Source organism: Antrihabitans auranticaus (assembly GCF_016481275.1).
Classification (GTDB): Bacteria; Actinomycetota; Actinomycetes; order Mycobacteriales; family Mycobacteriaceae; genus Antrihabitans.
In genome coordinates this window covers 921,253-976,899 of sequence record NZ_JAEMNW010000002.1, presented here as the reverse complement: position 1 = coordinate 976,899, position 55,647 = coordinate 921,253, and the positions used below count along the sequence as shown (strand labels likewise).

At 63.7% G+C, this 55,647-nt stretch carries 62 protein-coding genes (2 of these 62 cut by a window edge); 30 read left to right on the top strand and 32 right to left on the bottom strand.

The window, feature by feature from the left end; translation table 11 throughout:
- The 3 genes in view from JGU72_RS12645 to JGU72_RS12635 are tightly spaced (at most 44 nt apart) and all read right to left on the bottom strand, a layout consistent with a single transcriptional unit that may run on beyond the window.
- A protein-coding gene (locus JGU72_RS12645) for a UbiD family decarboxylase (protein WP_199684236.1) crosses the window boundary here: on the bottom strand, positions 1-106 show its beginning. 1,526 nt of this gene lie to the left of the window's left edge; 106 of the gene's 1,632 nt are visible here — the first part of the coding sequence; it begins with the start codon at positions 104-106; the stop codon falls past the left edge of the window.
- Positions 107-117: 11 nt separating this feature from the next.
- Positions 118-537 (bottom strand): SRPBCC family protein, encoded by a 420-nt coding sequence (locus tag JGU72_RS12640; protein ID WP_199684235.1) that lies wholly within the window; start codon positions 535-537, stop codon positions 118-120.
- A 44-nt stretch (positions 538-581) separates the two neighbouring features.
- Entirely contained in the window at positions 582-2,033 is a 1,452-nt protein-coding gene (locus JGU72_RS12635) for a UbiD family decarboxylase (protein WP_199684234.1), read from the bottom strand.
- Positions 2,034-2,166: 133 nt separating this feature from the next.
- Here JGU72_RS12635 and JGU72_RS12630 point away from each other — a divergent pair, with 133 nt between their 5' ends.
- Both JGU72_RS12630 and JGU72_RS12625 read left to right on the top strand, forming a co-directional pair.
- Positions 2,167-2,727: a TIGR02444 family protein gene (locus tag JGU72_RS12630; RefSeq protein WP_199684233.1), complete on the top strand. Its 561-nt coding sequence runs from the start codon at positions 2,167-2,169 to the stop codon at positions 2,725-2,727.
- On the top strand, positions 2,724-3,362 hold the full coding sequence (locus tag JGU72_RS12625; RefSeq protein ID WP_199684232.1) for a UbiX family flavin prenyltransferase: 639 nt from the start codon (positions 2,724-2,726) through the stop codon (positions 3,360-3,362). The genes JGU72_RS12630 and JGU72_RS12625 overlap by 4 nt, the downstream gene beginning before the upstream one ends.
- Here the strand turns inward: JGU72_RS12625 and JGU72_RS12620 are convergent.
- The 3 genes from JGU72_RS12620 to JGU72_RS12610 form a co-directional block, all read right to left on the bottom strand.
- Positions 3,348-4,316, bottom strand: coding sequence for an antibiotic biosynthesis monooxygenase (locus JGU72_RS12620; RefSeq protein WP_199684231.1), 969 nt, complete (start codon positions 4,314-4,316; stop codon positions 3,348-3,350). The genes JGU72_RS12625 and JGU72_RS12620 overlap by 15 nt on opposite strands.
- A gap of 676 nt (positions 4,317-4,992) precedes the next feature.
- On the bottom strand, positions 4,993-5,538 hold the full coding sequence (locus JGU72_RS12615; RefSeq protein ID WP_199684230.1) for a hypothetical protein: 546 nt from the start codon (positions 5,536-5,538) through the stop codon (positions 4,993-4,995).
- 562 nt (positions 5,539-6,100) lie between these two features.
- A complete protein-coding gene (locus tag JGU72_RS12610; protein WP_233532316.1) occupies positions 6,101-6,907 on the bottom strand; it encodes an alpha/beta fold hydrolase in 807 nt (268 codons plus the stop codon).
- 371 nt (positions 6,908-7,278) lie between these two features.
- Here JGU72_RS12610 and JGU72_RS12605 point away from each other — a divergent pair, with 371 nt between their 5' ends.
- From JGU72_RS12605 to JGU72_RS12580, 6 genes are all read left to right on the top strand, one after another.
- Positions 7,279-8,061 (top strand): winged helix-turn-helix transcriptional regulator, encoded by a 783-nt coding sequence (locus JGU72_RS12605; RefSeq protein ID WP_199684228.1) that lies wholly within the window; start codon positions 7,279-7,281, stop codon positions 8,059-8,061.
- Positions 8,062-8,324: 263 nt separating this feature from the next.
- On the top strand, positions 8,325-9,389 hold the full coding sequence (locus tag JGU72_RS12600; RefSeq protein WP_199684227.1) for a YncE family protein: 1,065 nt from the start codon (positions 8,325-8,327) through the stop codon (positions 9,387-9,389).
- Between the two features lie 184 nt (positions 9,390-9,573).
- Entirely contained in the window at positions 9,574-10,380 is an 807-nt protein-coding gene (locus JGU72_RS12595) for a GGDEF domain-containing protein (protein WP_199684226.1), read from the top strand.
- 183 nt (positions 10,381-10,563) lie between these two features.
- Complete coding sequence (locus JGU72_RS12590; RefSeq protein ID WP_199684225.1) at positions 10,564-11,436, top strand: DUF4436 family protein; 873 nt, start codon at positions 10,564-10,566, stop codon at positions 11,434-11,436.
- A gap of 95 nt (positions 11,437-11,531) precedes the next feature.
- Positions 11,532-11,990 carry an SRPBCC family protein gene (locus tag JGU72_RS12585; RefSeq protein ID WP_199684224.1) on the top strand — a complete coding sequence of 153 codons (459 nt, stop codon included), beginning with the start codon at positions 11,532-11,534 and terminating at the stop codon, positions 11,988-11,990.
- A gap of 64 nt (positions 11,991-12,054) precedes the next feature.
- Positions 12,055-13,518, top strand: coding sequence for a DHA2 family efflux MFS transporter permease subunit (locus JGU72_RS12580; RefSeq protein ID WP_199684223.1), 1,464 nt, complete (start codon positions 12,055-12,057; stop codon positions 13,516-13,518).
- 573 nt (positions 13,519-14,091) lie between these two features.
- Here the strand turns inward: JGU72_RS12580 and JGU72_RS12570 are convergent.
- Positions 14,092-14,781, bottom strand: coding sequence for a TetR/AcrR family transcriptional regulator (locus JGU72_RS12570; RefSeq protein WP_199684607.1), 690 nt, complete (start codon positions 14,779-14,781; stop codon positions 14,092-14,094).
- 230 nt (positions 14,782-15,011) lie between these two features.
- Between JGU72_RS12570 and JGU72_RS12565 the strand changes: the two genes are divergently transcribed.
- Complete coding sequence (locus JGU72_RS12565; protein WP_307828414.1) at positions 15,012-15,944, top strand: hypothetical protein; 933 nt, start codon at positions 15,012-15,014, stop codon at positions 15,942-15,944.
- 21 nt (positions 15,945-15,965) lie between these two features.
- On the opposite strand, the gene JGU72_RS12560 is transcribed toward JGU72_RS12565, so the two are convergent.
- Positions 15,966-16,541 carry a dihydrofolate reductase family protein gene (locus JGU72_RS12560; RefSeq protein ID WP_199684221.1) on the bottom strand — a complete coding sequence of 192 codons (576 nt, stop codon included), beginning with the start codon at positions 16,539-16,541 and terminating at the stop codon, positions 15,966-15,968.
- 120 nt (positions 16,542-16,661) lie between these two features.
- Between JGU72_RS12560 and JGU72_RS12555 the strand changes: the two genes are divergently transcribed.
- Both JGU72_RS12555 and JGU72_RS12550 read left to right on the top strand, forming a co-directional pair.
- Positions 16,662-16,871 (top strand): hypothetical protein, encoded by a 210-nt coding sequence (locus tag JGU72_RS12555; RefSeq protein ID WP_199684220.1) that lies wholly within the window; start codon positions 16,662-16,664, stop codon positions 16,869-16,871.
- A 156-nt stretch (positions 16,872-17,027) separates the two neighbouring features.
- Complete coding sequence (locus JGU72_RS12550; protein WP_199684219.1) at positions 17,028-17,585, top strand: hypothetical protein; 558 nt, start codon at positions 17,028-17,030, stop codon at positions 17,583-17,585.
- A gap of 74 nt (positions 17,586-17,659) precedes the next feature.
- On the opposite strand, the gene JGU72_RS12545 is transcribed toward JGU72_RS12550, so the two are convergent.
- Positions 17,660-18,142: a DinB family protein gene (locus JGU72_RS12545; protein ID WP_199684218.1), complete on the bottom strand. Its 483-nt coding sequence runs from the start codon at positions 18,140-18,142 to the stop codon at positions 17,660-17,662.
- Between the two features lie 285 nt (positions 18,143-18,427).
- Between JGU72_RS12545 and rox the strand changes: the two genes are divergently transcribed.
- Positions 18,428-19,861 (top strand): rifampin monooxygenase, encoded by a 1,434-nt coding sequence (gene rox, locus JGU72_RS12540; RefSeq protein WP_199684217.1) that lies wholly within the window; start codon positions 18,428-18,430, stop codon positions 19,859-19,861.
- 46 nt (positions 19,862-19,907) lie between these two features.
- A complete protein-coding gene (locus tag JGU72_RS12535; RefSeq protein ID WP_199684216.1) occupies positions 19,908-20,456 on the top strand; it encodes a hypothetical protein in 549 nt (182 codons plus the stop codon).
- On the opposite strand, the gene JGU72_RS12530 is transcribed toward JGU72_RS12535, so the two are convergent.
- The gene (locus JGU72_RS12530) at positions 20,447-21,103 is read right to left on the bottom strand and encodes an HAD-IA family hydrolase (protein ID WP_199684215.1); all 657 of its coding nucleotides are present in this window, start codon (positions 21,101-21,103) and stop codon (positions 20,447-20,449) included. The genes JGU72_RS12535 and JGU72_RS12530 overlap by 10 nt on opposite strands.
- Before the next feature lie 97 nt (positions 21,104-21,200).
- Between JGU72_RS12530 and JGU72_RS12525 the strand changes: the two genes are divergently transcribed.
- From JGU72_RS12525 to JGU72_RS12515, 3 genes are all read left to right on the top strand, one after another.
- The gene (locus tag JGU72_RS12525) at positions 21,201-21,578 is read left to right on the top strand and encodes a nuclear transport factor 2 family protein (protein WP_199684214.1); all 378 of its coding nucleotides are present in this window, start codon (positions 21,201-21,203) and stop codon (positions 21,576-21,578) included.
- Between the two features lie 183 nt (positions 21,579-21,761).
- Entirely contained in the window at positions 21,762-23,942 is a 2,181-nt protein-coding gene (helR, locus tag JGU72_RS12520; RefSeq protein ID WP_374101113.1) for an RNA polymerase recycling motor ATPase HelR, read from the top strand.
- Positions 23,943-23,973: 31 nt separating this feature from the next.
- The gene (locus JGU72_RS12515; protein ID WP_199684212.1) at positions 23,974-24,393 is read left to right on the top strand and encodes a pyridoxamine 5'-phosphate oxidase family protein; all 420 of its coding nucleotides are present in this window, start codon (positions 23,974-23,976) and stop codon (positions 24,391-24,393) included.
- Position 24,394: 1 nt separating this feature from the next.
- Here the strand turns inward: JGU72_RS12515 and JGU72_RS12510 are convergent, their stop codons facing one another.
- Positions 24,395-25,285, bottom strand: a complete 891-nt coding sequence (locus tag JGU72_RS12510; protein ID WP_199684211.1) for an RNA polymerase sigma-70 factor — start codon at positions 25,283-25,285, stop codon at positions 24,395-24,397.
- Positions 25,286-25,456: 171 nt separating this feature from the next.
- Here JGU72_RS12510 and JGU72_RS12505 point away from each other — a divergent pair, with 171 nt between their 5' ends.
- Positions 25,457-25,942 carry a carboxymuconolactone decarboxylase family protein gene (locus JGU72_RS12505; protein WP_199684210.1) on the top strand — a complete coding sequence of 162 codons (486 nt, stop codon included), beginning with the start codon at positions 25,457-25,459 and terminating at the stop codon, positions 25,940-25,942.
- On the opposite strand, the gene JGU72_RS12500 is transcribed toward JGU72_RS12505, so the two are convergent.
- The 4 genes from JGU72_RS12500 to JGU72_RS12485 form a co-directional block, all read right to left on the bottom strand.
- Positions 25,935-27,062 carry an FAD-dependent oxidoreductase gene (locus tag JGU72_RS12500; protein WP_199684209.1) on the bottom strand — a complete coding sequence of 376 codons (1,128 nt, stop codon included), beginning with the start codon at positions 27,060-27,062 and terminating at the stop codon, positions 25,935-25,937. The genes JGU72_RS12505 and JGU72_RS12500 overlap by 8 nt on opposite strands.
- The gene (locus JGU72_RS12495) at positions 27,059-27,949 is read right to left on the bottom strand and encodes a DUF1295 domain-containing protein (protein WP_199684208.1); all 891 of its coding nucleotides are present in this window, start codon (positions 27,947-27,949) and stop codon (positions 27,059-27,061) included. Before JGU72_RS12495 ends, JGU72_RS12500 begins: the two co-directional genes overlap by 4 nt.
- 105 nt (positions 27,950-28,054) lie before the next feature.
- On the bottom strand, positions 28,055-28,678 hold the full coding sequence (locus JGU72_RS12490; RefSeq protein WP_199684207.1) for a maleylpyruvate isomerase family mycothiol-dependent enzyme: 624 nt from the start codon (positions 28,676-28,678) through the stop codon (positions 28,055-28,057).
- Between the two features lie 82 nt (positions 28,679-28,760).
- Positions 28,761-29,984 carry an oxygenase MpaB family protein gene (locus JGU72_RS12485; protein ID WP_199684206.1) on the bottom strand — a complete coding sequence of 408 codons (1,224 nt, stop codon included), beginning with the start codon at positions 29,982-29,984 and terminating at the stop codon, positions 28,761-28,763.
- A gap of 114 nt (positions 29,985-30,098) precedes the next feature.
- Here JGU72_RS12485 and JGU72_RS12480 point away from each other — a divergent pair, with 114 nt between their 5' ends.
- Positions 30,099-30,779: a TetR/AcrR family transcriptional regulator gene (locus tag JGU72_RS12480; protein ID WP_307828412.1), complete on the top strand. Its 681-nt coding sequence runs from the start codon at positions 30,099-30,101 to the stop codon at positions 30,777-30,779.
- Positions 30,780-30,817: 38 nt separating this feature from the next.
- Here JGU72_RS12480 and JGU72_RS12475 read toward each other — a convergent pair whose 3' ends face one another.
- The 3 genes from JGU72_RS12475 to ppnP all read right to left on the bottom strand — a co-directional run bounded on the left by JGU72_RS12475 (position 30,818) and on the right by ppnP (position 32,279).
- Positions 30,818-31,273, bottom strand: coding sequence for a VOC family protein (locus tag JGU72_RS12475; protein WP_199684205.1), 456 nt, complete (start codon positions 31,271-31,273; stop codon positions 30,818-30,820).
- 39 nt (positions 31,274-31,312) lie between these two features.
- On the bottom strand, positions 31,313-31,900 hold the full coding sequence (locus JGU72_RS12470; RefSeq protein ID WP_199684604.1) for a class I SAM-dependent methyltransferase: 588 nt from the start codon (positions 31,898-31,900) through the stop codon (positions 31,313-31,315).
- A 67-nt stretch (positions 31,901-31,967) separates the two neighbouring features.
- The gene (ppnP, locus tag JGU72_RS12465; RefSeq protein ID WP_199684204.1) at positions 31,968-32,279 is read right to left on the bottom strand and encodes a pyrimidine/purine nucleoside phosphorylase; all 312 of its coding nucleotides are present in this window, start codon (positions 32,277-32,279) and stop codon (positions 31,968-31,970) included.
- A 78-nt stretch (positions 32,280-32,357) separates the two neighbouring features.
- On the opposite strand from ppnP, the gene JGU72_RS12460 reads away from it, so the two are divergent.
- Both JGU72_RS12460 and JGU72_RS12455 read left to right on the top strand, forming a co-directional pair.
- A complete protein-coding gene (locus tag JGU72_RS12460) occupies positions 32,358-34,943 on the top strand; it encodes an ATP-binding protein (RefSeq protein ID WP_199684203.1) in 2,586 nt (861 codons plus the stop codon).
- A gap of 130 nt (positions 34,944-35,073) precedes the next feature.
- A complete protein-coding gene (locus JGU72_RS12455) occupies positions 35,074-35,931 on the top strand; it encodes a class I SAM-dependent methyltransferase (RefSeq protein WP_199684202.1) in 858 nt (285 codons plus the stop codon).
- Between the two features lie 6 nt (positions 35,932-35,937).
- On the opposite strand, the gene JGU72_RS12450 is transcribed toward JGU72_RS12455, so the two are convergent.
- The 4 genes from JGU72_RS12450 to JGU72_RS12435 form a co-directional block, all read right to left on the bottom strand.
- Positions 35,938-36,294, bottom strand: coding sequence for an HNH endonuclease (locus JGU72_RS12450; protein WP_307828411.1), 357 nt, complete (start codon positions 36,292-36,294; stop codon positions 35,938-35,940).
- Between the two features lie 35 nt (positions 36,295-36,329).
- Positions 36,330-36,869 (bottom strand): hypothetical protein, encoded by a 540-nt coding sequence (locus JGU72_RS12445; protein ID WP_199684201.1) that lies wholly within the window; start codon positions 36,867-36,869, stop codon positions 36,330-36,332.
- A gap of 115 nt (positions 36,870-36,984) precedes the next feature.
- Entirely contained in the window at positions 36,985-37,431 is a 447-nt protein-coding gene (locus tag JGU72_RS12440; protein WP_199684200.1) for an Rv0361 family membrane protein, read from the bottom strand.
- Between the two features lie 172 nt (positions 37,432-37,603).
- Positions 37,604-38,347, bottom strand: a complete 744-nt coding sequence (locus tag JGU72_RS12435) for a DUF899 domain-containing protein (protein WP_199684199.1) — start codon at positions 38,345-38,347, stop codon at positions 37,604-37,606.
- A gap of 79 nt (positions 38,348-38,426) precedes the next feature.
- On the opposite strand from JGU72_RS12435, the gene JGU72_RS12430 reads away from it, so the two are divergent.
- Positions 38,427-39,290, top strand: a complete 864-nt coding sequence (locus tag JGU72_RS12430; protein WP_307828410.1) for a class I SAM-dependent methyltransferase — start codon at positions 38,427-38,429, stop codon at positions 39,288-39,290.
- 13 nt (positions 39,291-39,303) lie between these two features.
- On the opposite strand, the gene JGU72_RS12425 is transcribed toward JGU72_RS12430, so the two are convergent.
- From JGU72_RS12425 to JGU72_RS12405, 5 genes are all read right to left on the bottom strand, one after another.
- Positions 39,304-39,744 (bottom strand): SRPBCC family protein, encoded by a 441-nt coding sequence (locus JGU72_RS12425; RefSeq protein ID WP_199684198.1) that lies wholly within the window; start codon positions 39,742-39,744, stop codon positions 39,304-39,306.
- 134 nt (positions 39,745-39,878) lie between these two features.
- The gene (locus tag JGU72_RS12420; protein WP_199684197.1) at positions 39,879-40,226 is read right to left on the bottom strand and encodes an ArsR/SmtB family transcription factor; all 348 of its coding nucleotides are present in this window, start codon (positions 40,224-40,226) and stop codon (positions 39,879-39,881) included.
- A complete protein-coding gene (locus JGU72_RS12415; RefSeq protein WP_199684196.1) occupies positions 40,223-40,687 on the bottom strand; it encodes an SRPBCC domain-containing protein in 465 nt (154 codons plus the stop codon). The genes JGU72_RS12420 and JGU72_RS12415 overlap by 4 nt, the downstream gene beginning before the upstream one ends.
- 96 nt (positions 40,688-40,783) lie before the next feature.
- Complete coding sequence (locus JGU72_RS12410) at positions 40,784-41,143, bottom strand: hypothetical protein (protein WP_199684195.1); 360 nt, start codon at positions 41,141-41,143, stop codon at positions 40,784-40,786.
- Positions 41,144-41,255: 112 nt separating this feature from the next.
- Complete coding sequence (locus JGU72_RS12405; protein ID WP_199684194.1) at positions 41,256-42,191, bottom strand: lysophospholipid acyltransferase family protein; 936 nt, start codon at positions 42,189-42,191, stop codon at positions 41,256-41,258.
- 111 nt (positions 42,192-42,302) lie between these two features.
- On the opposite strand from JGU72_RS12405, the gene JGU72_RS12400 reads away from it, so the two are divergent.
- Positions 42,303-42,581, top strand: coding sequence for an RGCVC family protein (locus JGU72_RS12400; RefSeq protein WP_233531903.1), 279 nt, complete (start codon positions 42,303-42,305; stop codon positions 42,579-42,581).
- A 3-nt stretch (positions 42,582-42,584) separates the two neighbouring features.
- Here JGU72_RS12400 and JGU72_RS12395 read toward each other — a convergent pair whose 3' ends face one another.
- Positions 42,585-43,145, bottom strand: a complete 561-nt coding sequence (locus JGU72_RS12395; protein ID WP_199684192.1) for a dihydrofolate reductase family protein — start codon at positions 43,143-43,145, stop codon at positions 42,585-42,587.
- 274 nt (positions 43,146-43,419) lie between these two features.
- On the opposite strand from JGU72_RS12395, the gene JGU72_RS12390 reads away from it, so the two are divergent.
- Entirely contained in the window at positions 43,420-44,055 is a 636-nt protein-coding gene (locus JGU72_RS12390) for a TetR/AcrR family transcriptional regulator (protein WP_307828409.1), read from the top strand.
- Positions 44,052-45,485: a WS/DGAT/MGAT family O-acyltransferase gene (locus JGU72_RS12385; RefSeq protein ID WP_199684191.1), complete on the top strand. Its 1,434-nt coding sequence runs from the start codon at positions 44,052-44,054 to the stop codon at positions 45,483-45,485. The genes JGU72_RS12390 and JGU72_RS12385 overlap by 4 nt, the downstream gene beginning before the upstream one ends.
- Here JGU72_RS12385 and JGU72_RS12380 read toward each other — a convergent pair.
- A complete protein-coding gene (locus tag JGU72_RS12380) occupies positions 45,482-46,234 on the bottom strand; it encodes an SDR family oxidoreductase (protein WP_233531902.1) in 753 nt (250 codons plus the stop codon). The two genes, JGU72_RS12385 and JGU72_RS12380, sit on opposite strands and share 4 nt — an antisense overlap.
- Positions 46,235-46,309: 75 nt before the next feature.
- The gene (locus JGU72_RS12375) at positions 46,310-47,548 is read right to left on the bottom strand and encodes a M23 family metallopeptidase (protein ID WP_199684190.1); all 1,239 of its coding nucleotides are present in this window, start codon (positions 47,546-47,548) and stop codon (positions 46,310-46,312) included.
- A 154-nt stretch (positions 47,549-47,702) separates the two neighbouring features.
- Here JGU72_RS12375 and JGU72_RS12370 point away from each other — a divergent pair, with 154 nt between their 5' ends.
- Together JGU72_RS12370 and JGU72_RS12365 are read left to right on the top strand one after the other, a co-directional pair.
- Entirely contained in the window at positions 47,703-48,800 is a 1,098-nt protein-coding gene (locus JGU72_RS12370) for an NAD(P)H-dependent amine dehydrogenase family protein (protein ID WP_199684189.1), read from the top strand.
- Positions 48,797-49,276 carry a carboxymuconolactone decarboxylase family protein gene (locus tag JGU72_RS12365; RefSeq protein ID WP_199684188.1) on the top strand — a complete coding sequence of 160 codons (480 nt, stop codon included), beginning with the start codon at positions 48,797-48,799 and terminating at the stop codon, positions 49,274-49,276. The genes JGU72_RS12370 and JGU72_RS12365 overlap by 4 nt, the downstream gene beginning before the upstream one ends.
- A 1-nt stretch (position 49,277) precedes the next feature.
- On the opposite strand, the gene JGU72_RS12360 is transcribed toward JGU72_RS12365, so the two are convergent.
- Positions 49,278-50,996 carry a nitroreductase family deazaflavin-dependent oxidoreductase gene (locus tag JGU72_RS12360; protein ID WP_199684187.1) on the bottom strand — a complete coding sequence of 573 codons (1,719 nt, stop codon included), beginning with the start codon at positions 50,994-50,996 and terminating at the stop codon, positions 49,278-49,280.
- Between the two features lie 97 nt (positions 50,997-51,093).
- Here JGU72_RS12360 and JGU72_RS12355 point away from each other — a divergent pair, with 97 nt between their 5' ends.
- A complete protein-coding gene (locus tag JGU72_RS12355; RefSeq protein WP_199684186.1) occupies positions 51,094-51,654 on the top strand; it encodes a TetR/AcrR family transcriptional regulator in 561 nt (186 codons plus the stop codon).
- Between the two features lie 15 nt (positions 51,655-51,669).
- Here the strand turns inward: JGU72_RS12355 and JGU72_RS12350 are convergent, their stop codons facing one another.
- A complete protein-coding gene (locus JGU72_RS12350) occupies positions 51,670-52,662 on the bottom strand; it encodes a sigma-70 family RNA polymerase sigma factor (RefSeq protein ID WP_307828408.1) in 993 nt (330 codons plus the stop codon).
- Between the two features lie 73 nt (positions 52,663-52,735).
- Between JGU72_RS12350 and JGU72_RS12345 the strand changes: the two genes are divergently transcribed.
- The 3 genes in view from JGU72_RS12345 to JGU72_RS12335 are tightly spaced (at most 52 nt apart) and all read left to right on the top strand, a layout consistent with a single transcriptional unit that may run on beyond the window.
- Entirely contained in the window at positions 52,736-53,563 is an 828-nt protein-coding gene (locus tag JGU72_RS12345; RefSeq protein ID WP_199684185.1) for an alpha/beta fold hydrolase, read from the top strand.
- Between the two features lie 18 nt (positions 53,564-53,581).
- Positions 53,582-54,808 (top strand): lipase family protein, encoded by a 1,227-nt coding sequence (locus JGU72_RS12340; protein ID WP_199684184.1) that lies wholly within the window; start codon positions 53,582-53,584, stop codon positions 54,806-54,808.
- Between the two features lie 52 nt (positions 54,809-54,860).
- Positions 54,861-55,647, top strand: partial view of a VOC family protein gene (locus JGU72_RS12335; RefSeq protein ID WP_199684183.1) — the 5' portion only. 80 nt of this gene lie beyond the right edge of the window; the window shows 787 of its 867 coding nt (coding positions 1-787); it begins with the start codon at positions 54,861-54,863; its stop codon lies beyond the right edge, outside the window.

Here is a 55,647-nt window from a genome sequence, read left to right as displayed (position 1 = left end):
CCATGACAGCGGGCAATTCGTCTACGCGCTTCTCTTCCTTGACGCGGACCAAGAGGCCGGCCGCCTCCATCGCATCGACGAACTCGCTCAAGCTTTGCTGCGGCATCGGCTGGGTCCTCAGTTGAAGGCGGGTGCGGGTTTTCCGGATTGGACTGCCTGTGCGAGGTGGTGCAAGAGCACGCCCCAGATCGTGTTGCATTTGCGGTAGTTGCCGTGTGTCCCCGGCCAACCGCTGTGTGTGAGAACAAGGTGCGTTCGACCGTCGTCGATCGGCGAAATGTCGAAGGTCGCTGTGGTTCCGACCGAGTCACCCGGACCGGCCGTGCAGCGCCACTCGATGCGGTCCGCTTCGGAAGCGACGATCTCCCAGTCGAACTCTGGGCGTCCGCTGAACTTGAATTGCCACTTGCTACCGACTTCGCCCGTGCCGGACGTGTGCGGTGTCTGCCAGGATTTGATGCCGTCGATGGTGGTGAGTGCGGCGTAGACCTGCTCGGGTGGAGCGCCGATCTTGATTTCGTGACTGATGTCGTGCATTCGGATCCTCTCCTCTGCTGACGTGCCCTGGAAGACGGTGGAACTCAGGGTGCGCGGTTGCGCAGCTCCGGGAAGTCGTAGTCACGCCAGCCGGGAACATCGGCGACCATGACGTACTCGTGCCCGTGCTCGGCGACGGACGCTCCGCACGCGTCGTCGGATCCGACTGTCTCTCCCGCGATCCGGACATCTGTGCCGTAGGGGTAGGTCGCGTCGATCCCCAATGCGGAGCCCATTCGCTGATCGAGCGGAATGTCGTCGGAAACGGACGGATCGAGCGGGCCTGCAGGCAGTTGGTCGACGACGATCACGTCGCGGGCCGGCTGCGTGCGGAAGGCCGTCGCCCATTCGACCTGGTCCGAGTCGTTGACGTCGATATCCGGATCGACGATGATCACTGTTTTCGGTCGAAGGTTCGTTCCCATCGCTGCGAGGATCGCCGCGCGCGCTTCGCCCGAATAGCGCGGTCGCATCGCGATGACGATGTAGAAGGAAACGCCGCCGGACGACGGGACCGCGACCTTCTCGATGGTCGGGAACTGGCTGCGCATCATCTGGAAGAACGACGCTTCGAACGGTAGCTGCTTGAGTGTGTGGTTCTCGGTGGGCGGTACACCGGTGAGCAGCCCCTGGAAGTAAGCGTCGTTTCGGTGGGTGATTGCCGTGACTCGCGCGATCGGTTTCATAGAACCGGGCGTGTAGTAACCGGTGTACTCACCGAGCGGACCTTCGAAGACTTCGGTATCGAACTCGACCTCGAACTCGATCACCATTTCGGCCCGCGCGGGTACTGCCAGATCGCTCGTCCGGCATGTGACGAGTTCGACTGCAGCGCCGCGCAATCCGCCCGCTATCTCGAAATCGTTGGTGTCGTCGGGTACCTGGATAGGACACGTGTACGCGATCATCGGGTCGACGCCGATCACCAATGCGGCGCGAAACGTCTTCTGGCCCAGGTTGACTGCCTTGGCGAGGTTCTTGCCGAACCGATGGTTCGGTTGGGCGAGGAACGACATGGTGTTCTTGTCGATGATCTGAAACCGGTAGTGGCCCATGTCCGGAATGCCAGTCTCCGGATCCTGGCTCACCACGATGCCTGCCGTGATGTACGGGCCTCCGTCGTTGGGGCTGTAGGTCGGCACGGGGATCGTCGTCAGGTCGATCGCCTCGCCTTCGAGGATGTTCTCGTGCACCGGCGCGTCCTCGACCATCACCGGCGGAATGCGATTCGACAGTCTCTGCAGTATCTGTTCGAAGACGTCTTCTTCGGTCGCCTGAAATGCGATGAGCGCCTTGGCACGAGAGTTGTACACACCGCCGACGAGCGGGTAGCCGGTGCCGTTGTTCTTGAAGACGAACGCTGGGCCGCCGATCGATGCGCTCTTGCGCAATGCCTTTGCCACTTCGAGGTTCAGCTCGACCGGCCGCTCGACGTCAACCAGCTCGCCTGCTTCGCGCAGTGCGGTGAGAAAATCTCGAAAATCCTGAAATGGCATCGCGCGGCCTTCATTCTCCCTGCGGGACGGCGGTCTGCGAGTATCGTCGCATTCCGCACGAACACTGGTAGCGCAATCAGCAGAGATTTATTCTTCAACGAGCGCGGTAACTGAAATGGCGGTGGTCGCACCTGTGCGTAACGCAACGGAGGCGCGCGTATCCGGCTCCGACCTCGAGCGGTTTGCGCTCGGAGTCTATGGCGCCGAAGGAGTCTCGTCGGCGTGCTTGCTGTTGCAGGAAAGTGTCGGGCTCGACGTGAACCTCCTCTTGTTCGCGGCGCATTTCGGTGCGGAGAAGGGCCGAATCCTGACACCGTCGCACATCGATGTGCTGCGCGGGCGCATCGATCCATGGCACGCCGAAGTAGTGCGCCCATTGCGCGTGGTTCGAAAGCGTTTGAAATCTGGACCCGCGCCGGCGCCGGACGCGCGCACGGCAGAGCTGCGAAGCGCGCTACAGCGGTTGGAAATTCAAGCAGAGTTGATCGAACTGGCCGAACTGAAAGTGGTGGGGGATACGCTCGAGGCTGAGCCTGCTATCGGCACCACTGCTGCCCGCGCCGCGGCCGCAATCGACGTCGTGGTTCGCGCAGAAATCGACCGGGAGCAGGATAGCGACGAGCGTGCGGCAGCGGCGCGAATCGCCACAGCAGCAGCGGCATTTGTCGACAACACGACTCGGGTGAGCACATGAAACGGCTGATCGTCGCGATTACCGGCGCATCCGGAGCCATCTACGGGATTCGTGCGCTGGAGTTACTTCGAGACGTCGCCGACGTCGAAACCCACGCGATCCTCACCGCGTCATGTATGCGGACGATCGTCGAGGAGACGGACTACAAGCCCGACGAAGTGCGTGAGTTGGCCGACCGGGTCTACAGCCCGAAGGACATCGGTGCGGCGGTGTCGTCGGGTTCGTTCATCACCGCGGGGATGTTGGTCGCGCCGTGCTCGATCAAAACCCTGAGCGGTATCGCGAACTGCTACAACGATGAACTTGTCGTGCGCGCTGCCGACGTGTGTCTGAAGGAACGTCGTCGTGTTGTGCTGCTGCTGCGGGAAACGCCGCTGCATGCGGGGCATATCGAATTGATGGCGCAGGCGACGCGAAACGGCGCGATCGTGATGCCGCCGGTCCCGGCGTTCTACCACCGACCGGTCACTATCGACGACATCGTGAATCAGACTCTTGCACGGGCCGTGGACCTGCTCGACATTTCGCTCCCGGGCATCAAGCGGTGGGAAGGCACCGGACGTGCGGCGCTGCGGCCGCGTGTGATCGATCGAACCCAGAACGGCACGTCCGTCAAAGATTCAGCGCAGGATTGAGTACGTCGCAGTCGCCGTCATACAGAGCAGGTAGAGGGCGACGACCACCGTTATGCCCAGCCACGTTCGCCGGGCCGACGTAGCGTCGTCGGCCGGATTCAACCACCAGGTGAATCGACGACTGACCAGTGGAACGACAAAGCCCAGGATGGTTACGGTCACCGCGTTGATCCCGAACAGCGCCATCCAGAACGGCACTCCGTGTTTAGCCAGTGGCGGTGCGACGAATGTGTCGAGGATGAAAACGGCTGGGTAGAGGACCAGCAAGACCATCATGGTCATCTTCCAGGGCGCCGGCGGCTCGCCGCCGGGCGGCGTATCGAACCATTGATCGAAGCCGGTGCGCACCGATTGCGCGCTCAAGGTGTCGACGATCGGTGCCACTTCGCGCAGCAGATCCGCACGCTCGGTCGATGACATCCACGCCTGCAGGCTGTCGTCGCTGTCGAACCACAGTACGGCGAGCCACTTGTCCTGCACTCCGGCGATCGGCGGCTCGAAGCGATAGCCCTGAAAACCTGGTGCGGCTGCGCCCGCCGAGGCAATGCGCTGTTCCCACGCTCGATACTCGGTTTCGCAGCCTCGCTTGATCCGCGTAGCGATGACCGCGGTGGCCATGGTTTGGGCGGTCGCGGCGCGGTCTGCGAGGAGACGAGTGTTGGACTGACCCGTCGCAAGTGGGCTCGTTCGGGATGAGAAGCTTCGCCTGATCGGCGATCGCAACCACGCAACTGCATCGTCGTTGCTTGCGAACCATTGCAAGGTCACCCAATCCGACTGGGCAGGCTCGCTCGGCGGAATCACATTCTGTTCGACGAACCCCGGAAAGGTCCGGGCCGCTTCGGCCATCGCAGTCTGGACGCGACCGAACTCGTCAGCCTTGTCCGGGCGCACCCGCGTTTGTGTGACGATCGTGACGCCGGATTCGTCCGACGGCGAAGCACCGGTGCTCATGAGTAGCTGATTGTCCACGAAAATGCTTGGCGCGGGAGCCGATTCGGAACAAACTCCCCCCGCGCCATATCGTCACTGTGACGTTTTAACGAAGTGTGCGGGGGTGAATCCAGGGGGAGGTCTGCATGCTTTCGTGGGTTCGAATATCGCGTCGGCCGGCCCGGGTCTCGGCAGTCCGGCAGGTCTTCGTGGAAAGATCCGTACGGACTGCGCAACCTGTACATACTTTTTCGCGCGAGATACAAGGATTGCTTTCGCAGCTTTCGTCACAGTGACGTATTGATGGTGAGTAAACGGGGCCTGGAGGGCTGGTTTGCGGAGGTTTCAGGATCTCGAAATTCGCAGGCTTGCAGCGACGTTCACGATGGCGCCAGGAAATCGGGAGGCCGAGCCAGTGTGAACACGACCGCGGCGTGACGCACCCATCGTTGCCGTTCAGCCGCGCGGCATCTGTCTTACGTAACCCGTCCGCATAACGGCTGGTCAGAAATTGCCGATAATCGACATTATGTCAACTAGTCGCGACGCTCGATAACGCTCCTCGCTCGCGCTACCCAGGTGGCCTCAACCTGGTGCTCAACGGCCTCGACTCTGCTCACGCTGAGGCACTTATCGAAGGCAAACAGCAAGATGGAGCGGTTGCGCAGCCGGGCAGCGTCACCGAACCCGCTGACGATTAGGCGACCTTAAGGCCCGTGCTTACACCGGCGCTCAGGCCCCGGGCATCGTCGGTGGGGTCGGTCCAGACAAAATCCAGGCTCAAATCGTAGAAGCCGCCGGATTCGAGCGGTCCGATCTCGGTGGAGATTTGCTTGCAGCCGTTTACCGTTTCGGTGGTGGTGTGTTCATCCAGTGTCCCCGCGTTCGGCAGGTCGTCGCGCGCCCATCTGTAGGTTACCGTGCCGGTCAGGGTGGCGTTGGGGTCGTTCGGTTGCAGGACGAGCCGACCATAGACCACTTGATCCGGGGTGAACTCGAAGGCACCAGCATTGGCATTCGGATCGGGAGCGACGATCACCGCCACGGTCACCCCGTTGGTGGTGTACACGCTGACACCCTCGCCGGTGTCGCTCGGTATCGCACAGGGTTGGGTCTGAGTCGATCCGGAGTTGGATGCGCTTGCGGCGGTATCGTCATTGTCCTGAGCGCATGCGGCAACAACGCTGGCAATCAGCACTGGCAGAAAAATCCAGCCGTACCGCCGGCGCAAGTTGGTTGTCAAAGGGTGTCCTTTCGTTGGGCGGCGCCTAACAGAGGTCGAGTCGGCGCAGCTGCTTCCAACACATGATCGCCTTGGCCCGCAGGTCACCACCAGCACCTAGAGGGATGGAGATCACTACCCTGGCCAACTTCACGTCTGCTTATTGGCAGCGCTGTTCGGACGGCGCACCGCAGGTCAGAGCGCTGCGCTGTGTCAGATCAAATGAGGGTCCAGCCACAGTTCAACCATGCAAGGGGCGGAAGGGGCAACAAGAGGGTCGACGTTCAGCGTGGTCGTGACCGTATTGCTTGGTGAATTCGCCGACCAATGCGAGCGCGAGCACCGCCATATCAACCTTGCTGGTATCAGGTGAAGTCACCCCGCCAGCGTATTTCGAGGACGAACCGGACAACGCCCCTAATAGCGAATAGGACGGATCCGAATACGCAGGGTTACCAGTAAACTCCTGCGTACCCCCCCTGTGCTGATGACTCAGGAGTCGCCGCTCACCGACCGATGCTGACGTGGCCGATGGGCCTGCGTTCCGAAGCGACCCACGGTCGCGACCTGATCAGTCGACGGGCTACTGGTTGAAGAATGTCTTCAGTACACGGGCCATGAGTTCGGGGGCGACGACGTGTCCCTGCCCGTCGAGCGTGTGTCGTTCGGTCTGGGGGGTGGCAGCGGCTATCGCTTTCGCGGCGCGGTCGAAGAAGTCGGTCGGGAGGCCCGCCATCTGGGGCTCGGTGATCGGACCCTCGGTGGTCACCAGGACCGACTGAGTGATGCGGGCAAGTCGGTTCGTGGGGATCTTGTAGTCATTGAGGACCACGGCGTCCTTGACGAGCGTGTGGGCGAGCGCGACGGACGAGGCCCAGTACGGGTGTTGTTTGCCAGCTGCAATGTCCGCGTCGGGTCCGCCGGTAAGCCTCACGAACAGTTCCAGGAGCTCCTCGTCCCGGCCGGCTTTGTATGCCTCGTGGGTGTCCGCGAGGTACTGGTTGAACCTCGGCCGCAGGTCGTCCCCGATCGCGTACGGCACATCCCACACCGCGATCTTGTCGATCGTCGAACCTGCCGCTGCTGCCTCCAGCGCGAGGGCGCCGCCAGATGAGGCGCCGTACACGTGAACTGAGCCGCCGGCTGTCGCAATCAGCGCGTCGAGGTCTTCCACCTCCCGCGCCACGGCGTACGGCGGTGTATTGCCGCTGGCGCCCCGGCCGCGTCGTGCGTAGTTGTAGACCGTGAAATGGTTGGCAAGGAGCCGGGCCAGCGGCGCGTTCTCAGCGCCGTCGTCTAGGGTGCCGCCGACGAGGATCACCGCCGGGCCAGCACCTTTCCGGTCGTAGGCGATCCTCGTACCGTCGGCCGACGTCACACGAAGTGTCATCTCGTTCACTGCTTCTCTCCATTTCTCGATGCGTGGTCGTCACCGTCGGAGCATGTCGACCAGGATTGAGTTACGTGGGCTGCCCCCTCCGTCACTCGCACTTCTTTCCTGCCCCCGTTCGGGCCTAGCACGCCGTCCACCCCACCGGCGCTTACGGCCAGGTCCACGCCCGCGACCGCGTGGGTCTTGCCGAAGCTCTCCTTCAACCCTCTCGTCTCGATCGCGAGCCTTCCCATGGGTTCGATTCCTTCTCTCGGTGTTGCGAACGGATTAGCCGTGTGTAGCCGATGACGGTGCCGTCGGCCGAGGTCACGCGTTTACACTCCTAATTTAGTAGTGTTCACACCTGTTTCGCAAGTACAATCGGATGCATGAGCAAGAAGCGGCTGTTCGACGACCCCTGCGGCATCGCGCGAGCGCTGAACGCGGTCGGCGAGCGGTGGGCGTTGCTCGTCGTGCGGGAGCTGGTGTTCGGCCCGAAGCGATACTCCGACCTGCACCGCGGGCTGCCGCAGATGAGCCAGAACGTCCTCGCGCAGCGGTTGCGCGAGCTCGAAGCCGACGGCCTGGTGCGGCGAAGGCGCCTGGGACTGCCTGCGCCCGCCGCCGTGTATGAACTCACCGAGCGCGGGCAGGAACTGGAGCCCGTGCTCCGCGCGCTCGCCCACTGGGGCAGCCGCGCACCGCTACGCGAGGACGGCGCAGGGGAACTGAGCGTCGACGCGCTGCTGTTCGCCCTGCGCGCGACCTTCGATCCGGCACTGGCGGGTGAGCTGTCGCTGCGCTGCCAGCTGGACGTCGCGGGCGATCGGTTCCGCATCACCGTTGCGGGCGGGCGCCTCGAGTTGGACCGCGGTGAGCACGCCGAACCCGATGCGTGGCTGACCGTGCCGGAGGCGGCGACATTGCGCGATCTGGTGTTCGCCGGTGTGGCGCTGCACGACGCCGTCGAGCGGGCAGACACCGAGGTGGCGGGCGACACCGCGCGGCTCGCCGCACTGCTGCGCTGCTTTCCCGCAGCCGTGCGGTATCCGGCGCCACAGGACCCCGGGCCGCCGGATCCCGTGTCGCCGGGCCTCGGGTCACCGAACGCCGAACTCCCGGATCCCGCCGTCAGCGCAGGAAGTCGTCGGGGCACACGACTCAATCCCTGAGATTGCCGCCAAGATTGCCGCCGCGGTTCGGCCGGACGGCACCGCTGAGACTGCGGTCCGTCAGCGCGAATACGACGGAATCGAATACGCAGGGTTACCAGTAGTCGCGACCCTCGATAACGCTCCCCGCTCGCGCTACCCAGATGGCCTCAACCTGGCACTCAAGGTCTAGAAACAGCCACCCTGTAGGGACTGACGATCCAGCGGCCACTCGTCGACGATGGTATCCACAGCGGAACTTACTAGCGCCGGGAGGACCCGCCATGATCTCGAAGACCTCACGTATTTTTCTCACCCTCGCGGCGCTTGTGCCGCTCGCTGTCGGCTGCGCCGCGGACCATGAGTCGAGATCTGACGACCGAGCGGAAAGCAAACCGCCAGTTCCGGTGGTGATACCACTCAGCGACCGCGTCATCCAGCTAACCAGCAACCCAGACGACGTGGTGGTCGATGCCGCGTCGAAACGCGCATACACGACCGTCGGATTCGATGGCATCGTGGAAATCGACACCACGACGTTCTCTGTTGTCGACCAGTTCGCGGACGAGGAAAATCCGCTTGTCGGCGACCCGCACCACCTGGCCATCGATGCACACTCGGGCATCCTTTATGCGACCGCGCGCGAATCTGTTGTTGTCATCGATCTGGCCACAAACCAAGTCGCTGCGCGGATCGAGATCGACGGCGTACCCAGGGACATTGCGGTGGATCCGGTCACACACCTCGTCTATACCGCGAACCGTGCGATCGGGTCTGACATCGACGCGCCCGATCCCCCAGATGGCTCTATCTCGGTCATCGATCCGGCCACCCGAACGGTGACGGCGAACATCCCAGTCGAGGGTGAGCCTGTCAGTCTCGGTATTGATGGCGAGACTCAAACGGTCTACGCCGCCCACAATCGGGGGCGTTCGCTGACGATTATCGACGGTCGGTCAAACACCGTGACCGGTGCAATCGATCTGGGCGACCAAGGGAGTGCGGATGACGGCGAGATCGCTTTCGATTCGAAGTCCCGGACCCTCTACGTCATCAACGGCGGTGCCGGACCTCTCTATGCAATTGACGCCGCATCGAACACCGTGACCGCGAGGATCGACGTCGGTGACCACCCGAAAGGAGTCGCGGTCGATCCGGACATCCACACGGTCTACGTCACGCACTATCTCGAAGACGGATACGTCTCCGTCATCGACACCGAATCGAATGCAGTAGTCGGCAGGATCGAAGCTGGGACGTACCCGGGGGCAATCGCGGTCGACGTGACCACCCACAGTGGGTACGTCGGCATCTGGAACGACCACACGGTGTACGCATTTCAGCGATAAGGGCTTTAGCCAACACCCTCTTGCATGGGTCAAAATGTTCGTTTCCGACCAGCATCGCGCTGTGTCAGATCAAATGAGACGAGATAAGGGCGTGGTCGCTGCGCAACGGATGGCGTCGCCACTGCGACTACGATGACCGTACGGGGCCAGCCCGCCCCGACATGCGGACCGAACAGAGACCACAATGTCCGAAAGCGACGTTCCCGAGCCGCGACTGCACGACCCGAGCCGCCAATCTCGCGCCCAGGCCGGAGACCACCGAGACGACGCTGCGACGCGCCGCGACACCACTGCTACCCGACGCGACTCCGCCGCCGAGGAACGCGACCAACGCGCCGATGCGCGCGACGATCGCATGCATGCCCGCGACGTCGACAACGATGCGCTCGACCCGGACGTGAATTTCGAACGATGGGAAAGCCTGCGGGACCGGCGCAGCGCCGCGGGCGATCGGGTGGCCGCTGCCAACGACCGACTGTCCGCACAGAACGACCGCATCGCCGCCTCTCGCGACCGCGATACCTCCTCGATCGACGCACTCACCGGGGCCTACCGCCGCGACGCGGGTATCGTCGAGCTGGCTCGTGATCTCGAGGCTGCCAAACGCACCGGGCAGTCGATGGTGCTCGGCTTTCTCGACGTGGATGGCCTGAAGGCAGTCAACGACACCCACGGGCACTCCGCTGGCGACGACCTGCTGCGACAGGTCACCAAAGTCGTTCGTGCCCGACTTCGTCAGTTCGATCTGATCGTGCGCTACGGCGGCGATGAATTTCTTTTCTCCGCAGTCGGTTTGAGCCTGCAGGAAGCTGTCGAAAGAATGCGCGAAGTCGACACCGCGCTCCTACGGTCAGACAACGCAACAATCACCGTCGGCATGACCAAAGCGCAGACCGGTGACACATTGACCGCGGTCATCGACCGGGCCGACGCCGAACTTTACCGCCAACGCGAACTCAAACGGATCGCCGCCATCACCGCCCAAGCGTGATCGGAAGGCATCGGAGCGGTCCGACAGTCACACGGCCGTCCCCCGTGGGGTCAGCGGTCGAGGAGTTGACAGAGTTCGTCGCGCGACCGACACACGTTGATTTCGGCAGGTGAATCGCGCGCGCCACAACGCAACTGGGCGTTGAATAGAGGCCGGTACAGGCGGCGGAACGAAGGGGGGCTCATGCCGGAGCGTGGGCCGTTCGTCCGGAGATATCGCGTCCCGCTGATCGTGGTGTCGCTGGTTGTTCTGTATTGCGCCGTCTTGTTCGCCAGCGCGTTCGACGTCGGATTCGGCACGCAACGGCAATCGCCGCCGGATGCTTCGCGGGAATCGACCGAGATTGCCGTCGCGGTCCAGCAGATTCAGCCCGAAGTTCAAACGGTCGCGGTAACGGTCACACTGGTTCCGGGGAAAGCCCTGCTCGACGAACGTGGCCGGCTTCGCGACGCCGTGGTCATCGCACTGAATCCCGACACAACACCCGGCGACATCGTCTTCCCCGCCGGTCACCATCCTTCGACGCTTTCGACCAACGTGGCGACGGATGGCGATCTGGCGCGGTGGCCGTTCGACCAGTACGTCAGTCAGCCGTTGACCGTCGACGTGTGGCGCGAAACGGCGACCGGTCGCGAACCGATCGCCGCAACGGCACAAATCTCGAACGCCATTTACGGCTGGGACGTATCCCAAACTGCAACACCGGATTCGGCGGCGACAACGGGCTTCCGCTACACGATCACCCTGACCCGCGCACCGAGCACGTTGGCCTACGACCTCATGCTCGTGGCCATCCTCGTGGCGCTGCCGGCCCTCGGACTGTTCGTCGCGATCACAACCGTGCGCGGACGCCGCCCGTTCCTCGCACCACTCACCGGCTGGTTCGCGATCATGCTCTTCGCCGAAGTCCAGCTGAGAAACGCGCTACCCAGTGCTCCGCCACCCGGCAGCTGGGTCGACCGGTCGGTGATGATCTGGGCGCTCATCGGCCTCGTTGCAGCAATGACCATGTACATCGTGGCGTGGTGGCGTCACTACGAAACGCAGGCAACGTGACAGAGGGGTAAGCGATGGCTGGCAATGTTACGTCTACGATTCGGCGATTTCTCGTGCGGCCTGAAGACGTGGTTCGCACTCGTGATGATCACGGTATGACCGATCATGCGACGATGCTCATCGACGCACCGGTGCAACAGCTTTGGGGTTTGGTCACCGACATCACCGGCATGGGTCGGTGGAGCCCCGAGAATCGGAGCGGGCGCTGGCTGGGCGGTGCTGCGGGGCCGCAGGTAGGTGCATTGTTCGTCGGGGTCAATCGCATCGGACCGGTCGTGTGGACCACCCGCTGTGAGGTCACTGTCGCCACTCCCCTCGAACACTTCGAATTTCGAGTCCACATGGTCGGGCCCCGTTGGGGTTACCGGCTCGAGCCGCATCGCGGCGGCACGCTGGTCACCGAGTATCGCGAATGGCCGTACACCTCCGCCTTCAATCGCGCGATGCGCTGGTCCGGGCCGGTCGGGCGGCTACGGGACAACCATGCGCTACACGGGCTACCCGAGACGCTTCGGGCACTGAAAGCCCACGCCGAATCAAGACCGGCGGCGTAGCGCACAGACGCCAGTGACGGCAGCCGAACCTTGTTTGTCGGACTGCCGGGCTACGCTGCCCGTCATGACACGCTTCCGCGGCCTTGCGATGGCCGTTCTGACTTTCGCGATGTTCATGGATCTCATGGACGTCACCATCGTCAATGTCGCACTGCCCGCGATCCAGGAAGACCTCGGCAGCACACCGTCTCAGCTCGAATGGATCGTCAGCGGTTATGTGCTCGCGTTCGCCGGTGTGCTCATCACGTCGGGCCGACTAGGTGATCGTTATGGTCGGCAGCGCGTATTCATCGCAGGCATCACGGGTTTCACGATCGCTTCGCTGACTGCCTCGCTAGCGCAGAACGGCGAAACGCTGGTCGCCTCCCGGGTTGCCCAGGGGCTGTTTGCCGGGTTGATGGTGCCGCAGGTGCTGGCCAGCGTCCAGGCGCTGTACAAGCCACGCGAGCGCGCGGCCATCTTCGCGGTGATCGGGGTCATCACGGCGATGGCGGCGGTTATCGGGCCCGTCCTCGGTGGATGGCTGGTCACGAACAATCCCCTCGGCGGTGGGTGGCGGGCCATCTTCTTCATCAACATTCCGATCGGGATCGTCATCGTGATCGCAGCAGTTTTTCTTGTGCCGAACACGAAATCCGATCGCCCGTCGCCGCTCGATCCGCTCGGTGTTCTACTGGCCGTTGGCGGCATCTTGCTGATCGTCTACCCGCTGGTCGAGGGTCGCCAACTCGGGTGGCCGATCTGGTCGTTCGTTCTCATGGTTCTGTCCCCGGTGGTGCTGGCGGCGTTCGTTCTCAACGAACGACGCCACAGCGAAGAAAGCGCGATGATGCCGTTGCGGCTGTTCACCAATCGCGGCTTCACCGGTGGCCTCGCCATCCAATTCCTGTTTCAGGGGTCGATCAATTCGTTTTTCCTCATCCTCGCCCTTTACGTGCAAACCGGACTGGGCTTCACCGCCATCGTCTCCGGTGCTCTGACGCTGCCGTTCAGCATCGGCGCAGTCGCTGCGGCCGGCATCGCGGCAGCGCTGGTTGCCCGACTCGGCCGGATCCTGCCCGCCATCGGGGGCACATTGATGGCGATCGGTACCGGGTGGGTCATCTACGTCTTCAACTCCACCGGGCCCGACTACTCGGCGTGGGACTCCGTGATCCCGATGGCCGTCGCGGGCATCGGTCTCACAGTCATGGTCGTCCCCTTGCTCGACATCGCGCTGGCCACCGTCGACGCCAAGGATTCCGGCGCGGCATCGGGTGTTCTGGGAACGTTTCAGCAGGTTGGCGGCGCACTCGGGATCGCGGTGACCGGGGTGTTGTTCTTCGATGCCGCCGGACGCTATACGCAGTCGGAGCTGTTGCACGCGCTGACAATCGCGGCGTGGGTGCCGATCGTCGGTTATGCCCTGGCCGCGCTGTGCAGCGGGCTGCTTCCGGGTATCTCTGCGGTGAAGGCGCACCTGCAATCGATCGCGGACGAACCAGAGGACTTAGCTGTCGACGGTGCCAAAGCACCGTCCATCGCCTGACAAGCGATCAGATGCAGGCGGATCCGAAGATGCACGTCTGATTGTTCGGCACGGTTACCGAAGCTGGTTCAGCGGTCTTCGTGATGTTTGTGGAGTTGAATGTTGCCCACTCCTCTGTGAAGTCCGAGTTCACGCACCTCCAGTGGATGTCATAGGTACCATTCGGCACGTTTTCGAACACCACGGGAGCCGTTCCGCCAGCCACAACCTCTGTGTACGTGATGCCGAACGTCGGAGCGGACATGTTCGGATCGACAGTCCCAGCGGGAAAGCCGGCAACTCCGCACGTGATCGGCCCGCCCGAGTTGTTCGATACCACTGAAGTAACTTTGTTTCCCGCCACGCTGGCTGTCCCGGAAACATCGTTGGGTGCTGCGCCTGCTGCTGCGGGGGCGAACAGCAAGAAAAGCAGTATTCCCGCGATAGCGGCGAGCGTCCGAAGCGAGAGCTTCATCATCGACCTTTCGACGTGTGTCGGCCCAGTGGGATACCGGCTAATCAACCACACTCGCTGGTGGTCGTTCCCCGATTGGTGCAGATCGAAACACGGGAGCCTTATTCCGAATGGCCCGACTAAGCGTTCTCGGCATCGATGACGAGTGGGTGCGGCCGGGCATTGAAAGTCTCGACAGACGCGCCCTTGCCGTAGATGCCCGCGATACAGCTCCACACGATCATGACGAGATGGTCGACAAGTTGCTCGCTGCTCATCGTCTTGTGCGAAATCCATCGTTTAGTCGCAAGCTGAATGCCGCCGACCAGGAAGTACGACCAGGGCTCTGCTCCAGTAATCGGCATGCCCACGTCTGCGATTCGCCCGGTCAGTATCACGGCAACCGCGTCGGCGATCATCCGCTCAGCTCGGGCGTACGCAAATTGGCCGGACTCGGCTGACGTCAGGTACAGGTAGATGTCTGTGTCTGTGTTGACGACATCGACATAGGCGGAGATCACAGACCTAACCCGCTCTAGATCGTCGAGTTCGGCGGCCATTATTTCGAAGATACGAGGTGCGAGGACGACCTCGACGAATCGCACCATTGCGGCGTTGGTCAGGTCGTCTTTGTCGGTGAAATAGCGGTACAGGACGATTTTCGAGATACCGATCTCGGCGGCGATCTGGTCCATGCCGATGCCGGGACCCAATTTGCGAATCGCCGAGATTGTGCCGTCAACGAGATTGTCGCGGCGCGCTTCTTTGTGGTCCTGCCATCGCTGCTTGCGACCATCCGCCTTCGACGGGTCGTTCAAGTTTTCCGGCATGGTCACTGTCTTCGCCCTGCGTCGTCCGTAGTCTGGCTCGTCTACTTTAGGCGAGTTGTTGCGAAAGCCTGCCATCGTAGGGTCCGATGCGCGGATCTTGACACCGCGTTGATCATGGCGTTTCACTGAACGCAAGCTTGTGCTAGCTCGCCCGGTCATGCTCTGGGAGGTTGACGTATGCGCTGCAAAGGGACATTTCGTTCGCACAGCGACTATGCGTCCTATTTCCAGTGAGCGACGCCGCTGATTCCATGTTCGATCTGATCCTGGCGTTGGGGATTCGTTCCGGCGAGATCCTCCGTGTTCGTGTTCACGACGGCTCGGTAGACGCGTTGTACGCCGATGCGGCGGGCCAATTTCCCGACGGGATCGTCGTGGACGGACGCCAGGTCTACTGGACGACGATGGGTCGACCGACCAGACGGCCTGGCATACCCGGTGAAGGCGGCCTTGACTATTCAGCACACGATGGTGGCGTGCATGTAATCGATTACGACGGCACCGAGCGTCGCGACGTCACAACACCCGGTGCGATCACGACCGGCAAGCAACTCGCGCACGATGGGGCGGGACGGTTGTACTGGTCCGACCGTGAAGGGTATCGAGTCAGCCGCATCAACACCGATGGGTCCGAACTGACCGATCTGGTGGTGAACCCCCGTGACGAGAACGGACTCGGCGAGTGTGTCGGCGTTGCCGTCGACACCGCACGACGGCAGCTGTACTGGACTCAGAAAGGCCCGACGAAAGGTGGCCGCGGTCGGATCTTTCGCGCTGGCCTGGACATCCCATCCGGGCAGACCGCGCAGACGCGCACCGACATCGAATTGCTCTGGGACGAACTACCCGAGCCGATCGACCTGGAAATCGTCGACGACCACCTGTACTGGACCGACCGCGGAGCGCCGCCCAACGGCAACACACTCAATCGCGCCCCGATTCCGGGTCCCGGCAAATACGGCACCGATCCGCAGATTCTCGCTGGCGGCTTCGCCGAAGCCATCGGTCTGGCCGTCGACCCCGCAGCCGGCGTGGCCTACGTATCCGACCTCGGCGGTCGCATCTGGCGGGTTCCGGCGTCGGGCGGCGAGCCTGAAGTTCTCGCCGACCTCCGAACGCCGATTTCCGGCATTGCCGGCCTCTCCTCCCCCGCGTCGAGTTGAATCGGTTGTCAAACGTGTTGGTCAGTGCAGGGTCGGTCGGTAGATGAGTTGCTGGATATTGCCGTCGAGCGTCTGGCTGTCGATCAGTTCGAGGTCGAAGTCGGCGGCGCCCGCGAAGATCGGCGCCTGCCCGGTCTGACCGGTGATGACCGGAAAGAGTGTCACCTGGACGCGGTCGACGAGGCCGGCGGCCATCAGCGCCCGGTTCATCGACAGGCTGCCGTGTGAGCGCAACGGTACGTCGGACTTCTCCTTCAGGCGGGCGACCACGTCGACGGCGTCACCGCTCGCCACCGTCGCGTCCGGCCAGTCGAGAGGCCCGACCAACGTGGATGACACCACAGTTGCCGGCATCTCCACCATCCGGGTGACCCATGGGTCATGAACTTCCGAATTCTCTGTGCTCGTTGCCAGCATCTGCACGAACTCTCGATATGTGTTCGCGCCGAATACCATTCGCTGCTCCTCGGCAAACAGGGCGTGTCGATGATGCAGCAACTCAGGACCTTGCTTGCCCCAGTAGCCGGTCCAGTCACCAGTGGCGGAGCCGAACCCATCGAGGCTGGAGAAGACGTCGAACGTGTATGTGGCAGTCATGTTGTTCCTCCCGTGAGTGAGGCGGCCGGGTTGGTTGCCTCTCGACTACTCCACGAACGGGCGGCGACCGATACGACACGACTCAGCGACAATTTCCGTCGGACACTTGTTTTTACAAGTGTGGGTGCGACGCTGACAGCCCTCGACACACGTGAGGCGGTCGCAGCCGGCATCGCCACGTGCGGCCGAGAGCCGCACCCCGCCGCGGACTACGGCTTCATGAACCAGCGGCAGCTCAACGATCCTGACGGCAATATTCTCGAGCTCGGCTTCATGGATCCGGTTGCGGCCGCACAGGGCGCCGAAGCGTTGACGAACCAGCAGGTCTGAGGTCAATGGCCGCACGTGCTCGAGCGCTTTGCGAGCACGTTCCACGTGGCCGCCTGAGCTCGGAAATCGACTGTCTCGCCGTCGATTAGTCGCCGTATACGCGGACCACTTAGCTATCGTGACACCTGACGAATCCGCGTGTCTCGAGGAGAATCGATGACGGACCTGGCGAACGCTCGACTCGAACTGCTCGCCCGATTTCGGGACATGTATCAACGCTGCCGGTTCGACCTCGACCTCTTCGACGTCGACGCGGGATACCTGCAGACAACGTTGTCCGATGACGCTCGAATGCCGTTGCGGTTCTTCGTCGAGTACAACAACGTCTGGTGGTTCGCGATCATCAGCGGCGTCGATGTTCCGTCGATCGGATACGACGCCGAAAGCGACTCAGGATCGATCGTCCTCGACATTCGCTACGGCGACGACGTACTTCGTGCAATGCAACATGTGCACTTCGGGGATGGCGTGATCAATCGAATCCGAACCTACGCGTCGTCGAGCTTCTTCGCCGGACCCAGCCCGCTCGTGAGGCTCGACGCCCGCGGCAACGCAGTGTGGCTCGAGACCGGCTACGACCTGGAAACCTCCCGACAGGCCGCGGAAGTTTTCCTCGCAACACCGCTCGGCACGTACTTCGCCGAACTTCCGGCCACGGCGGCAGCGGTCGAACGGATCCAGGTCAACCTCGCCGACCTGCGCGACCGTTCCTGATCTAGCCCTGGTCTACTAGGGGCTCTCGATGACGCCCGCCACGGAGGCCATCACGAGCGCCCTGTCCGCCGAGGTCACCTGCCGACTGCACCGTCGATTTGTTCGCGCAGAATGTCGGCGTGCCCCGCGTGGCGTCCGGTCTCCTCGATCAGGTGGACGAGCACCCAGCGCATCGTCGGCGCTGACTGTCGTGCCCGCGATCGCGGAGCCGGATTGCCCAAATCTGTGCAGGCTTCGATGATGTCGTTTGCTCGTCGCACTGCCTCCCGGTACTCCCCCACAATGCCGTCGACCGTTTCGTGCGGCTCGGGCCGCAGCGTCGCTTCCCAGTCGTCGACGTTCTCGCCAAGGAAGTAGAACCGCTCGACTTTGGTCAGGTGCTTGACCAGGCCGAGAAGATTAGTGCCGGACGGCACCCCGGCGGTCCGGACTCGTGGCTCGGGGACGCCCTCGACCTTGGCCGCGATTGCTCGGCGCAGATAATCGAGAAAGCCGACCAGAACCGCTTTCTCGTCTGCGCCGGTCCGGGGCGGTCGTGTATCGGTCATCTTCGGCATCGGCGCTGGCTCCAGACCTCGTCCCTTTAGGCAGGCATCGCTTCCACCATGACGTTTTCATCGATTCTGCCTGCGCTGAAACCCAGGTGGAACGCTGCGACGAATTGGTGCAGGACGTCGATGCCGTTGCCAGGCAGCACTGTGAGGGTAGGTGGATCCCCTTCCCTTTCAACATATATCGCACCCCGGGTCTTGCGGCAAGACCCGGGTCGTGCTGCAGAATCGTCCACCGTAGTCATTGACCTGCGCAAAGCTGTCCGAAGTGTTCTACGAATTGGGGGTTTCATGATTGACGTGATTGTGGCCGGCGGCGGACCGACCGGCGTCATGCTCGCCACCGAACTGCGCCTGCACGGCGTGCGCGTGCTCGTCGTGGAGAAAGAGGAGGAGCCGACCAAGGTGGTTCGGTCGCTCGGACTGCACGCGCGCAGTATCGAACTGATGGACCAGCGTGGGCTGCTCGACCGGTTCCTCGAGCTCGGGAAGAAGTACCCGGTCGGCGGTTTCTTCGCCGGTATCCGGAAGCCGGCCCCTGAGCGGCTCGATACCGGACACCCGTATGTGCTCAGCATTCCGCAGACGGTTACCGAACGGCTGCTCACCGAACATGCCGTCGAGGTCGGCGTCGAGATCGTGCGCGGCCGCGAGCTGGTCGCGCTGAGCCAGGACGACGACGGGGTTACCGCTGAGCTGACCGACGGCACGCAACTGCGCTCGCGGTACCTCGTCGGTTGCGACGGCGGCCGCAGCACGGTTCGAAAGCTGCTGGGGATTCCTTTCCCCGGCGAGCCATCCAGGGTCGACACATTGCTGGGTGAGGTCGAGCTGACTGCCTCGCTGGAAACGATCAACGCAGTCAACGAGGAGGTTCGAAAGACCCAAGTACGTTGCGGTGCAATGCCGCTCGGGGGCAACGTCTTCAGGGTTGTTGCGCCTGCCGACGGTGTCGCCGAGGACCGATCTGTTCCGCCGACCTTCGACGAGCTGCGGCAGCAGATGGTGGCGACTGCCGGTACCGACTTCGGGATGCACTCGCCCCGTTGGATTTCGCGGTTCGGCGACGCCACCCGGCAGGCCGAGCGATACAGGTCCGGCCGCGTTCTGCTCGCTGGCGACGCTGCCCACATTCACCCGCCGATCGGCGGGCAGGGCCTCAACCTCGGGATCCAGGACGCGGTCAACCTCGGCTGGAAACTGGCCGCCGACATCAACGGCTGGGCACCGGACGATCTTCTGGATACGTACGAAGCCGAACGGCACCCGGTGGCCGCAGATGTATTGGACAACACCCGCGCACAGATGCTCCTCGTGTCACTCGATCCGGGCGCGCAGGCAGTGCGTCGGCTGCTGTCGCAACTTATGGATTTCGACGAGGTCAACAAGTTCCTGACCGAGAAGATCATTGCGATCGGAATCCGCTACGACTTCGGCGATGGGCACGAGCTACTCGGAAAGAGGCTGCGTGACATTGCGCTGAAGCGGGGACGTCTCTACGAGCTGATGCACCGGGGCCGCGGTCTGCTGCTCGACCAAACCGGACTGCTGTCGGTCGACGGTTGGGCAGACCGGGTCGACCACGTCGTCGACGTCAGCGAGGAACTCGACGCTCCTGCTGTGCTGCTGCGACCGGACGGCCATGTCGCGTGGGTCGGCGAAGACCAGAAAGGACTCATCGACCAGCTACCCAGATGGTTCGGCTCTCCCTCTCCTGGAATTTGAATCTCAGAAGCGGTCGGCTCCGCACGCCTTTCGGTCAGAATGACTTATGGTCACGCTTCCAGCGTTCGTCTGGCGAGGCGGTTTCGTCCGCCGTGCAGCGACGATCGGAATCGGCTTCGGTGGCGCGCTCGGAGCTCTGGCGTGGCTCGACTCCGGGATGTTGCTTTCCGGTGCAATCGTTTTCGTAGTGAGCGGTAGCTGCTACGGCATCTGGATGGCGCGGCGGATGGCGCGGTACTGGCCCGAGTCCACCCAGCTGCCGGATGCAGAGCGGGTCGCGCTCGTCAAATCCGCGCGACGCGGCGAGTCACTCACCGACCCCAGATTGGCGTCGGCAGTCATCGCCTACTGCGGCGGAATTCGAGCAGCCGTCGAGACGTCTCGAATGTTTCGTTGGGTGTTGTGGTTCGTTCTGGTCGTGGCCATGGGTGTAGCGGTTTACGACGCTGTTCTGGGGTCGGTCGGCAACGGCATTGCATCGGCCGTCTACCTCGCGGCGCTGGTGGTGGAAATCTTCTGGTGGCCGAAGCGTGAAGCCGAACTTGTGGCGAATTGCGACCGTGCCGCCGAGTCGGCCAAACAGATTCAGGCCTGATCCTCGACCTCCGACGTCAATCGGATTGTGTTGCCCGCGATGTGCATTCGCAGTTCGGTGAGGTCGGCGACATGCAGGTCCGGCGCCAATTCGGCAGCCCGCCGGCCGACTCCGACGACCCGCATCCCTGCAGCCCGGGCCGCCTGAATACCCGCTTCTGAATCCTCGAACACGATGCACTCTTCTGGCGGCACCCCGAGTTGGGTCGCGGCCGAGAGGAATCCTTCTGGATGGGGTTTGCTCGCCCGGACGTCATCGGCCAGTACGCGGACCGCGGGCATTGCAATGCCCGCGGCGTGCATTCTCGCGGTTGCGAGAGCATGATCTGCCGAGGTGACCAACGCGTGCGGGAAACTGCCGATCGCCTTCATGAGCGCTAGAGCGCCCGGGATCTCCGCAACGCCGTCGACGTCCGCCGTCTCCGCGGCTAGCAACTCCTGGTTGTCTGCGATGTTCTCGGCCATCGGCCGATCGGGTAGCAACTCAGCCATGACGACTTGGCCTTGCTTCCCGTGAATATCCTTCAAGACAACTTCCGGATCCAACTCGTGCTGAGTTGCCCAATGCCGCCAGCATCGCTCCACCGCGGCGTGCGAATCCACGAGCGTGCCGTCCATGTCGAGCAGCAATGCGCGGCCGATGAGCATGCCCTCAGTATGCCCGGCCGAGATCGACATCGAAGCTTGCTCGTTCGGCATCCCATTCGTCCAAGACTGTCGTGGTCGAAGCGACGATCCTGGACCCATGACTCAACAGACACTCGACGCCCTCACCCAGCTCGTTCGTGACTGGGATGCTGCCCTCGTGGCCAACGATGCCGAAAGGATCGCGGAATTCGCCACTCCCGATTGGACGTTCGTTTCGCAGGACGGCGTGTATGCCGGTCGGGATTTTCTCCAGTCGGTTGCCAAGGGCGAGGTATCGCACGACACGATGAGCAGCGAACTGGTATCCGTTCTCGACCTCGGCGACGTCGCCGTCGTCATCGCGCGGGTGGTCAACACGGGGCACTACCAGGGTCAGCGGTTCGAGAACGACGAGTGGACGTCCGACGTCTTCGTCCGCCGGGACGGTCGCTGGCGTTGCGAACTCACTCATCTCACTCCCGCACGGTCGCTTTGACGACAATCAGGCCGTAGACGACGGCCCTCGGGAAACGAAAAAGGAAGGGAGTTCGCTCCCTTCCACTTTCAACATATATCGCACTGGGGGTCTTGCCGCAAGACCCGGGTTGTCCCGCATACTCGCTGACCTAAGCCATTTGCCGGCGAATTGGGGGTGGCGAAAGTGCATGCGCTGTCGGCGATGCCGCCCGACCAATCAGCCACGAAGGGAGTTGCGTTGACCCAGGTGACCACGAGTGCGTTCAACCTTCCCGACAACCTCGCGCACAAAGACGACCCGGCACTCATCGCCGGCGACGAGGAGCACTTCGCCGCGATTACGCAGACCCTGGAAAAGTCCATCGCCGACCTGTCCGACCAGCTTGCCGACCTCTGGAAGGCGCCGGGCGGTGTGGATCAGGCCGCGATGGAGCGTGACGAAAAGATCCACCGCGTGTCTGCCGATCTTCGCACCTTGCGCCGCTACGGCCTCGACCTCTGTCTCGGCCACATCCTCAGCGCAGACGGCTCCGAGCCGGTGTACATCGGCCGGCTCGGCCTCATGGACCGCGCAGGTCGGCAGCTGCTCGTCGACTGGCGCTCCCCTGCTGCCGAGCCGTTCTTCGGAGCGACCCACGCGAATCCGCTGGGTCTGACTCGTCGGCGTAGGTATCGATGGACGCGCGGCCGGATCAGCGATTACTGGGACGAGGTGTTCACCGCGGACGGCCTGGAGACCGACGCTGCCCTCGACGATCAATCCGCATTCATCGCCAGCCTCGGAGCCAATCGGTCGCCGCGGATGCGCGATGTACTCGGCACCATTCAGGCAGATCAGGACGCAATTATTCGCGCCGGGTCGCGCGGCGCTCTCGTCGTGGACGGTGGCCCCGGCACGGGCAAGACTGTCGTTGCCCTCCACCGCACGGCTTACCTCCTCTATTCCGACCCGCGGCTCGCGCACAATCGCGGCGGTGTCCTGTTCGTCGGGCCGCACCAGCCCTATCTCGCCTATGTGGCCGATGTCCTCCCGAGTCTCGGCGAAGAAGGTGTGCAGATCTGCACATTGCGGGACCTCGTCTTCGAGGGTGCGGCCGCAAAGGCCGAGGCAGACCCGGAGGTTGCCCGCCTGAAGGCAACGGCAGGTCTGGTGCACGCGATCGAGTCCGCGGTCCGCTTCTACGAGCAGCCGCCCACGAATGGAATGACGGTCGAGACGGACTGGGCCGACATCTGGCTGAGTCCCGACGATTGGGCCGAGGCGTTCGAAGCACCGGAACCCGGCACTGCGCACAACGAGGCACGAGAGCAGGTCTGGGAGGTGTTGCTCGCGATCCTCGTCGACAAGAACACCAGCGCGGTTTCGGCCGCCGAGCTCCGGAAGTCGTTGTCGCAGAACGTAGAACTGCGCGCGGCTCTGAACCGGTCGTGGACGTTGATCGAAGCCGCCGACCTCGTAGGCGATCTGTGGTCGGTTCCGGCATATCTGCGAAAATGCGCGCCGTGGCTGCGGCCCGAGGAGATTCGGCAGTTGCAGCGCGCGAACGCCCAGGACTGGACACTGTCCGACCTGCCACTCCTCGACGCGGCGCGACAAAGGCTCGGCGACCCCGAATGGTCGGAGCGCAAGCGGCGGTACGAGGCAATGATCGCCGCCGAACGCAGGCAGATGGACAGGGTCGTCGACGAACTTCTGCAGGCCGACGACGACGAGAAGATGATGTCTCAGCTGCGCCAGGACGGTATGCGGAACGCCCTCGTCGACGAGGCCGTCCTCCCCCACTCCGATCCGGACCGGCTCGCCGGTCCGTTCGCACACATCGTCGTGGACGAGGCACAGGAGCTGACGGACGCAGAGTGGCAGATGTTGCTCCTTCGCTGCCCGTCCCGAAGTCTCACCATTGTCGGAGACCGGGCCCAGGCTCGGCACGGGTTCACCGAGTCGTGGCAGGAACGGCTCGAGCGAGTCGGCATCGACAAGGTAGAGCTTGCTCCGCTGAGCATCAACTACCGAACGCCCGAAGAGGTGATGAGGGAGGCCGAGCCCGTGATCCGGACCGCGATTCCGGACGCCAACGTGCCGACCTCGATCCGCAGCAGCGGAATCCCCGTTCGGCGCGGGTCCACTTCGGAGCTGGGTCGGATTCTCGAGAACTGGCTCGGCGCACACGCGGACGGAATCGCGTGCGTGATCGGCGATCGTTCCTTCCGCGGGACATCGCGCGTGCGGTCCTTGGCGCCGGAGATGGCAAAGGGCCTCGAGTTCGACCTCGTGGTTGTGGTCGACCCCGAGAGGTTCGGCACAGGCATCGAGGGAGCAGTCGACAGGTATGTGGCCATGACCCGGGCGACCCAGCAACTCGTCATCCTCACAAGCGACTGAGTGTGTCGGACCCGATGGCTACCTTGGTGTAATGAGTCAATATTCGATGAACCCGAGTGAGCGCGAGGAGTTTCTCGCGGGAGTCCATATCGGTGTGCTCGCGGTCGGGCGGGAAGGAAAAGCGCCGCTGGCGGTACCGGTCTGGTACCGGTACGCCGACGGCGTCGTGGAGATCGCAACTGCCGCCAGTACCCGAAAGGTCGCATTGCTGCGCGATAATCCAGAAGCGAGCTTCTGCGTGCAGCGGGAGGACAACCCACCCGCGTACGTCACGGTCGAGGGCGAGGTCACCCTCGAACCTCTTCCGGACGGTGCGGTCGCCGACATCGCCGGTCGCTACATCGGTCCGGAGAACGCCGCGGCTTTTGCGGAAACCTCGCCGGACGACACGTTGTTGCGACTGCACGTGCGTCGTTGGCGCTCAACTGATTACGCCAAGATGAGCATGTAGGTCATCGTGTGAGCGTCGTTTCGCGGCCCACTCGCGATATCTTCTCGGGATTGCGAACGATGTAGAGCCCGGTGATCAGACCGTCGTCGATCCGTAGGGCGACAACGTTGTCGATTGAGCCGTCGATCCGGACAACGAGGGCCGGGCAGCCGTTGATCTGTGCCGGCTCGGCCGACGCCGCGCCGTCCAGTCTGGACAGCCCTGCCCCGAGCAATCTGGCGACCTTGTCCGCACCGACAATGGGCCGCTGCACCGCACGTACGACACCACCGCCGTCGCCGAGCAGCACAACATCCGGAGCCAGGATATTCAGCAGGCCCTGTAGGTCGCCGGTGTTGATCGCGCGCTGAAACGCCTCGAGCGCATCGTGCGATGCCGCCGCGGAAACAGTTCCGCGAGGTCGGCGTGCGGCGACGTGCGCACGTGCCCGGTGCGCGATCTGGCGGACCGCGGCGGGGTTCTTGTCGACGGCGTCCGCAATCTCGTCGTACTCCAGATCGAACACTTCGCGCAGGACGAACACCGCGCGCTCAGTAGGTGCGAGGGTCTCCAGAACGAGCAGCATCGCCATGGACACGCTGTCGGCCAGCTCTACGTCTTCGGCAACGTCGGGCGCAGTCAACAGCGGCTCGGGTAGCCATGGACCGACATACGATTCCTTGCGCCGCCCAAGCGTCCGCAACTGCGTAAGTGCTTGCCGCGTGACGATCCGCACCAGGTATGCCCGCTGATCGCGAATCTCGGCGAGATCGACGTCGACCCAACGCAACCAGGTCTCCTGCAGAACGTCCTCCGCGTCTGCGGCCGAACCGAGCATCTCGTACGCGACGGTGAAGAGCAGGTTGCGGTGCGCGATGAACGCCTTGGTTGCAGCGTCCGTCCGCTTACTCATGGCTTGCTCCTTCGCTTCGTGCTCGGTCCTGTCACCCATAGGACGCCGGTCCCCACGGTTGTGTGACACCCCCGCACTATGACGCACGTCACAGTGCGGTCCTGTCACGTGCGTCGGGTCCTCGGCATCTTGTGTACGTCGAGTTACACCACCACGAGTAAGGACGAAGTCATGGAATCCCGATTCAACTTGTTCGACAACGCGATCGCCGTCAAGTTCGCCAAGCGGTTCATCAACGTTGCCCAGGTCATCGACCAGTCTCCGCTGCCCAAGTCGACGCAAGAATTGGTGCAGATCCGGGCGAGCCAGATCAACGGCTGCGGATACTGCGTCGACATGCATACCAAGGACGCGGCAGCCGCCGACGAATCCCCGGTCCGGCTCAATCTGGTCGCCACTTGGCGCGAAGCCACGGTGTTCACGGAGGCCGAGCGCGCCGCACTCGCGCTTGCCGAAGAGGGCACGCGCCTCGCGGACGCGCATCACGGAGTGTCCGACGAGACGTGGGCGCATGTGCGCAAGAATTTCGACGACGACCAGATCGCCGCACTGGTCGCCGTGGTCGCATTGATCAACGCGGCAAACCGGATCAACGTGATCGTGCGGATGCCGGCGGGTTCGTACGTGCCCGGCATGCTCGCCGCCGCGCTCAACTGAGCGGCGATCTCGGCCGCCGGACCCCGCGGTAGATGCCGAGCCGGACGATCAAGGGCTGTAGCACGGTGTCGATCGTCCACGACGGAAAGCGAAACGCGCGGCCATTGGGCGCGAAGACCTGCAATCCGTTCGGCTGCGCGCCGAGAACCGAACCCCACCTCGTCCGCGGTGGCCGGTAAATGCGGAGCGGCCGACCTGCCAGCTCGGCGCGGATGTTATGCGCCAGAAGGTGATCCGCTCGATTGCGGGCTGACGTTCGCAGCGGGTCGGTTGCGGCTACGTCCCCGATGGCGAAGACGCCGGGATGGCCGGGAACGCGTAGGTCGGGGTCGACGCGGACAAAGCCGGTCTCGTCCAGCAATTCGGTCGGCAGCCAGTCGGTATTCGGCCGCACCCTACCGATCGCCCAGAGCACGGCATCGGCGGTCGCGGGCGGCTGGCCCGTAGTCCACCGGACTGGTTCGCCGGTGATCTCGTCGCCGTCGAATCCGTCAGGAACGACTGCGCGGTGCTGGGGGTGCAGCCCGACACCGAGAGCGCGCAGGCGCCGGCTGACGGTTCGCCATACACGCGGATGGTGTCGCGGAAGTGCCTGTGCGCCAGGGTAATAGAGGTCGACGCGAGTGGTCGGCCAGGTCGAGGCAATGTTCGCCGCGCTGCTGACCGCGGCGGCGCCGCCACCGATCACCAGCACTGACGACGCTGCGGCAATGCGCTCGTGGGCGGTGCGCACGTCGTCGTCGACGTCTCCGATCGATTTGAAATCGGCTGTTCGCCAGAACCCATTGGTGACACCTGTCGAGATGACGAGGACGTCGTAGGCCTCTTCGACGGTCGAATCGTCAGCGAGCCGAACGGACACAGCGTGATTGGGAAGATCGAGACCCGTCAAGGTTCCGTGCACTGTGCGGACCGTGTCGAGGCGACGGAACCTGTCGAAGCCGATCCTGTAGTCGCGGGCCCAGGCGTCGGGGCGCGTCAGCCGAATGCCGAGTTCCTGACCGCTCACGAGGCCGGGTTTGGCCGAGATGCCGACCACGTCGGCATGACGAGCCAGGTGAATTGCTGTGAGAAGACCGCTGTCGCCGAGTCCGGCGACGACCACGCGCGGTCGGCTCACACTCGGACTCGCCGGGGCGGACGGGGTACGAATCGCGGCACGCGGTCGATCACGGTCTGATAATCGGGCCGCCTCTCCAAGCTGCGCTTCTCCATCATCGGAATACTTGCGCCGAGGAACATCGCGAGCATTGCGACCGCGCCGATGAACAGCCACCACGCCTCGGCGGGCGCGGCTGCGACACCGAACAGTGCAAGGGCGAACCAGAAACCGACCTCGCCGAAGTAATTCGGGTGCCGCGACCAGCTCCACAGACCGCTCGACATGACCTGCCCTGGTTGCCGCTCGCTGGTGAAGCGGTGCATCTGCAGATCGGCAACAAACTCGAGCGCCACCGCCGCGAAGCCAACTACGAAGGCGACGATGTCGAGCCAATTGAATCCGCGTGCAGGCGCCGTGACCGCGACATAGACCGGGAGCAAGCCCAGAAAAACCTGTCCGGTCGGAACGAGGTGGATCGCGATCAGGTCTACGACGAACTCTCCCCGTCCGGCGCGGTCGCGAAGCAGCGGGTACCGCCAATCTTCATGGCGCAGACCAGGCCACGCGTAGACCCAATTTCCAGTCAGGCGAATCGCCCACGCGAACACGAGCATCGCGATCAGTGCACACCGGACCTGGTCCGTACCCGGGCTGCTGTCCACCCACCAGTACAACGTCAACAGCGGCGGAAGGACACTCCAATACGCGTCATAACAACTGGAATTGCGGTAATAGCGGCTCGCACCGAACACGACGAGAGTTGCGAGCACATCGGCGATCAAGGAATCGAGCCATAGCCGACCCGTGTCCGGACCCCATGTCAGCCACGAGAAACCCACGACGAACGCGACCGAATACACGGCCGAGATACGTGTCAGCGACGCTGCTTTGCCCACGCGCTCCACAGTAGAACCACCGGGCAGATTTCGAAGTCGTCTGGGCGGGTCTGGTTTCCTGGCACGTCGTCGACATGCCCGTACTGCGGAAAGCACGGCCCCACTCGACAATCCTCACCTCGCAGGAGCGAGTGCCTGCACCCCCGGACCCGCCAGCTCGGCCAAAGCGATCGACCGCCCGCTCACGGCCAGGAGGAGCGAGAGTGCGGTGCCCCTCACCTCCGGCCCGTCGCCGATCGACACGTCGGCATCCGTGGCGGTCAGTCGAATTCCTGCAACGAGTTCTTTGGCGCCGCCGAACGACGCCGAGGTGCGAACCTGCAGGCGTAACGCCCTCGTCACCGCGTCGAGCGGGTACGAGCGCGAGAGACCGAGGGGCCGACGAACATCCTCACCGTGGATGATCTCCTCGACGAGTCGGGTGTCGAGCGGGGCGGGCGGCGTCGACGTGCGCGACGCGACCTGGCGAAGCCGCATCAGCGTCTCCTGGGGCGAGGCACCACGCTCGCGAGCGACGCCGTCGGCGTTCTGCCGATCGAAGTCGAACCGTGCCCGCGCCAACCCCATCACGAAACCGAGACGCGTCGTGCGGGCCGTGTTTATCAAGTGCGCCACCACGTCGTGCACGGTCCAGTCCCCGCAGAGCGAAGGGGTGTCCCACTGTGCGTCGTCCAGGGTTTCGAGGTCGGCGATCAGTGCTGCACGTTCGGTGTGCACCATCGGCCACACGTCTGCCACGGCTTCTCCTTCGGTCTGTGCTCAGCATTCGCCATGTAAGACCGTGTTTGCGGTGCAAACTCATCGCTCGTGCCCAGATTGCTTACCGCGGACGGTTGGTCTGAGGTATTTCGATGCTGATCGGGCGCAACTCCGACATATACAGAAGGACGAATTGCCGCAGAATTTCGTCGAAGGTCCAGTACGCCTCCGGGGCCAGCGGCATCGGCAGGATCCCCTCGCGCACAGCGATATACGGGTCCCACGCTACGTCCAGCAACGGACTCCACACTGGTTCTCGCGGGATTTGCAGCCAGTCGGCGACCTGATCCCCGAGGGCAAATCGCGTGAGTGCGCCCAGGACAGGCCTGCTGAGCAGCGTGAGGTCGAGTCCCGCACCGAGGTCGAGCAGAATGTCGGCGAGTTTGATGCCTTCGGGCGTCGGCGCCAGGATGGGGTCGAGCACCTGAGCTGCCTGGGAATCGGCCTGCTGCCATGACGCCGGGATGTACTGATCCTCGATGCCGAGCATGTGGGCGCTCAGTTGCCAGGAGTGCAGAAACGCGTTCGACTCGTCAGCCGGGACCGGCACCTTCCACTGCTGCAACGTTCGCATGACCGTCGTCGGCAGGCTGTGCCAGGTGACCATCATGTCGTTCTGACTGATCGGAATGTCTTCTGGTGCAGCATCTACCCAGTGCGGCGACTGCGGCAGGAGGTGGCGCACCGCCGCATGGACCAGCCGGGTCTTGAGGCACGTCACGATCATTTCACCGTCGGGTTGGTACGCATTGCGAGTCCCGATGTCGTAACCGAGCTTCGCGGTCTTCGAAATGCGGGCCTTCATGTTCGCACCGCCCTTCGAGTAGTAGACCGCGCGCGCCTCCTTGGGGATGACTGTGCTCATCATTCCGCTGGCGAAGCCGTACAGCACACCCAGATAGGTCCCCCGCTTCTCGTTGAACCTGAAGGCAGTCGCGAGCTTTTGCTGATCGGTCCACGGCGGCAGCTGCCTCGCATGCTCCATGAAGTCGCGGAGGTCCGCCGGCAAACCATCCGGCAACGGCTGACCGTTCTTGGTCCACGTCCGCAATAGCTCGTTCACCCGCGGGACGTCGCCGCGGTCGAGCAGCGAGGCAACAAGCGGGTCCGCTTCGGCGTCCCACACAGTTCGGGGGTCGGCGCCGTCCCCCGAACCGAGCACCGAGCCCGCGGGCGACCAGGTCCACGGTGACCGAGCCGCTGCCGGTGTGGCCACTGCAAACGCTCCCAGCACCCCCAAGGCGCCCCCGGCCTTCAACACGTTTCGCCTATTGACGCTGTCCACGCCGCTGCTCCTGTCGTCGTTCGAACGGAATGATGCAATGAAACAGTTTGAGTTTCCCCGTATCATCAGTAGCATGGTGTGTCGGCCATCACAAGAGTTGTTCGGGAGTGTTTCGTGGAAAGTGCGCCAACCGTTCGCGCGGCTTCTTCGGGTGCAAAATCGCTGCTCGAACGTGCTTTCACCGACGCCGTCGAGGGGGCAGACGTCAGCGACCAGACCCGCACTCGCCTACTCGATGCCGCCTATGACCAGTTCTGCCGGATGGGAATTCAGCGCTCGTCGATGGAGGATGTGGCTCGTCGCGCCGACCTCTCCAGAATCACGGTCTACCGGCGGTTCGCAACCAAAGACCTGCTGGTCGAGCAAGTCGTCTTGCGGGAGTTCCGGCGGTACTTCGACGAGTTCCTCGTCGACATCTCGCACGCTCGGACTACCGCTGATCGCGTGGTTCTGGGCTTCGTGAGTTCGTTGCGGGCCATTCGCGGCAATCCGCTGATCGGCGGACTCTTGGCCGCCGAACCGAACCTCCTCGCAGGATCCATGATCGGCGACGACGGACGGATGCTTGCGACAGTGCGGCAATTTCTTGCAGTCCAACTCCGTCGTGAACAGAGCGCAGGCAACGTCTCGGTCGACCTCGACGTCGACCTCGTTGCAGAGATGATGGTGCGAATCTCCGCCTCGTTCTTGGCAATCCCCTGCCACATCGTCGATCTCGATGACGACGCGCAACTCGAGGCAATTGCGCGGCAGTTCCTCGTACCGATGCTGAAGCCGCCCGACTCCGCGGTGTGAGCCCGCGGAATGCGGATCAGGTCAACCCACCCGGCGTCTCAAGCAGCGCAAAACTCATTGCCCTCGGGATCTTGCATGACCCACCAGTGCCCGGCTGGGCCCTTGTCGAATTCGCGAACTTTCGTGGCACCGAGTCCCTCGAGGCGCGCGACCAGCTCTTCGAGTCCGCCCGCGGCCGCGTGGATGTCGATGTGCAGTCGGTTCTTCACCGTCTTCGGCTCGGGGACGTCTTGGAACAGCACACGCCGTCCCTGGCCCACGCCGCTGACCTCGTCGAATGGGTCGTCCGGGTGCCGTATGGCGGCATATCCGCGAAAAGTCTTGCGACCGCGATGTTCGAGCACCGCGGCAGCGGGGAGGTGCCCCGCAGCAACCAACTGGCCGACGAGCGTGCTCGGGTCCTCCACTGTGTAACCGAGCGCTGCCGCCCAGAAATCCGCGAGAACCGCTGCATCTTGCGTGTCGACGACCAGCTTCCAGCTCAAAGGAGTCATACACAAGTCATAGTCGACAGGTACGACAATCTTGCGGCGCTAGACGCGTTTGATCCTTGCCAGCCACCCTGGCGCGCCGTTCTCGTGGAATCTCGTATGGATTCGGTCCGGCGCGAGTGCTTCGACGTTCCAACCGGCACCTGCCGAGAACGAGGCACGCAACTCGTCCGCACTCACCGGATGTGGACCGGTATCGGGACCGGAGTCGCTGAAGCACAGCACGTACAGGATCCCGCCGCGAACTGTCACCGAGGCGAGGCCGGCCACGTACTCGAGGCGTTCATCGCCGTCGAAGGTGTGGAACAGCCCGGAGTCCAGCACCGTTTCGAACTCTCGCCGCAACTGTCCGAGAGCCAACGCATCGGCGACGGCGAACTCGGCGTCGAGTCCGCGGTCGATAGCGCTCTGCCGAGCTATCGCAATCGCCGTTTCGGCTACATCGACTCCGAGCACGGGTAGTCCGAGTGAGGCCACGTGCAACGCGTTTTCGCCGGTTCCGCAACCTGCGTCCAGAACAGCACCGGTAATTCCACCTTCAGCGGCAACGCGCACAATCGCGGGCTGCGGACCGACGTCCCAAGGTGCCGGACCGTCCTGGTAGGACGCATCCCAGGGCAGTCCCGTCATCTGTTCATGGCTCGTCGGGTGGCGCCCGCCGAACAGCTCTGGTTGGTCCGACACGCCGCGCTCCTTGTCAGCCGTAGTGGCAGACGTAGTCCAGTGTTTCGGTCACTTCGATGTCGAAGCTGGAATTGCCTGGCACATCGAAGGACTGACCCGCCGAGTACTCGAGCCATTCCTCGGATCCGGTGTGGCGCACTTTGCAGCGGCCCGCGTTGATTTCCATGATCTCTGGCGCGGCCGTATTGAACAGCAGCGTCGACGGAAAGATTACCCCTACCGATTTCCGTGTACCGTCGGGAAACTCGATCGAATGGCTGACGCATTTGCCGTCGAAATAGATATTGGCTTGCTTGGTCACGGAAACGTTGTTGAACTGAGTCACGGCACGACCCTATCCTCGGCCGATCGCCCTTCGGTTATGTACTGGTCGACCGAACAGCTGGCCGGTAGCATCCCCACCGTGATACTCACCGAGCGTGAGCACGAACTCGGCGAGCTCGAGACGCGGGCAGCCAAGGCCCGCACCGGCCATGGCGGCGCGGTGCTGGTGTGTGGCGAATCCGGTAGTGGCAAAACATCGTTCGTCGAAACGTTCATCGAGCGATCACTCGATGGCGAGCGCGTGCTCTGGGGGGCTGCAGATCCTCTGTCGACACCGAGACCGCTCGGCCCGCTCCACGACCTCGCAGACAATTTCAGTGGATCGACTCAGGCTCTCTTACGCAATGGCGACCAGCCCTTCGAGATTTTCGCAGCGGTCTTCGACGAACTGCGGACGGAGCCGACGCTGCTCGTTCTGGATGATCTGCACTGGGCCGATCAAGGCACAATCGACCTTTTCCGCTTCCTGCTGCGCCGCGCGCCGCAGACCCATTTGCTGATGATCGGTATCGCCCGCGACGACGAGGTGGGCGTGACGCACCCCTTGCGAGGCCTGCTCGGTGACGTTGCCAGGTCGTCCCACGCGCAGTCCCTCGCTGTCCCTCCGCTGAGTCTGGACGCCGTGACCTCGATGGTTGGCAACCGCGCTGTCGACCCGGCGTGGCTTCACCGGGTAACGGGCGGCAACGCATTCTTCGTATGCGAGATGCTCGACCACCGCACGAGCGACCTCCCGACCACCGTGCGCGATGCAATTCTTGCCCGTACGGCCGGTCTGGACGGGCGTGCGTGGGACCTACTGAACTTGCTCACCTGTGCACCGGGCTCGATCGCGGATCACCTACTCACCGACCTCGGCGTTTCGCTGCCCGCCCTGCGAGCGCTCGACGACGCGAAGCTCATCAAGCGTGACGCTCGTGGGGTGGCATTTCGCCACGACCTCTGTCGCCTGGCGGTCACGAGCGTCATCCCGCCGGGCGCCGAGCCGGCTCTGCACCGGCGGTTCATCGACGCGCATCACGCGGCGTCGCATCCCGATCCGGCGATCATCACCCATCACGCGCTCGGCGCGGGAGACCGCCGATTGATCACCACCGCCGCGGCAGCCGCCGGTCGGGCGGCGACGCGTTCGGGAGCGCACACCCAGGCAGCCGAGTTCTTTCGAATCGCGTTGGCGCAGGGTGGCTTACCCGCGACAACGGAAGCAGAACTCCTGGAACTCCTCGCCGCCGAGTACTACCTCACCGACCGCCTCGACGACGCAATCGACGCGTGCCGACGCGCCAAACTCCTCCGGGAGGCGATGAGTGCAGACGTTGCCCTGAGCGCCGACTACCACGCGTTGGCTGTGTACGAGTGGTACAACGCCAACCGCGCCCTGGCTGACGATCTTGTCACTGCTGCGATATCCGTCCTCGATCACCGCAGCGAATCAGCGGAACCTCCGACGTTGACACAGTTGGGTCACGCCTTTGCGTTTCAGGCGTTCCTCGCCGTCCAGTCCACGCAACTGGATACGGCGCGCCAGTTGCTCCTGCGCGCCCGCGAAATTGGCCGCAAGGCAAACGATCCGATGCTTCTGGTGCGAGTCGACCTCATCGAAGGGTTTTGCGACGTGCTCGCCGGGCGGCAGATCGCTCGTGCCGACCTGCTCGAGATCCTCAGTGCCGGGCCGCGTCACATCGATGAGATCTACTCGAGCGGCTACACCAACCTGAGCTATTTCGACGTCGAGCAGCGCCGCCTCGGGCTTGCGACCGAACTGCTCGACTTCTGCATCCCGCTGATGGTCGAGCACGATTTGCCGGTGTGCCATGTCGTTCAACTGGGTTCGCGTAGCCGCCTCAAGATGCTCACCGGCGACTGGGAGGGTGCGCTTGCCGACTCCGACTCGGTGTTGGGCAAACCCAGCGCCCCCCTCGCGCGCACGTGGCCGCTGCTGATCCGGGCGGTGGTCTCACTGCGTCGCAACGGGGACGACCTCGGCGCACTCGACGAAGCGTGGCGGCTCGCGAACCGCTTCGGCGAGCCGGTGCGGACCCTTCCGGTGGCGTCGGCGATCGTCGAGAAGTCGTGGCTGACCGGTGTGCCGGACGATCGTCTCGAGCGATGTCGCTCGCTGCTGCGCGAGGCGCCGATCGTTGGGCTCGAATGGGCACGCGGCGAGCTGGCTATGTGGCTGCACCGACTCGGTGGCGCAGTCGACACGGAATCGTTGGCGGCGCCGTATCGACTGCTTGTCGACGGACACCACATGGCCGCAGCGCAGGCCTTCGACGAGTTGTCGACGCCGTACGACGCCGCGCTGGCGATGGTCGACTCGGGCGACTCGACACAGACCCGGCGCGCACTCGACATCCTCGATCGGCTCGGCGCGGACGCCGTCGCGGCAAAGGTGCGATACGACTTGCGCTCGCAAGGTACGAGGGTCGTACCCGCGCCTCGACGGGCGACGACACTTGCCAATCCGGCGGGGCTTACGACGCGCCAGATCGAAGTCCTTCGGCTTCTCGAAGACGGTCTCACGAACGCCGAATTGGCTGAGCGTCTTTACCTTTCGGTAAAGACGGTCGATCATCACGTGTCTGCAATCCTGACGAAGCTACAAGTCACAGGACGCCGCGACGCAGTGCGCCGGGCCAGAGAGGCCGGCATCCTGAGCTGAGTCGAACCACCTGCTCGGCGGCCGTACACCGCAAAATAGGGATGTTTTCCCGATGCCCGACCTGCGCGGCGTGACCGATCGTTGTCTGGTCAGGATGCGTTCGAGAACGCAATGAACAGGGAGCCTTTCGATGAGCATTGTCAACGATCACAGGTCGCCGGCGGACCGCGAGGCCGACCGTCAACTCAAGGCCAAGCACCGGGCGCTATGGGCTTCGGGCGATTATCCCGCTGTTGCTGCGGAACTGATTCCGGCGCTCGGACCCGAATTGGTGCAGGCATGCGGAGTCCGCCGGGGAGATCGGGTACTGGACGTCGGTGCCGGATCCGGCAACGCGGCCATTCCCGCGGCTGCGGCCGGCGCCATCGTCACTGCGAGCGACCTCACACCGGAACTGCTGACTGCGGGACAGAAAATCGCCGCTCGGCGCGGGGTCGCACTCGAGTGGCTGGAAGCCGACGCTGAGGCTTTGCCGTTCGCGGACAACTGTTTTGACGTGGTTATGTCGTGCGTCGGTGCAATGTTCGCACCACATCATCAGGCAACGGCCGATGAACTCGTTCGAGTAGTTCGTCCCGGCGGGACGATCGGCATGATCAACTGGACCCCCGAAGGTTTTATCGGGAACCTGCTGTCGACGCTGAAGCCGTACGCACCGCCGCCGCCGGTCGGTGCCAGTCCCCCACCTCTCTGGGGCAATGAGGCACACGTCCGGGAGCTGTTCGGCGACAACGTAACCGGACTGCGGATGGAGCGCCAGAAGGTGTTGATCGATCATTGCGTGAGCCCGGAGGAGTTCCGCGAGTACTGGAAGCGCAACTACGGTCCGACGATCTCGGTGTACGGGTTCAACAAGGACCAACCCGAGCGCGTTGCCCAGCTCGATCGCGACTTTCTGGCCATGCTCACCCGCTGGAACGCGTCCACCGAATCCGGCCGGACAGCGTACGAGGCGGAGTACTTGCTCGTCACCGCAATCAAGAGGTAGCCGCTGCTACGCCGAGGGAAACTGCGCCGCGAGTTCGGCCCGGACCTCGATGTGCCGGATCAGGAAAGCACGCTCGTCGAGTCGCTTTCGGCGTAGCCAACCGGTGACCTCGTCGTTGCACTTACTGGCGTTGCACGGTCCGCAGGCAGGCGCGATGTTGCCGAGCGTGTAGCGACCGCCGCGGGAGATCGCCAGGACGCAATCGCGTTGCAGCGGGCGGTCGGTCGCACCGCAGTACGCGCAACCGCCCCACAGACCCTTCAGCGCGGCCCATTGCGCATCGCTCAGATCGTGTTCGACGCGATCCATCCGGCGTTTGCGTCTGCGGGCGGCGGTGGCCCTGCGGCTCCGATTGACCGGCACGCCTGCAGCTTAAGCGACAACGTCTCCGTTTCCGCTCAGCTGTGAACGCGTCCGCCGAGTTTCAACAGTTCGACGCGGCGCCGTAACCGGAGTGCGTACCAGTAATTCCAGAAGAAGAGTGCCGACATACCGCCGAACAACACGGTTTGCGCCGTGTGATCCGGTGCTTGCACGGCATACGACAATGCCAACGCGAGTTCGAGAACGGCCAGTGCGAGTATCACCGTCGGCCGCGTACGGCTTGCCCGCCACGTTGCCATCGCCAACGCCGGCACGCGGATGGCGTCGTCCGTCGGTATCGGTCCCCGCCACGCAGCGCGGCTGACAGTCCGAAAGTCGTTGTCCGACAATGGGCCGACGACTGCGGCGAGCGAGGCCCATTGCCGCGCGGACAGGGGCCCCATGATTGCACCGAAGATCAGCCCACTCACGATGGCGACAACAAAGACGGCCATCGGTTCCGACGAGTCGCCCGGGCCGATGATCGGCCAGAGCACGGCCATCACGGCGGCGAAGTAGAACCCGTGCAATACCGACAGGGTCCACCACGGCGCCCTACGTAAGTAAGCATTCATAGAAGAAGTCTCTTGGCAGGCGGGCGCCGCAACTACTCCCCCTTGGGCTGATTCTGGCTCACCTGCGCGTGAACCTCGCGACTTGACGCATACCGATAACGGAATGCGAACGCCTCTACTCCATGGGCATCATGCCGCTCTCGGGCTCGCAAAGCTTCCACTTGCCGTCCTCGCGAATGAACTTCGTAGAATCCGATGGGTCATCGCTCGACGCGTCCGGGCTGGAGACCGTCACCAGTAGGTCACCCTGAGCGGTTTCGCCGTCGACTTGGATGTTCGTGATCTCGAACGTGACCTTTCCAGCGAATGCCTTTGCGAAGAGTAGTTGTTGCTCGACCGTCTCCACCGTCTCCTGCTTTGCCTGTTCGGCACACACCTGCGCTAGGTAGTCCTCCGCGTCCGCGGAGTTGAACGCAGTTTCGAAAGCCTCGACGGTCGCCTTGATCTGGTCTTCCGCAGAAGCGCCCGAACTCGCATCTGCGGAATTCGAACAGGCGGCTAGGAACATCGTTGCGACGGCGGCCGCCGCAATTCCGCAGGCACTGGCAGAGCTGATTTTCATGGGATGTCCTGAATGGGCTCGAAGTGAGTTGAACGAGATGTCGAAAACCTCGCCCAATCAGATTCGCAACCGCGCGACCGTCAAACCACCCCCCACAGGGGTGGGGACTTCTCCCCTTGACGTCATCGGCAAAGTCGGGGATAAGCGAGCCGCCTGGGCCTGAGGGATCGGATCACTGGTACTCGTCGTGCCTGCGCAGCCAGTGCATGGCGGGCCCGTCGCTGCGCCGAGGCTGTAGTTCCCAGTCTTCCTGGCGCCCGCGGGCTGTGAGGTCGAGCCAGTGATAGGTGCCCATCAGGACCTCGGTAGCACGCCCGTAGGCCGAGTAGGTGTGGAAGATTCGCTCGTCGTGACGGAGGAACGCACTCACGCCGTGCTCCTCGCCCGACCAGCCTTTCCACGCCGCATCGAGCCGTTCGAGCTCGTCGGCGTCCTTGTAGTTGTATTCGACTGGTGTGACCGCTGCGTCGAGGGTGACGTGGAAGTCGTAGTTGAAGTCGCTGCCCCGCGACGAGTACCACGGGAACGTCCACCCCAGCCGCTCCCGGTAGCGCTCGAGCTTCTCGAGCGGCGCCCGCGACACCGCTGCCAGGGAAGTGTCTCTTGCGTGCAGGTGACTCAGATGTCCCACGTTCTCCATCGTGAACGTGCAAGCCTCGCAACCTTGCTCGGCGTCGGGCTCGAACATGAAGTGGTACACCAAAAGCTGGCCCCGGTCCTCGAACAGGTCCAAGAGCGTTGCGCGGCCTGCGGGACCCTCGAACGTGTAGTCCTTGTCTATCTCGACCATCGGCAGCGCCCGTCGCGCGGCGTTGACCTTGTCGCGCTGGCGTGTGAGTTCCTTCTCCGCTGTCAGGAGGTCACGCCGAGCGGCGAGCCATTGCTCGCGAGTGGCGATCTCCGGATCGGTGAACATCGTCTTCTCCTTGCCTCTACTGTTGCCGAAACAGCAACAGAACTTGTCGTTTTGCTGCGCGTACCCGCATTGTCGAGCTGTGAACCACAGCCACAGCCACAGCCACACGCATGACCACGTCGACTTCGACTGGGCGGCGATGGCCGACCTCCTCGAACTGGAGGGCGAAGCGCATCTCCCCTACGTTCGAGGAGCGCTGGCCAGATTCGAGGGCCAGACCCCGGGCCGCATCCTCGATGTCGGGAGCGGACCCGGGGTTGCGGCGTGCGAAATGGCACAACGCTTTCCCGCATCAGAGGTGGTCGCGGTCGACGGATCACCCGAATTGCTCGCACGCGCCGAAAAGCGTGCGGCGCGGCTCGGCGTGCAGTTGACGACGAGGGTGGCGGAGTTCCCCGCCGACCTCCCCGATTTGCCTGACGCAGACCTTGTGTGGTCGGCGCAGGTCATCCATCACGTCGGTGATCAACTCGGCGCTCTCACCCAGCTGGCCGGACGGCTGCGGCCCGGCGGCGTTCTGGCAATTGCCGAGGGCGGGTTGGCACCGCGATTCCTGCCGCGGGATGTCGGATTCGGACGCCCGGGGCTCCTCTTTCGATTGGACGCCGCCGTCACCGATCGTTTCAACCACATGCGCGACGAGCTGCCGGAATCGGTTGCCGTTGCCGAAGATTGGCCGGCTATGTTGCGCGATGCGGGTCTCGCCGACGCGCACAGTCAGAGCTTCCTGGTGGACCGTCCGGCTCCGCTCGGCGCCGAACCGCGTCGCTGGCTGCGGGATTCGCTCGAGCGGCAGCGTCAAGTCCTGGCGGACTACCTGGCCGCCGACGACCTCGCGACGTTGGACCGACTGCTGGACCCGGCGGACCCAGCAGGAATCGACAACCGTGCAGACGTGTTTCTGTTGGTTGCCAAAACGGTCCATTTCGCTCGCCGTCCCTAGTCGCCCGGCGACGTCAGTTGAAGTTGTCGATCTTGACGTCGCGCGGGGCGGGCTGGCCTTTGCCGTCCTCTACCAAGGACTTCAGGCTCAACAGAAAGACTGCCCACTTCGTGCTGCAGTGGTGCATGAACTCGACCGGTTCCCTCCAGCCTTCGTGCTTGAAGTTCACCATCGCGTAGTCGCCCTCCTGCCGCAGGTCGAAGCTCACCTTGGTCCCGATCCATTCCTCGGGGCCGTCGACGACCTGCCACAGCACGCGTTCGGCCGGCTCGAGAGTCTGGATCTCCATGTCGAAACCGCCCAATTCGAAGCGGAATTCGAGTACGCCGCCGACATTCGTGTCGCCGCTCGTGTCGTCGGTCCACCAGCCCGACAGACCGTCGATCGTGGTCAGCGCTGTGTAGACCTCGTCGACGGACGCTTCGATGCCAACTCGGTGCAGGATATCTACCATTGTCTTGCCTCTTCCTGTATTGGGTGCAAATCGGAAACTTCTGTGCCAGCGTGAAATTCAAGGTTGCGGGCAGCGTTGTGCGCGGCGGGACGCATAGGGCGTCCCGCCTTCTGTAGTAATGCTGGGTCAGGCTTCTACGTCGGTTTGTTGTCTTTGGCTCGCGCAATCGCTTCGGCAAGCCGCTTGATGCGTTGCAACCTGGCATCCCAGGTGGCACCGACTGCGGCAAGTTGCGCTACCGCGCGCGCTAGTTGCGCGTCGTCCACTTGGTATCGCATCTCCCTTCCCGAGGGAGTGACGTGTACCAATCCGACCCGGTCGAGGACGCCCAGATGCTTTGCGACGGCTTGCCTCGTCACGGGCAGTTGCTCGCTCAGAGTGGTCGCCGTTCCGCCACCGTCTGTCAGCAGCAAGTCGAGCATTCGCCGTCTGGTCGGGTCCCCGATCGCCGACCAGAGGTCGTCGTCGATGGCAGCAGTCACTTCGTCGACACCAAACGCTCGACGTATTCGCCGAGGCGCGGAATGTAGGTGTTCCAGCCCTGGACATGTTCGTTGTACTGCTCTTCGAGAACGGCTATTTCCCAGCCCTTTTCGCGGAAGCCCGTCTCGGTCATCCGGATCGTGGTGCCCCCGCCCGAGGCGACGAGTTCGAAGGTCACGAGCAACGAGTTGCCTGCCTTCGCGGCGTCGTCTTCCGGATAGATCCAGCGAAAGGAGAACAGCGTGTGCGGTTTCGCTTCTACCACGGTGATCGGCACGATCTGCGCTTCGGCTGTCGCCCTGTTGCCCCAGGAGATTTCGCCGACCGAACCGGGAATCGGCTCGAAATCCGCCTCGTCCGGCCACCACTCCCGCATGTGCTCGGGGCTGCTCACGACGTCGAAAACGATCTCGGGTGACGCGTCGACATAGATCTCGCGGTAGATGCTTCCGTACTCCATGGTGTCCCCTTCATCTGCAACGTTTGGTTGCATATGACGGTAACCGATGAGATAGCGATGCGCAACCATTTGTTGCGCATCGCTGTGAAGGATCGTTCAGGCGCGGTCGGCGGGATCGGGGCGCGGTGTGTGCGCGAGCAGATTCTTCCGAATGTCCTCGACGGTTGCGTTGGCAGCGCCGCGATCCCGGTTGGTAGGCACCAGCGCATCGTCGCGCCGCCTCTGGTGCTCGCGGAGGTACTGCTCGACTTCGGCAAGCCGGGTCGCGAGATCGACGTCGCGGACTCGTAGCGCCGCTCGCTGCGCGTCCTGCACCGCTGCGACTTTCGCATCGACGTCTTCGCGGTGGGCGTCCTGCTCGGGGTCGAGCAGGTCCAAGGTGCGCCCGGCGAATTGCTCGACGCCATGAGCGGCCGTTCTGGCGATTCGCGAGAGGAACGAGCGATTCGGTGGCAAAGCATCCCCATTTCCCAGCGCGTCGATCGACGCGGTGCGCCAAACTTCGGGTTCAAGATATCGAACGACGAGACTTGCGGCGCAGTGAGTGTTCCGGGATGCCGCTGAGCTATCAGCCGAAGAGCGGCAGGGCGCGTTTGCGTGCGAGCGCGTCCATCCCCTCCTGAATCCGCGATTCCACTTCCCGGTACTTCTGATCGACGTATGTCTCGTCGTCGGCAAGGTCCGGGTTGGATTCGATCTCCACCGGCGGCATGAACCGCGTGCGGATCTTCGCGGGCAACGGAAGCTGTGGCAAAGCGGCAGGCGCGATCCCCCACGGCAGCGATATGGCCAGTGGGAATACCTTCAGTCGGAAGATCTTGTCCAAGCGCAACATTCGGGACAATCGGTCGCCACGAATGAGGACCGGCATTGCATCGGCACCGCCGACGGTGGCGATCGGAACGATCGGAACACCGCAGCGAATTGCCATCTTCACGAAGCCCTTTCGACCCGCCAGGGTCGCGCGATCGCGCTCGCTCCATGGCCGCAGGGAATCGACCTCGCCACCCGGCCACACCGCGACGTCGCGGCCCTCGGCGAGGGCGGTAGCGATGGAGTCGGGCGCGGCAGGAAGGACACCCATGGAGCGGAAGTATTTACCGATGCCGGGAATTGCCATCAACGCGTCGTGCGCAGTGCCGTGCAGTGGGCGGTCCTGACCGTAGCGGCGCCACCACTGCACGCCGACGGTCCATGCATCCCAAACGAAAGGCGCACCCGAATGGATCCCGACGAGCAGCACCGGCTGCTTCGGAATGTTCTCCCACCCGTCCATCTCCATCCGGAACCAGTAATCGATGAGGGCGTTCCAGAAGAACTTCTGACGTTGCATCGCCTTCTCGTCCGGTCCGTCGAGCGACCATTCGCCGGCGCGCTGAGTGACCCACCCGCCAAGACCCGACGACTGGTGCTCCCGCCGCTCGGTCATCTTTTCGCGCGCCGACTCAGCGTGCTCGAGCGCTTGATTGCGAACTGCGTTCGGTCTGGTGTCGTTGGAACTCATATGTGAAGCGGTACCCATTCACTCCCGGAACTAGTCGCGGCATACCTGTGCCGTTCACGTGCGCGTAGTGTCGACAGAGTCGAGGGTTCTTCGAATATGCGCTGCCAAGCCATGTCATCCTCGGCGCCCGATCGGCCTGAATTGCAGGTCGAGAACTGGAGCGCCGACATGCCGGACCAACCGAGTGTTGCCGATTCCCCTGCTGTCGCGGACTCGTCCGCGTCGTGTCCAGCCTGCGCACATGAGCTCGATGCCCACGATGCGCTGGGTATTCGCTTCTGTACGGCCACAGCCGCCAAGCATCTGGAACGGACCTGCATCTGCCCTGTGCATCACGAAACGCACCAGTACTACACGCGCACGGGCATGGCTCCGCGGCCGACGACCTGACACTCAGGGCCGCTTCGGCGCGTAGTGCAGGACGGTGATTCCGCATTCGGTGGCCGTCGCGTTCACGCGCTGCAGCGGTGCGTAGGCGCCGGCTGGAAACACGGGCATGCCTGCGCCGATCGCGGTGGGGTTGACGAATAGGTGGAGCTCGTCGAGTAGGCCGTTCGCAATGAGGTCCGCGACGAAGGTGCCGCCGCCGTATGCAATCAGGTCGCCGCCCGGTCGCGACTTCAGCTCGGTGATCGTCTCGACTAGATCGCCACCTGCGACGACGGCGTTCTGCCACGGCGACTCGGTAAGGGTGTTCGACACCACCACCTTGGGCGTGTTGTTCATCCAGTCGATCGAAGCTTGGTCCTCGCCTTCAGGCTGGGACTCCCATGCGGGAATGAATCCCTCGGCCAACTTGCGGCCCAGCACGATGCAGTCGACGGATTTGCTGATGCCTTCGGCGTACGCGCTGAGATCGTCGGACCATGGAAACGTCATCCAGTCCATCTCGCCGTTCGGGCCTGCCATATAGCCGTCGACGGTGGTCTGGACCTGGAGTTTGAATGTGCGCACGGGGTTCCTTTCGACTGTCCTGAAGGACTTGCTCTCTTGTGTCTTCAGCTTGCCGACACCTGCTTACGTTTTCTTTACGGTCTTCCGACCGTGACTCGTAATCCTGTCCACAACGGCGTCGAGCGCGTACTGGGCCGCCACTCCGCTCCGGCCCCGAGGCCGACCCTTCTTCGTGAAACGAAACGTACAGACTGCGCAATCCGTTCGTAAGCGTGCCCCCGGTCAAAAAAATAAGCTCTTGCTTATTTCCTAAGCAATTGCTTATTATTGTGCTGTGACCGCGACCGCACCCATCGTCAGCAGCTCCAAGGCCGCTGCGCGAATCAGGGCTGCGGCGATCGAGGCATTCGCCGAAAACGGTTACGGCGGAACGACGACCCGTGACATCGCCGCCCGGCTCGGGCTGAGCGCGGCCGCGATGTATCCGCACTACAGATCGAAGGAAGAGCTGCTCTTCGTCATCGCATACGAGGGTCATCAGTTGACCCTCGAGTGGCTGCGGGACGTCGACGACCCATCCGAATCACCCGCCGATCGGCTGCGTGCCGTCGTCGGCGAACTCGCCCGCATTCACGCAACTCATCACGCGCGTTCACGCGTCGTCGAGTATGAGTTGACGGGACTTTCACCCGAACATCTGCGCAAGGTTGCACGTCTGCGCAGGGACGTCATCCGCGTGGTGCGGACGATCGTCGACGCCGGTATCGCGGACGGATCGTTCACGGTTCCGGACGCAGAAGGCGTCACCCTCGCGATCCTCTCGCTCTGTGTCGATATCTGCCGATGGTTTCCCGGCGGCAGCTACAAGAAGCCCGAATCGGTCGCAAAGCTATACCCCGAGTTGGCAATTCGTCTCGTCGGCGCGACGAACCAGCACATCGATCCACACCCATCCAGAGGACTGTCATGAAACAACTTTCCGGGCTCGACGCCGCCTTCCTGACGCTCGAGACCCACAACTCGACCGGTCACGTGGGTGGTGTCTGCATCCTCGATCCGAGCACAGCAGCACAACCGCTCGATCTCGCGACGCTCACCAACCTGATGAACGACCGTGCGCCGCTCATTCCGCTGCTACGCCAGCGGCTGCGCTATGTTCCACTCGGTCTTGATCAGCCGTATTGGGTGGACGACGAGAACTTCGACATCGAGTTTCACGTTCGCGAAATCTCGCTGCCCGCACCAGGTTCCGATGCCCAGCTCACAGAACAGGTCAGCAGGCTGCACGCGCGGCCGCTCGACCGCAGCCGCCCACTCTGGGAGGCGTACCTGATCTCCGGACTGGCCGGCGGCAGACTCGCGGTCTACACGAAGATGCACCACGCGGCGATCGACGGCGTATCGGGTGCCGAACTCATGACGGTGCTGCTCGACCTCACCCCCGAGGGCAAAAAGCTGCCGCCCGCACCGGATTTCACTCCGGACGCACCGCCGAGCGCAGCCGCGATGCTCACCCGCGCTGCGACGTCGATCGCTTCGCGGCCTGCCAGTGCCGTCCGAATCGCGTCGTCGCTCGGCCGCTCGCTCCCCCTCATCGGCAGCTACGTCAAGCCCTACGTCGGCGCTGTGCTCGGTCGCAAGCACCGTGACGGCGACGTCATCGCGACGGCACCGGGCCTCGCTCCCCGCACGCCTTTCAACGCCGAGGTGACCTTGCATCGCCGCTTCGCGATCGGCAGCGTGTCCCTGGCCGACGTCAAGACGGTCAAGAACGCCTTCGGAATGTCGGTCAACGACGTCGTGATGGCGATGTCCGCCGGTGCCGTTCGCCACTGGCTCATCGATCACGACGCCCTGCCCGAAACCCCCTTGGTCGCTATGATTCCCGTGTCGGTCCGCGACGAAGCCAGCAAATCCAAACTCGGCAACAAGGTTTCGGCAATGCTCGCCGCACTGCCGACCGACCTCGATGACCCCGTCGACCGTCTCACCCGTGTGCACCAGGCAACCAAGGTTGCCAAGGCGCAGCAAGCGGCCATCCCGGAGGGGCTGGTCGAGAACGTCACCGACTTCGCACCGCCTGCACTCGTCGCGCGTGCGGCACGGGTGGCTTTCGCCATGGGCCTGCCGCATCGGATTCCGCCCTACAACCTCGTCATCTCCAACGTCCCCGGACCGAACGTCGACGTGTACCTCGCCGGCGCGAGAATGGTTGCCAACTATCCGGTTTCGGTCGTCGTAGACGGTCAGGGCTTCAACATCACGGTCAACAGCTACGGCGGCGAACTGCACTTCGGCCTGATCGCCTGCCGTGAGTTGATGCCGGATATCGACGTAGTCGCGCGCTACCTCGTCGAGGAGCTCGAGACCCTGCTCAAATTGGCGCAGGAAGTCGACTAGACACGGGTCCGCTCGGCCAGCCACTCGTCGAACGTCTGGACGCCCTGCACGAACTCGTGCTTCGGTAGCAGGGCTCCCCCGACCATTGCTTTCCCAGCCTCGCCGGGCATCCGCACCGGCAACACCAGACGGCGCGATCCACGCGCGCGAAGGAGTCGCCGCGCGAGGTCCGGTTGGAATTCAGGCTTGGGACCGGCTATTTCGGTCGCCATTGCGGAGCCGGAGTCGTCCAGGCGCGCGACGAGCGCCGCTGCCACCTCGCGCACGGCGATCGGTTGGCTCAGCATCTTCGGTACCACCGCGACCGGTCCGGGAACGAAACCCAGGACCTGGTCGGTGAATTCGTGGAACTGCGCGGCGCGCAGGATCGTCCAGGGAACCGACCCGTTGCGGAGAACGTCTTCCTGGACCCGCTTTCCTTCGTAATAGCCGCTGTCGACGTCATCGATCCCGATGATCGACAGTGACACGATGCGCCGTACCTTCGCACGTTCGGCTCCGCTCAGCAGGGTTCGTCCGACCGTGCCGAAGAAATCGACTGCCGTGGAACGCTTCTGGGTGGCGATGTTGGTGACGTCGACGATCGCATCCGCAGCCGCGAGCGCAGCGTCGAGCCCGGAACCGTCGGTCAGGTCCACGCCCGCGGCTCGGGACAGGACGACGGGTTCGTGCCCCGCCCGCTCGAGTTCTGCCACAACGTGGCGGCCCGTCAATCCGGTTCCGCCGGCAACCGCAACTCTCATAGTCATGCCAATTGGACGAGGCGGCCGGGCAGAACGTGACGGTCGGCGTGATCGACCTGGGTCACATCCGGGTCCACCTGATCATGGAAAACTGATCACGCTGCTGATGAGTGGCAGTTCGTCGGTGCGCGGTCCGGCGTCCGGCGCAGGAATGAAACCGGCGGGGTCACCCGTGCCCAGGAGGTCGAACTTCTCGATCTCGAACGGCAGATTCATTGCGGTAAGGGGTTGCGGACCTGCCATCACCTGAAAGTGCAGATGCGCCTCCGTCGTACTGCCGGTGTTACCCAGGCGCGCGATCTCCTGACCCTTGGTGACCTTGTCCCCGGGCTTCACCGTCACCGAGCCCTGCTCGATGTGAGCGTAGAACGCGTATTGCCCGTCACCGATGTCTATCACCACTCGATTTCCGCCGAGGTCGGCAACTTTCAGATTGTCGGGTATCACCAGCGGCACGCCATCGGCGACGTCGCCGACCGCCGTGACAACCGTTCCGTCGGCCACGGCAAGAATCGGTTGCCCGAACGCCAGAAAACTCTCGTTGCGAGTGCGGTCGCCACGGAAGGATCCCAATCCGCCCTGCTCGTCGTAGAGGGGTTTGACGGTCAAGTCCGATTTGAACCAGTCGATCGCGTACCGCTCGCCGGCATTGATGCGGCCGCCCAGGGGAACGAGCGCCCCACGGTGAGCCGACAGCGAGCAGCAGGCGTTGAACGCGATCCAGTCGGATCCGGTCAGCGGTGGACCGAGAACGACCGGCTCTTTCGAACTGGTCGTAATGACGGGTCCGTCCTGCGTCGACAAGTCTTCGAAGGCGGTCGTGAACGGTGCCTGATTCGGCGGGAGCGGCGCGAACGTCGCGGAGAGCCGGTTGACCACCGTGGCAGGAACGGCCGAACGCTCGCTGTACGCGTCGTCGATGACGAAGAGCATCGTGCGCCCTGCCGGGATCGTCGTTGCAGGAACCGGCGGCAGCTTGTAGTCACCTACGATCACCGATCTCGCGACGACCTCGTCGCCCTCGATCGTCGCGACGACCTTACCCTCCGGCCCGTCTGCCAACGTGTCGATGCGGGTGATCGTGGCCTCGCGCGGTGCCGTATTGAGAACGGCGAGTTCGTAACTGACATGAACTTTGCCGTCGCTGCCTTTGACCGGAATCGGTTCCGGATTGAGTGTCGTCACGACCAGTGGCGTGAAGGAGCCGTCCTGTGTCGGGCCGGACTCGCCGGCGGACTCGTCGTCGGAGTCGTCACTCGAGCACGCCGTGAGGATCAGCAGGATGACAAAAAGGGGGGCTACGAGCCGATTTCGCCGCATCACGTGTCCTTTGTGTGGCGTTCCGCAATCTCGTCGAATTCTTGCACTTCCGTATCGGCCCGTCACGGATATGCGGCGAACAAGTTGAACGGTCGCCCAAGTTCGCTGTCCGGACCCCTTTAAAAACTGGAACGTGTTCTATATCGTGCGAAGTATGGGCACGCAGAATCCGGTCCGAACAGTCGTGTGGGGAACGGGAAATGTCGGTCGGGCGGCGATCCGCGCGGTCGATGCACATCCCGACATGGACCTTGTCGCGGTGATCGTGCACAACCTTGCCAAAGTCGGTCGAGATGCCGGGGACCTCGCGGATCTCGACCGTACGCTCGGCGTCACAGGCAGCGCCGACATAGACGCCGCGCTGTCCGGCGCGGAAGCCGTTGTGTATGCCGCTTCCGGGGACATCCGTCCCGACGAGGCGCTGACCGACATTTGCAGGGCAATTCGCGCGGGCGCCACCGTGGTCACGCCGTCGATTTACGCGTTGTACGACCCTCGGTCGGCTCCCCCGGAACTTCGGGAGCCGATTCTGGCCGCCATCGCCGAGGGTGGCGGATCACTCTTCGTGTCGGGCGTCGACCCCGGCTGGGGCAACGACGTTTTGCCGATTCTCGCGACCGGTCTGGCGTCGACGGTCGATCAGGTTCGGTGCCAGGAGATTTTCGATTACGCGACTTACGACCAGCCCGATTCGGTGCGATATCTCGTCGGCATGGGGCAACCGCTCGACTACCTGCCGCCGATGGTCGCACCGTCCATTCCAACGATGGTGTGGGGCGGCCAGATTCGACTCATTGCCAGAGCGCTCGGCGTCGAAGTCGACGAGATTCGCGAAACGCTGCTCCGGCGGCCACTCGAGACGACGATCGAGACCGCGCAGATGGGCACGTTCGAAGCGGGCACCCAGGGCGCGCTGTGGTTCGAAGTTCAAGGCATTGTCGGGGGTGAGCCGCTGATCGTCATCGAGCACATCACCCGGATCCACCCCGCGTGCGCGCCGGATTGGCCATTGCCGCCCGACGGCGGCGACGGCGTGCACAAGGTGATCATCGAAGGGCGTCCGCGCATCGAGATCGCCGTCACCGCGACCGACGAGGGCGGCAACAAGGCGGCGGGCGGAAATGCCACCGCGGTAGGCAGATTGGTCAACGCCATCGGCTGGCTGCGGGCCGCCGGACCCGGCCTCTACGACGCATTGGATGTCCCGCTGACCCCCGCGGTCGGCAAACTCGCGAGGATGGCACCAGCATGATCATCGATGTCCCCCAAGGCAAAGACCCGATCTCCTACGTTTGGGGCGACATGGTCCCGGGCATCGGCGGCGCGGCAGCAAAGCTGTCGCTGAAGGTCTACTCCGATTCGACTCTCGGGCTACGGGAATTCGAAGCGGCGCGTCTGCGGATCGCGCAGATCAACGGCTGCATCTTCTGCCAGGACTGGCGAACCGAACGGGACGGCGTCAAGGTGGAGGTCACATTCGACCAGGCCGTGCGCGAGTGGCGCACCACCGATGCCTTCGACGACCGCACCAGGCTGGCGGCCGAGTACGCCGAGTTGTACGCACTCGACCACCACAACATCGACGACGACTTCTGGGCCCGCATGCTCGCCGTCTACGACCAGCGTGAAGTGGTCGAACTGAGCATGTGTCTGGGATCCTGGCTGGCTTTCGGCCGACTCAACCGAGTGCTGGGCCTCGACACTGCCTGCGTGTTACCCACGCACTGAGTCAGCTGTTGTCGGTAAAGGTGATTCGCACCGAAATCGGCGTGCTCTGCAGAGCGCGGAACGTCGCGGCACTCAATCTTCCGAGGATCGGATTCGACGAAAACGTCTGCGCCCGCGCGACAACGTCGTCGTCGTGCTGGAAGACAGCGGTGCCGGTACGCCACCGATCGCCCTGCCGGATACGCACCTGCGGGTTGGCGCCGATGTTGATACCCCAGCCTGAACGCGTGCCGTGCTGGGAGATCACCCAGGCGCCGGCTGCGTCGAACGACGCCGCGACCGGCACGCGCCGGGCCTGCCCGGTCTTGCGGCCGATCGTTTCGAGTTCGGTTGCCAGCGAGGTTTGGATTCCGATGCGATCGAGTGCGCGAACGGCCGGGTTCGCGACGTAGCGCCCGACGGCGCGCTCGAACTTGAACTTGCGCAGCGTGCTGTCTTTCTTGTGCGACTTACCGTTCTGGGTCACCGTAGAACTCCTTTTGCTCCGGAATGCGTCGACGCCATTTCGTTTGAACATGGTTGCCGCGGTGAGCCACGGCGTGCGGTCGGGATCGGGCTCCGCACCCGCGCCCATTCGATGCAGCTGATCGGTGTGCCACTGCAGATCCAACGCGCCGTTGACGCTCTTCACGCTGGCCATGGCCGAAACCCGTTCGGGGAGGCTGAGACTGATGTGCGGCGTGTGCAGAGCCGTTCGCCGTTCGGTCAGGATGTCGGACGCAGCGGTGGGAGCGAGGGTTGTCGGCCGACCGAGCCCGACGACGTCGCATGCGCCGGTCACCACTGCTTCGACCATCGCCGAGTGCGAACGGAAGCCGCCGGTGACGGCCAGCGGGACGTTGCGCGCGACGTCGCGTACGGATTGGGCGTATTCGAGGAAGTACGCCTCACGGGCACGAGTGCTCGTCGACTTCGACACGGGACGGCCCATCATCGCCGGCGATTCATAACTACCGCCACTGATTTCGATGAGATCGATGCGTTCACACGCGAGTTGTTCGACCACCGAACGCGATTCCGCTTCGGTGAACCCGCCGCGCTGAAAGTCCGCCGAGTTCAGCTTGATGCCGACGGCAAACCCCGGCGTCACTTCGGCGCGGATCCGGCGCACGACCTCGAGCACGAATCGCATGCGCCGTTCCGGGTCGCCGCCCCACCGGTCGGTCCGCTTGTTCACTCGCGGCGAGAGGAACTGCGACACCAGATACCCGTGCGCGCCATGGACCTGAACGCCGTTGAACCCGGCAGTTTCTGCCACTCGGGCAGCAATTGCGAAGCGATCGATGACGTCCTCGATCTCGGCGTCCGTCAGTTCGCGCGGCGCGGGTGCGCCGGGAACGTTCAGTCCGACGGCAGACGGTGCCACCGGCTTGTCGCGCGTCGCAAGCGGATTTGCCTGCCGCCCCGGATGGTTCAACTGCATCCAGATGGGTACGCCGCCGTCCTGCGTCGTCTTCGCCCAGCGCGTGAGCCCATCGAGGTCACGTTCGTCTTCGATCACGACGTTCCCGGGCTCCCCGAGATGGCGGCGATCCACCATGACATTTCCCGTCACGACGAGTCCGTAACCACCTGCGCCCCAACGCGTGTAGAGGCGCTCCAGACGCTGGTCCGGGCCATGACCGGTCGTGCCAAGGCCTTCGCTCAAAGCCGACTTCATCAACCTGTTCGGCAACACCTGACCGCAGGGTAGCGGGAGCGCATCGTGTAGGACGGTCATGGGCGAAAGCTCCTTCGTTCAGCACGCTATACCGATCGGTCTACTCGATGCTAAGGTAGTAGAACGATCGGTATAGGTCAAGCGGGAAGGATCTCGGATGGCAGCGCGAGACGGACTCATCCAGAGCGCCATCGACCTGATGCGTCGCAACGGTATTGCGGGCACGGGCGTCACCCAACTGGTGGAACACAGCGGACGCTCGCGGCGCGCGATCTACCTGAACTTTCCGGGAGGCAAGTCCGAATTGGTTGCCGAAGCGACCCGCGTCGCAGGCCGCGCGATGGAAGGGCTTATCGCAACCTTCACGGGCAATCCACGCGACGCGCTGCTGGCCTTCGGTGAGTCGTGGCGGCACGTCCTGCAGTCGAGCGACTTCGCGGCCGGCTGTCCGATCGTGGCCGCCGCGCTCGGCAGATCCGAGTCGGCGGCGGCGGCTGACGCGGCCAGCGAAGCGTTCGACCGGTGGGCCACGCTCCTCGCAGAGCGACTCGATGCCGAACACGTCCCCAGCGGCACCGCGAAATCCCTTGCTACGACGATCGTCGCCGCGATCGAGGGTGCGGTGGTGCTGTCGGTCGCGGCTCAGTCGACCGCACCTCTCGACAGCACGATCAAGCACATGACCGAACTCGTCGAGCTGCACACAGCACAGCGCTGAGCCGGGCCTCGCGGATCAGTGCACGAACTCCGGTAGCCCGAATGCGGCATGGTGTTCCGGGCCGATGAAGGTCGTGATCTCACAGATCCTGTCCGCGCGCAGAGTGAGAACGTCGATCGCGAACGGGAGATGCGTCTCGGAATCGGGGTCCCACAGATACGAGCCGAGTGCGGGCTGACCGTTGGCAGTCGTCGGGAGTCGCCGCCAAGCGCCGCAGGAAGACAACGGAACGCTGGTCGCAAAATCAGTGACCGCCGCCAATCCGTGGTACCAGTGCGGCAACGGTGGCATGGACCATGTGACGTCCGCGGTAAGCAGGGCAACAAGTGCGTCGGCGTCGCCGCGTTCGAGGGCACCGGTGAAGTCGTCGACGATCTGGCGCAACCGCAGGTCGCCGAGTTCGCGGACAGTCTGCGCTTGACTTACCGACGGCACCTTCTCTGCCACGATTCGTCGAGCTCGCTGCAGTGCGCTGTTGACCGACGCGACAGACGTGTCCATAACGCCCGCAATTTCGGCCGCCGAGAAGCCGAGGACCTCGAACAGCAACAGTGCCGCGCGCTGATTTCCGGGCAGGTGCTGCAGTGCAGCAACGAAAGCCAGCTCCACCGCTTCGCGCTGCTCGTACTGGGCGTCGGGGTACGGGCCGAGCCATGCCGTGTCGGTCAGCGGTCGGTCACCCACGACTGCGTGGTCGCTCGCCGGTCCGAGATCGACCGGCAGCGCTCGCTTACCCCGGAGTTCGACCAGGTCGAGGCACGTCCGCGTTGCCACCGTGTACAACCACGATCTGAACGAGCTTCGCCCCTCGAATTGGCCGACCGCGCGCCATGCCCGAACGAGTGCGTCCTGCAGGGCATCCTCGGCATCGTGTGTCGAGCCCAGCATCCGGTAGCAGTGCGCGTGCAACTCGCGTCGTAGCGGCTCGACGATTCGCGTGAACGCTGCATCGTCCCCGCTGCGCGCGCGAGCGAGATCGTCGTCGACAGAAATTCTGCTTCGGCTCACACCGATGAGTCTGCCGCATCTGCGGAGTCTTCATCTCGACAGCTCGAACGGCTCGGGAAACCAGGAGACACAAATGACCATGACGACCGCACCCGTAACCCACATGCTCAACGTTCCCGGTGCTCACCTGTACTACGAGGTGCGCGGCACCGGTCCACTCGTCGTGCTGGTCGGCGCCCCGATGGACGCGGATTCGTTTGCGCCACTCGCGGATCTGCTCGCCGACGAGTACACCGTGCTGACGACCGATCCGCGCGGGATCAAGCGCAGCCGTGTCGACGACAGGGACCGGGACTCGACGCCCGAACTTCGTGCCGACGACTTGGCGCGCCTGATCACACACCTGGACGCGGGTCCCGCCATCGCCCTCGGTTCCAGTGGCGGTGCCCTCACCGTCCTTGCCTTGGTGCAGGCGCATCCCGAACTGGTCAGCACAGCGATTGCCCATGAGCCGCCGCTCAACGAATTGCTCGACGATCGCGCTGAACTGCACGCGAAGACCGAGGAGATCATCGCCACGCACCTTGCCGGTGACACCGTCGGCGCGTGGCGAAAGTTTCTCGCGTTGGCGAACATTCACATGCCCGACGAAGTATTTCAGGCGATGTTCGCCGGCGAACGAGACGCACAGGCTGAGGCAGACGACCATTTCCAGCACGCGCACATGCTGCGGCCAAGTACGCGCTGGGTTCCCGACCTCGGTCTCTTGCGCTCGGCGTCGTCACGCGTGATCGTCGGAATCGGCGAGGAGTCCGGCGCGCAGCTGTGCGAACGCACGTCGGAGGCCCTGGCAGCAGCGCTCGACATAGTGCCAACCAGGTTCCCCGGCGACCACATCGGCTTCGCGCACGCGCCCGAGTCGTTCGCAACACGCCTTCGTGAGGTCCTGGCAGACAGCTGAAGCCGCTAGGTTGGGTTCGTGATCTTCCGAAAGTCGTGCGTTCTCGCCATTGCCGCCTCGACGTTCCTTCTGTTCGCAGGCACCGAGGCCAATGCAGAACCGGTGTGGAATCCATTGGATCCGCAACCCGACCTAGCTTTCTATCTACCGACGCCGTTGGGTGACCCATGGTTCGACCCGGCGCCGGGTTATGAGGCAACGCCACCGGGGACGGTTCTGGCAACGCGTGGCGTCTCCATTCCTGGACTGCCGGTGCCGACGACGTCGACGCAGTTCCTGTTCCGTTCGACCGACTCGAAGGGTCGTCCGATCGCGGCCGCGACCACCGTCATCGTCCCGGATGCGCCGTGGAGCGGGGACGGCCCGCGGCCGATCGTTTCCTACAACATCGCCATCGACTCACTGGGCAACCAGTGCGCGCCGTCGTACACGCTCCCGCGCGGCACGGCGGGCGAAGTCGAATTCATCAGCGACTTGCTGACGCAGAACGTCGCGGTCGTCGTCACCGACTACCAGGGGCCGCGGCAGTCCTATTCAGCAGGTCTGGTGTCCGGCCGCACAGTGCTCGATTCGTTGCGAGCAGCTCGGAGCGCAGGGCTTTCCCCTGCCGCGCCGATCGGAATCACCGGATATTCGGGCGGCGCGATCGCGTCCGGCTGGGCTGCGCAGCTCGCACCGGCGTACGCGCCGGAACTCAACATCGCAGGTGTCGCGCTCGGCGGCGCGCCGACCGATTACAACCTGCTGCACGAGTCGATGAACGGCACGCTCAGTTCGGGTATCTATCTCGCGGCCATCTTCGGTGTGCTCCGCGAATATCCAGAGCTGATCCAATTCACCAACGCCAACGGCTTGCGCCTGATGCAACTTCGCAAGGATCAGTGCGGTGCCCTGCTGTCTGCGCTGGGAATCCTGTTTCTCACCGCCGAATCCCTGACGACGACCCCTGACGCGTACTCCCGCGAGTTGATGCAGCAAATACTCGCGGAGAACAAGATGGGTGCTGTCCCTCCGACGGCGCCGATCTTCCTTTACCAGGGGCTGCAGGACGAGTGGATTCCCAAGGAGGGCGCCGAGAATCTGCAGAACGAGTGGTGCGCGCAAGGTGCCTCGGTGCGGCTCGAAGAGCTCGAGGGCGACCATGCAACGGTCTTTCGAACCGGTACGCCCAACGCCATCGAATGGTTGGGGGCGCGACTCGCGGGCGAGCCCGCAACGCCGGGTTGCTCGACTTCAGGCAACTGAATCCTGTCGGTGGGCGCGGCTAGCGTCGTGAACATACCGAGAGGAGCACTCCATGACACAAGAGCCGACGACCGAACCACGGACCTACCCGGAGGGCGTCACCTCCTGGATCGACATCGAGCCGAAGGACATCGAAGCCGCAAAATCGTTCTACGGTGGGCTTTTCGGCTGGAGTTTTTCCGACGCTACCCCACCTGAGACGCCATTTCGCTACGTGATCGCACAGATCGACGGCAAGGATGTCGCCGGCATCGGCGGCCCACGCGAGCCGTCCCCGTCCGAACCACCACAAACCGACTTGACGTGGAATACGTACGTCGCCGTGGACGACGCCCAACAGGCTGCAGACCGCGTGCGCGCCGCAGGTGGCCGTATCGTCCAACCGCCGACTCCGGCGGGCGAAGGCGGAGTCTCAGTCGTGTGCGCCGATTCGTCGGGGGTCGAGTTCGGCATGTTCCAGGCCAACAAGCGACTCGGTGCGCAGATCACCAATACGCCGGGGACGTGGAATTTCAGCGATCTGCACACCGCTGACGCCGCCAAATCGACCGAGTTCTACACACAGGTCTTCGGCTGGGCCGTCGATGATCTGGGCTTCGCGACGATGATCCGCCGTCCCGGGTACGGGGACCATCTTGCGGCGACCGTGGATCCCGGGATCCACGAACGGCAGTCGGGTGAATTCGTTCCGCCCGGCTTCGCCGACGCCATCGGCTGGATGGCACCCGTCGCATCCGGCGAATCACCGCACTGGCACGTCGCTTTCACGGTCGCCGACCGTGACGAGACGGCAGCGGCAGCCGAACGGCTGGGCGGGACCGTGGTTGCGCGCAACGACA

Coding starts and splice junctions, on each gene's coding strand:
- JGU72_RS12550 (WP_199684219.1), top strand. CDS start 17,028: ATGACGGACCTGGCGAACGCTCGACTCGAACTGCTCGCCCGATTTCGG.
- JGU72_RS12360 (WP_199684187.1), bottom strand. CDS start 50,996: ATGACCGTCCTACACGATGCGCTCCCGCTACCCTGCGGTCAGGTGTTG.
- JGU72_RS12475 (WP_199684205.1), bottom strand. CDS start 31,273: ATGACTCCTTTGAGCTGGAAGCTGGTCGTCGACACGCAAGATGCAGCG.
- JGU72_RS12545 (WP_199684218.1), bottom strand. CDS start 18,142: ATGCCGAAGATGACCGATACACGACCGCCCCGGACCGGCGCAGACGAG.
- JGU72_RS12525 (WP_199684214.1), top strand. CDS start 21,201: ATGACTCAACAGACACTCGACGCCCTCACCCAGCTCGTTCGTGACTGG.
- JGU72_RS12425 (WP_199684198.1), bottom strand. CDS start 39,744: ATGGTAGATATCCTGCACCGAGTTGGCATCGAAGCGTCCGTCGACGAG.
- JGU72_RS12560 (WP_199684221.1), bottom strand. CDS start 16,541: ATGACTGCCACATACACGTTCGACGTCTTCTCCAGCCTCGATGGGTTC.
- JGU72_RS12365 (WP_199684188.1), top strand. CDS start 48,797: ATGATCATCGATGTCCCCCAAGGCAAAGACCCGATCTCCTACGTTTGG.
- JGU72_RS12345 (WP_199684185.1), top strand. CDS start 52,736: ATGACCATGACGACCGCACCCGTAACCCACATGCTCAACGTTCCCGGT.
- JGU72_RS12445 (WP_199684201.1), bottom strand. CDS start 36,869: ATGAATGCTTACTTACGTAGGGCGCCGTGGTGGACCCTGTCGGTATTG.
- JGU72_RS12505 (WP_199684210.1), top strand. CDS start 25,457: ATGGAATCCCGATTCAACTTGTTCGACAACGCGATCGCCGTCAAGTTC.
- JGU72_RS12470 (WP_199684604.1), bottom strand. CDS start 31,900: ATGACGGGACTGCCCTGGGATGCGTCCTACCAGGACGGTCCGGCACCT.
- helR (WP_374101113.1), top strand. CDS start 21,762: ATGCCGCCCGACCAATCAGCCACGAAGGGAGTTGCGTTGACCCAGGTG.
- JGU72_RS12415 (WP_199684196.1), bottom strand. CDS start 40,687: ATGGAGTACGGAAGCATCTACCGCGAGATCTATGTCGACGCGTCACCC.
- JGU72_RS12580 (WP_199684223.1), top strand. CDS start 12,055: ATGACACGCTTCCGCGGCCTTGCGATGGCCGTTCTGACTTTCGCGATG.
- JGU72_RS12625 (WP_199684232.1), top strand. CDS start 2,724: ATGAAACGGCTGATCGTCGCGATTACCGGCGCATCCGGAGCCATCTAC.
- JGU72_RS12515 (WP_199684212.1), top strand. CDS start 23,974: ATGAGTCAATATTCGATGAACCCGAGTGAGCGCGAGGAGTTTCTCGCG.
- JGU72_RS12585 (WP_199684224.1), top strand. CDS start 11,532: ATGACCGATCATGCGACGATGCTCATCGACGCACCGGTGCAACAGCTT.
- JGU72_RS12590 (WP_199684225.1), top strand. CDS start 10,564: ATGCCGGAGCGTGGGCCGTTCGTCCGGAGATATCGCGTCCCGCTGATC.
- JGU72_RS12535 (WP_199684216.1), top strand. CDS start 19,908: ATGGTCACGCTTCCAGCGTTCGTCTGGCGAGGCGGTTTCGTCCGCCGT.
- JGU72_RS12435 (WP_199684199.1), bottom strand. CDS start 38,347: ATGTTCACCGATCCGGAGATCGCCACTCGCGAGCAATGGCTCGCCGCT.
- JGU72_RS12600 (WP_199684227.1), top strand. CDS start 8,325: ATGATCTCGAAGACCTCACGTATTTTTCTCACCCTCGCGGCGCTTGTG.
- JGU72_RS12570 (WP_199684607.1), bottom strand. CDS start 14,781: ATGCCGGAAAACTTGAACGACCCGTCGAAGGCGGATGGTCGCAAGCAG.
- JGU72_RS12385 (WP_199684191.1), top strand. CDS start 44,052: ATGAAACAACTTTCCGGGCTCGACGCCGCCTTCCTGACGCTCGAGACC.
- JGU72_RS12620 (WP_199684231.1), bottom strand. CDS start 4,316: ATGAGCACCGGTGCTTCGCCGTCGGACGAATCCGGCGTCACGATCGTC.
- JGU72_RS12405 (WP_199684194.1), bottom strand. CDS start 42,191: ATGAGTTCCAACGACACCAGACCGAACGCAGTTCGCAATCAAGCGCTC.
- JGU72_RS12640 (WP_199684235.1), bottom strand. CDS start 537: ATGCACGACATCAGTCACGAAATCAAGATCGGCGCTCCACCCGAGCAG.
- JGU72_RS12605 (WP_199684228.1), top strand. CDS start 7,279: ATGAGCAAGAAGCGGCTGTTCGACGACCCCTGCGGCATCGCGCGAGCG.
- rox (WP_199684217.1), top strand. CDS start 18,428: ATGATTGACGTGATTGTGGCCGGCGGCGGACCGACCGGCGTCATGCTC.
- JGU72_RS12355 (WP_199684186.1), top strand. CDS start 51,094: ATGGCAGCGCGAGACGGACTCATCCAGAGCGCCATCGACCTGATGCGT.
- JGU72_RS12530 (WP_199684215.1), bottom strand. CDS start 21,103: ATGCTCATCGGCCGCGCATTGCTGCTCGACATGGACGGCACGCTCGTG.
- JGU72_RS12610 (WP_233532316.1), bottom strand. CDS start 6,907: ATGACACTTCGTGTGACGTCGGCCGACGGTACGAGGATCGCCTACGAC.
- JGU72_RS12510 (WP_199684211.1), bottom strand. CDS start 25,285: ATGAGTAAGCGGACGGACGCTGCAACCAAGGCGTTCATCGCGCACCGC.
- JGU72_RS12635 (WP_199684234.1), bottom strand. CDS start 2,033: ATGCCATTTCAGGATTTTCGAGATTTTCTCACCGCACTGCGCGAAGCA.
- JGU72_RS12370 (WP_199684189.1), top strand. CDS start 47,703: ATGGGCACGCAGAATCCGGTCCGAACAGTCGTGTGGGGAACGGGAAAT.
- JGU72_RS12375 (WP_199684190.1), bottom strand. CDS start 47,548: ATGCGGCGAAATCGGCTCGTAGCCCCCCTTTTTGTCATCCTGCTGATC.
- JGU72_RS12380 (WP_233531902.1), bottom strand. CDS start 46,234: ATGACTATGAGAGTTGCGGTTGCCGGCGGAACCGGATTGACGGGCCGC.
- JGU72_RS12440 (WP_199684200.1), bottom strand. CDS start 37,431: ATGAAAATCAGCTCTGCCAGTGCCTGCGGAATTGCGGCGGCCGCCGTC.
- JGU72_RS12455 (WP_199684202.1), top strand. CDS start 35,074: ATGAGCATTGTCAACGATCACAGGTCGCCGGCGGACCGCGAGGCCGAC.
- JGU72_RS12595 (WP_199684226.1), top strand. CDS start 9,574: ATGTCCGAAAGCGACGTTCCCGAGCCGCGACTGCACGACCCGAGCCGC.
- JGU72_RS12400 (WP_233531903.1), top strand. CDS start 42,303: ATGTCATCCTCGGCGCCCGATCGGCCTGAATTGCAGGTCGAGAACTGG.